Origin of the sequence: Mycobacterium shottsii (assembly GCF_010728525.1) — a bacterium.
Taxonomy (GTDB): domain Bacteria; phylum Actinomycetota; class Actinomycetes; order Mycobacteriales; family Mycobacteriaceae; genus Mycobacterium; species Mycobacterium marinum.
The window spans coordinates 288,356-346,026 of sequence record NZ_AP022572.1 but is presented as its reverse complement, the minus strand read 5'-3'; the positions used below and the strand labels follow the sequence as shown (position 1 = coordinate 346,026).

Annotated in this window: 49 protein-coding genes, 1 tRNA gene and 3 pseudogenes (2 of these 53 running past the window's edge); 34 read left to right on the top strand and 19 right to left on the bottom strand. The window is 66.8% G+C overall.

Annotation, left to right across the window (positions count from 1 at the left end; genetic code table 11):
* Positions 1-543 carry the 5' portion of a DUF429 domain-containing protein gene (locus G6N41_RS01630; RefSeq protein WP_198966394.1) on the bottom strand. 219 nt of this gene lie to the left of the window's left edge, so only the first 543 of its 762 coding nucleotides appear in the window; the start codon lies at positions 541-543; its stop codon lies beyond the left edge, outside the window.
* A 118-nt stretch (positions 544-661) separates the two neighbouring features.
* On the opposite strand from G6N41_RS01630, the gene purB reads away from it, so the two are divergent.
* From purB to pcrA, 7 genes are all read left to right on the top strand, one after another.
* Positions 662-2,089 carry an adenylosuccinate lyase gene (gene purB, locus G6N41_RS01625; protein ID WP_198966393.1) on the top strand — a complete coding sequence of 476 codons (1,428 nt, stop codon included), beginning with the start codon at positions 662-664 and terminating at the stop codon, positions 2,087-2,089.
* Positions 2,086-3,342: a cytochrome P450 gene (locus tag G6N41_RS01620; RefSeq protein ID WP_038580888.1), complete on the top strand. Its 1,257-nt coding sequence runs from the start codon at positions 2,086-2,088 to the stop codon at positions 3,340-3,342. The genes purB and G6N41_RS01620 overlap by 4 nt, the downstream gene beginning before the upstream one ends.
* A gap of 220 nt (positions 3,343-3,562) precedes the next feature.
* Positions 3,563-3,778 (top strand): hypothetical protein, encoded by a 216-nt coding sequence (locus G6N41_RS01615; protein ID WP_198968083.1) that lies wholly within the window; start codon positions 3,563-3,565, stop codon positions 3,776-3,778.
* A 72-nt stretch (positions 3,779-3,850) separates the two neighbouring features.
* Positions 3,851-4,270 (top strand): hypothetical protein, encoded by a 420-nt coding sequence (locus G6N41_RS01610; RefSeq protein ID WP_198913147.1) that lies wholly within the window; start codon positions 3,851-3,853, stop codon positions 4,268-4,270.
* 5 nt (positions 4,271-4,275) lie between these two features.
* Positions 4,276-4,824, top strand: a complete 549-nt coding sequence (locus G6N41_RS01605; protein WP_231608575.1) for a hypothetical protein — start codon at positions 4,276-4,278, stop codon at positions 4,822-4,824.
* 293 nt (positions 4,825-5,117) lie between these two features.
* Positions 5,118-7,094, top strand: coding sequence for a PPE family protein (locus tag G6N41_RS01600; RefSeq protein WP_198966392.1), 1,977 nt, complete (start codon positions 5,118-5,120; stop codon positions 7,092-7,094).
* Between the two features lie 80 nt (positions 7,095-7,174).
* Positions 7,175-9,484: a DNA helicase PcrA gene (gene pcrA, locus G6N41_RS01595; protein WP_198966391.1), complete on the top strand. Its 2,310-nt coding sequence runs from the start codon at positions 7,175-7,177 to the stop codon at positions 9,482-9,484.
* Positions 9,485-9,562: 78 nt separating this feature from the next.
* On the opposite strand, the gene G6N41_RS01590 is transcribed toward pcrA, so the two are convergent.
* Together G6N41_RS01590 and G6N41_RS01585 are read right to left on the bottom strand one after the other, a co-directional pair.
* Entirely contained in the window at positions 9,563-10,147 is a 585-nt protein-coding gene (locus G6N41_RS01590; protein ID WP_198966390.1) for a hypothetical protein, read from the bottom strand.
* A gap of 3 nt (positions 10,148-10,150) precedes the next feature.
* Entirely contained in the window at positions 10,151-11,218 is a 1,068-nt protein-coding gene (locus G6N41_RS01585) for a M23 family metallopeptidase (protein ID WP_198966389.1), read from the bottom strand.
* Positions 11,219-11,493: 275 nt separating this feature from the next.
* On the opposite strand from G6N41_RS01585, the gene sucC reads away from it, so the two are divergent.
* On the top strand, positions 11,494-12,657 hold the full coding sequence (gene sucC / locus G6N41_RS01580) for an ADP-forming succinate--CoA ligase subunit beta (protein ID WP_198966388.1): 1,164 nt from the start codon (positions 11,494-11,496) through the stop codon (positions 12,655-12,657).
* 14 nt (positions 12,658-12,671) lie between these two features.
* The gene (gene sucD, locus G6N41_RS01575) at positions 12,672-13,574 is read left to right on the top strand and encodes a succinate--CoA ligase subunit alpha (RefSeq protein ID WP_198966387.1); all 903 of its coding nucleotides are present in this window, start codon (positions 12,672-12,674) and stop codon (positions 13,572-13,574) included.
* 90 nt (positions 13,575-13,664) lie between these two features.
* Here the strand turns inward: sucD and G6N41_RS01570 are convergent, their stop codons facing one another.
* Entirely contained in the window at positions 13,665-14,939 is a 1,275-nt protein-coding gene (locus G6N41_RS01570; RefSeq protein ID WP_198966386.1) for a PE family protein, read from the bottom strand.
* 163 nt (positions 14,940-15,102) lie between these two features.
* Here G6N41_RS01570 and G6N41_RS01565 point away from each other — a divergent pair, with 163 nt between their 5' ends.
* The gene (locus G6N41_RS01565; RefSeq protein WP_198966385.1) at positions 15,103-16,623 is read left to right on the top strand and encodes an acetyl-CoA acetyltransferase; all 1,521 of its coding nucleotides are present in this window, start codon (positions 15,103-15,105) and stop codon (positions 16,621-16,623) included.
* Between the two features lie 7 nt (positions 16,624-16,630).
* On the opposite strand, the gene G6N41_RS01560 is transcribed toward G6N41_RS01565, so the two are convergent.
* Entirely contained in the window at positions 16,631-17,485 is an 855-nt protein-coding gene (locus G6N41_RS01560; RefSeq protein ID WP_198966384.1) for an LLM class F420-dependent oxidoreductase, read from the bottom strand.
* 220 nt (positions 17,486-17,705) lie between these two features.
* On the opposite strand from G6N41_RS01560, the gene G6N41_RS01555 reads away from it, so the two are divergent.
* The 6 genes from G6N41_RS01555 to G6N41_RS01530 all read left to right on the top strand — a co-directional run bounded on the left by G6N41_RS01555 (position 17,706) and on the right by G6N41_RS01530 (position 25,807).
* Positions 17,706-18,620: a DUF5336 domain-containing protein gene (locus G6N41_RS01555; RefSeq protein WP_198966383.1), complete on the top strand. Its 915-nt coding sequence runs from the start codon at positions 17,706-17,708 to the stop codon at positions 18,618-18,620.
* Between the two features lie 48 nt (positions 18,621-18,668).
* The gene (locus G6N41_RS01550) at positions 18,669-20,078 is read left to right on the top strand and encodes a cell division protein PerM (protein ID WP_198966382.1); all 1,410 of its coding nucleotides are present in this window, start codon (positions 18,669-18,671) and stop codon (positions 20,076-20,078) included.
* 52 nt (positions 20,079-20,130) lie between these two features.
* Entirely contained in the window at positions 20,131-20,778 is a 648-nt protein-coding gene (gene purN, locus G6N41_RS01545; protein WP_198966381.1) for a phosphoribosylglycinamide formyltransferase, read from the top strand.
* A complete protein-coding gene (gene purH / locus G6N41_RS01540) occupies positions 20,775-22,346 on the top strand; it encodes a bifunctional phosphoribosylaminoimidazolecarboxamide formyltransferase/IMP cyclohydrolase (protein ID WP_198966380.1) in 1,572 nt (523 codons plus the stop codon). The genes purN and purH overlap by 4 nt, the downstream gene beginning before the upstream one ends.
* Before the next feature lie 76 nt (positions 22,347-22,422).
* A complete protein-coding gene (locus tag G6N41_RS01535) occupies positions 22,423-23,817 on the top strand; it encodes a sigma 54-interacting transcriptional regulator (protein ID WP_198966379.1) in 1,395 nt (464 codons plus the stop codon).
* The gene (locus G6N41_RS01530; RefSeq protein WP_198966378.1) at positions 23,810-25,807 is read left to right on the top strand and encodes a vWA domain-containing protein; all 1,998 of its coding nucleotides are present in this window, start codon (positions 23,810-23,812) and stop codon (positions 25,805-25,807) included. Before G6N41_RS01535 ends, G6N41_RS01530 begins: the two co-directional genes overlap by 8 nt.
* A gap of 27 nt (positions 25,808-25,834) precedes the next feature.
* Here the strand turns inward: G6N41_RS01530 and G6N41_RS01525 are convergent, their stop codons facing one another.
* The 7 genes from G6N41_RS01525 to G6N41_RS01495 all read right to left on the bottom strand — a co-directional run bounded on the left by G6N41_RS01525 (position 25,835) and on the right by G6N41_RS01495 (position 35,343).
* Positions 25,835-26,437 (bottom strand): DUF1707 SHOCT-like domain-containing protein, encoded by a 603-nt coding sequence (locus tag G6N41_RS01525; RefSeq protein WP_036456071.1) that lies wholly within the window; start codon positions 26,435-26,437, stop codon positions 25,835-25,837.
* 462 nt (positions 26,438-26,899) lie between these two features.
* Positions 26,900-27,673: an enoyl-CoA hydratase family protein gene (locus G6N41_RS01520; RefSeq protein WP_198966377.1), complete on the bottom strand. Its 774-nt coding sequence runs from the start codon at positions 27,671-27,673 to the stop codon at positions 26,900-26,902.
* Positions 27,674-27,683: 10 nt separating this feature from the next.
* On the bottom strand, positions 27,684-28,850 hold the full coding sequence (locus G6N41_RS01515) for an acyl-CoA dehydrogenase family protein (protein WP_198966376.1): 1,167 nt from the start codon (positions 28,848-28,850) through the stop codon (positions 27,684-27,686).
* Positions 28,850-30,832 carry an acetyl/propionyl/methylcrotonyl-CoA carboxylase subunit alpha gene (locus G6N41_RS01510; RefSeq protein WP_198966375.1) on the bottom strand — a complete coding sequence of 661 codons (1,983 nt, stop codon included), beginning with the start codon at positions 30,830-30,832 and terminating at the stop codon, positions 28,850-28,852. The genes G6N41_RS01515 and G6N41_RS01510 overlap by 1 nt, the downstream gene beginning before the upstream one ends.
* Positions 30,833-30,837: 5 nt before the next feature.
* Entirely contained in the window at positions 30,838-32,433 is a 1,596-nt protein-coding gene (locus G6N41_RS01505; protein WP_198966374.1) for an acyl-CoA carboxylase subunit beta, read from the bottom strand.
* A 49-nt stretch (positions 32,434-32,482) separates the two neighbouring features.
* Entirely contained in the window at positions 32,483-33,631 is a 1,149-nt protein-coding gene (locus G6N41_RS01500) for an acyl-CoA dehydrogenase family protein (RefSeq protein WP_198966373.1), read from the bottom strand.
* Positions 33,628-35,343, bottom strand: a complete 1,716-nt coding sequence (locus G6N41_RS01495; protein ID WP_198966372.1) for an acyclic terpene utilization AtuA family protein — start codon at positions 35,341-35,343, stop codon at positions 33,628-33,630. The genes G6N41_RS01500 and G6N41_RS01495 overlap by 4 nt, the downstream gene beginning before the upstream one ends.
* A gap of 265 nt (positions 35,344-35,608) precedes the next feature.
* Here G6N41_RS01495 and rpmF point away from each other — a divergent pair, with 265 nt between their 5' ends.
* From rpmF to G6N41_RS01470, 5 genes are all read left to right on the top strand, one after another.
* Entirely contained in the window at positions 35,609-35,782 is a 174-nt protein-coding gene (rpmF, locus tag G6N41_RS01490) for a 50S ribosomal protein L32 (RefSeq protein ID WP_012396080.1), read from the top strand.
* 272 nt (positions 35,783-36,054) lie between these two features.
* Positions 36,055-36,747, top strand: a complete 693-nt coding sequence (locus tag G6N41_RS01485) for a response regulator transcription factor (RefSeq protein WP_198967679.1) — start codon at positions 36,055-36,057, stop codon at positions 36,745-36,747.
* Positions 36,747-38,282, top strand: a complete 1,536-nt coding sequence (locus tag G6N41_RS01480) for a HAMP domain-containing sensor histidine kinase (protein ID WP_198966371.1) — start codon at positions 36,747-36,749, stop codon at positions 38,280-38,282. The genes G6N41_RS01485 and G6N41_RS01480 overlap by 1 nt, the downstream gene beginning before the upstream one ends.
* A 99-nt stretch (positions 38,283-38,381) precedes the next feature.
* Positions 38,382-39,821 (top strand): S1C family serine protease, encoded by a 1,440-nt coding sequence (locus G6N41_RS01475; RefSeq protein ID WP_407663714.1) that lies wholly within the window; start codon positions 38,382-38,384, stop codon positions 39,819-39,821.
* A gap of 44 nt (positions 39,822-39,865) precedes the next feature.
* Positions 39,866-40,363, top strand: coding sequence for a MogA/MoaB family molybdenum cofactor biosynthesis protein (locus tag G6N41_RS01470; RefSeq protein WP_020729680.1), 498 nt, complete (start codon positions 39,866-39,868; stop codon positions 40,361-40,363).
* Positions 40,364-40,382: 19 nt separating this feature from the next.
* Here the strand turns inward: G6N41_RS01470 and mscL are convergent, their stop codons facing one another.
* The 4 genes from mscL to G6N41_RS01450 form a co-directional block, all read right to left on the bottom strand.
* Complete coding sequence (gene mscL / locus G6N41_RS01465) at positions 40,383-40,838, bottom strand: large-conductance mechanosensitive channel protein MscL (protein WP_198966369.1); 456 nt, start codon at positions 40,836-40,838, stop codon at positions 40,383-40,385.
* Positions 40,839-40,914: 76 nt separating this feature from the next.
* Positions 40,915-41,589 carry an SAF domain-containing protein gene (locus G6N41_RS01460; protein ID WP_198966368.1) on the bottom strand — a complete coding sequence of 225 codons (675 nt, stop codon included), beginning with the start codon at positions 41,587-41,589 and terminating at the stop codon, positions 40,915-40,917.
* 66 nt (positions 41,590-41,655) lie between these two features.
* The gene (locus tag G6N41_RS01455; protein WP_011742222.1) at positions 41,656-41,991 is read right to left on the bottom strand and encodes an FmdB family zinc ribbon protein; all 336 of its coding nucleotides are present in this window, start codon (positions 41,989-41,991) and stop codon (positions 41,656-41,658) included.
* 74 nt (positions 41,992-42,065) lie between these two features.
* On the bottom strand, positions 42,066-42,659 hold the full coding sequence (locus G6N41_RS01450) for a 5-formyltetrahydrofolate cyclo-ligase (protein ID WP_198966367.1): 594 nt from the start codon (positions 42,657-42,659) through the stop codon (positions 42,066-42,068).
* A 77-nt stretch (positions 42,660-42,736) separates the two neighbouring features.
* Between G6N41_RS01450 and G6N41_RS01445 the strand changes: the two genes are divergently transcribed.
* The 5 genes from G6N41_RS01445 to G6N41_RS01425 all read left to right on the top strand — a co-directional run bounded on the left by G6N41_RS01445 (position 42,737) and on the right by G6N41_RS01425 (position 47,187).
* Entirely contained in the window at positions 42,737-43,654 is a 918-nt protein-coding gene (locus G6N41_RS01445; RefSeq protein WP_198966366.1) for a UTP--glucose-1-phosphate uridylyltransferase, read from the top strand.
* 51 nt (positions 43,655-43,705) lie between these two features.
* Positions 43,706-44,995 carry a molybdotransferase-like divisome protein Glp gene (gene glp, locus G6N41_RS01440; protein WP_015357011.1) on the top strand — a complete coding sequence of 430 codons (1,290 nt, stop codon included), beginning with the start codon at positions 43,706-43,708 and terminating at the stop codon, positions 44,993-44,995.
* A 22-nt stretch (positions 44,996-45,017) separates the two neighbouring features.
* Positions 45,018-45,671 carry a GNAT family N-acetyltransferase gene (locus G6N41_RS01435; protein WP_198967678.1) on the top strand — a complete coding sequence of 218 codons (654 nt, stop codon included), beginning with the start codon at positions 45,018-45,020 and terminating at the stop codon, positions 45,669-45,671.
* Between the two features lie 206 nt (positions 45,672-45,877).
* On the top strand, positions 45,878-47,062 hold the full coding sequence (sepX, locus tag G6N41_RS01430; RefSeq protein WP_198966365.1) for a divisome protein SepX/GlpR: 1,185 nt from the start codon (positions 45,878-45,880) through the stop codon (positions 47,060-47,062).
* 52 nt (positions 47,063-47,114) lie between these two features.
* Positions 47,115-47,187: transfer RNA gene (locus G6N41_RS01425), tRNA-Ala, on the top strand.
* 109 nt (positions 47,188-47,296) lie between these two features.
* Here G6N41_RS01425 and G6N41_RS01420 read toward each other — a convergent pair.
* The gene (locus G6N41_RS01420; protein WP_198966364.1) at positions 47,297-48,079 is read right to left on the bottom strand and encodes an FkbM family methyltransferase; all 783 of its coding nucleotides are present in this window, start codon (positions 48,077-48,079) and stop codon (positions 47,297-47,299) included.
* Positions 48,080-48,414: 335 nt separating this feature from the next.
* On the opposite strand from G6N41_RS01420, the gene G6N41_RS01415 reads away from it, so the two are divergent.
* The 5 genes and pseudogenes from G6N41_RS01415 (at position 48,415) to G6N41_RS01400 (ending at position 53,244) form a co-directional block, all read left to right on the top strand.
* Positions 48,415-49,800, top strand: a complete 1,386-nt coding sequence (locus G6N41_RS01415) for a polysaccharide biosynthesis tyrosine autokinase (RefSeq protein WP_198966363.1) — start codon at positions 48,415-48,417, stop codon at positions 49,798-49,800.
* Positions 49,797-51,272 (top strand): annotated as a pseudogene (locus G6N41_RS01410) (O-antigen ligase family protein). Before G6N41_RS01415 ends, G6N41_RS01410 begins: the two are co-directional and overlap by 4 nt.
* Positions 51,269-51,886, top strand: a complete 618-nt coding sequence (locus G6N41_RS27715; protein WP_231608775.1) for a glycosyltransferase — start codon at positions 51,269-51,271, stop codon at positions 51,884-51,886. Before G6N41_RS01410 ends, G6N41_RS27715 begins: the two are co-directional and overlap by 4 nt.
* Positions 51,832-52,389 (top strand): glycosyltransferase family 4 protein, encoded by a 558-nt coding sequence (locus G6N41_RS27710; protein ID WP_231608774.1) that lies wholly within the window; start codon positions 51,832-51,834, stop codon positions 52,387-52,389. The genes G6N41_RS27715 and G6N41_RS27710 overlap by 55 nt, the downstream gene beginning before the upstream one ends.
* A 102-nt stretch (positions 52,390-52,491) precedes the next feature.
* The gene (locus G6N41_RS01400) at positions 52,492-53,244 is read left to right on the top strand and encodes a class I SAM-dependent methyltransferase (protein ID WP_198966362.1); all 753 of its coding nucleotides are present in this window, start codon (positions 52,492-52,494) and stop codon (positions 53,242-53,244) included.
* Here the strand turns inward: G6N41_RS01400 and G6N41_RS01395 are convergent.
* Positions 53,223-53,876, bottom strand: coding sequence for a carbon-nitrogen hydrolase family protein (locus tag G6N41_RS01395; RefSeq protein WP_259594337.1), 654 nt, complete (start codon positions 53,874-53,876; stop codon positions 53,223-53,225). The two genes, G6N41_RS01400 and G6N41_RS01395, sit on opposite strands and share 22 nt — an antisense overlap.
* On the opposite strand from G6N41_RS01395, the pseudogene G6N41_RS01390 reads away from it, so the two are divergent.
* Both G6N41_RS01390 and G6N41_RS01385 read left to right on the top strand, forming a co-directional pair.
* Positions 53,872-54,745, top strand: a pseudogene (locus tag G6N41_RS01390) (IS5 family transposase). The gene G6N41_RS01395 and the pseudogene G6N41_RS01390 overlap by 5 nt on opposite strands.
* Positions 54,746-54,759: 14 nt before the next feature.
* Positions 54,760-55,557 carry a class I SAM-dependent methyltransferase gene (locus tag G6N41_RS01385; protein ID WP_198966361.1) on the top strand — a complete coding sequence of 266 codons (798 nt, stop codon included), beginning with the start codon at positions 54,760-54,762 and terminating at the stop codon, positions 55,555-55,557.
* Here G6N41_RS01385 and G6N41_RS01380 read toward each other — a convergent pair.
* Positions 55,537-56,238 (bottom strand): FkbM family methyltransferase, encoded by a 702-nt coding sequence (locus G6N41_RS01380; RefSeq protein WP_231608772.1) that lies wholly within the window; start codon positions 56,236-56,238, stop codon positions 55,537-55,539. The genes G6N41_RS01385 and G6N41_RS01380 overlap by 21 nt on opposite strands.
* 695 nt (positions 56,239-56,933) lie before the next feature.
* On the opposite strand from G6N41_RS01380, the pseudogene G6N41_RS01375 reads away from it, so the two are divergent.
* Positions 56,934-57,671: pseudogene (locus G6N41_RS01375) on the top strand (hypothetical protein) (its annotated part continues 746 nt past the right edge of the window); the annotation flags it as partial.

Sequence of the window (57,671 nt, the reverse complement as noted above, 5' to 3'; positions counted from 1 at the left end):
CTGGTTCCCGGTCACCTGCAGCGGCACCGGCGCGGTGCGCAGCGCTTCGACCTCGTCCATCAGTCGCAGCAGCTCCGATCTGAGCCGATCGACGCTGCGGCCCGGTTTGGCCTTGTATTTCAAGGTGCGCGGCAGCCGAAACAGGGCCACCGTGGCCGCGTGTGGATAGACCTCGATGGCGCGCCGGGAAGCCGGGGAGAAGGGGTCGATGTCAAGGCCCAGGGAGTCGGCCAGGCGTGCGGCGCGCGGACGGTGGGCAAACTCGGGTTTTCCCGTGTTGGCTGGATGCGCGCCCGCCTCGAACTTGCGAAAGTCGTGGTTGAGCGCGGTCTCGGCCGGCCGCTGGCCGGTAGCGTTGGCCACCACCAGCGGCGCGTCGAAGGCGACCCGGCAAGCGCCCCGCAGATGGGGCTGTAGCGCCGCGAGCACGGCGGCGTCCTCGCGGACCGCGCCGGCGCAGACCAGGCGACCGTCCGAGTCGAGCACCGCGACGCCGGTCGGATTGCGACCGGCCCAGGCCAGATCCACACCGGCGAAGTACACCTGGCCAGGGTATGGCGGCCTCATCCGGGTGCCCCAACGTTGCCGACCGGTCGCCCACATCCGGGATCTGGACCTGCCCGGAAGGCTCGACCGTAAGCTGTGTCTTCGTGAGGACCAAGTGAGCGTTCCCAACGTCCTGGCCGCCCGCTACGCCAGCGCCGAGATGGTTGCGATCTGGTCGCCGCAGGCCAAGGTGGTGGCCGAGCGGCGGCTCTGGCTGGCGGTGCTGCGGGCGCAGCGGGAGTTAGGCGCAAAGGGCACCGCTGTTCCTGCCGACGCGATCGCCGACTACGAGCGGGTGATCGATGACGTGGACCTGGACTCGATCGCGTCCCGCGAGCGGGTGCTGCGCCACGACGTGAAGGCCCGCATCGAGGAATTCAACGCCCTCGCCGGCCACGAGCACGTGCACAAGGGGATGACCAGCCGGGACTTGACCGAGAACGTGGAGCAGCTGCAGATCCGGCAGTCGCTGGACCTGACCTTCGCTCACGGGGTGGCGGTGGCGGCACGGCTCGCCGAGCGGGCGGTGGCCTACCGCGATCTGGTGATGGCCGGGCGCAGCCACAACGTCGCAGCGCAGGCCACCACGCTGGGCAAGAGATTCGCCTCGGCGGCCCAAGAGACACTGATTGCCCTGGTCCGGTTGCGGGAGTTGATCGACCGCTACCCGCTGCGCGGGATCAAGGGCCCGATGGGCACCGCCCAGGACATGCTCGATCTGCTGGACGGCGACTCGGCCAAGTTGACCGACCTCGAACAGCGGGTGGCCGACTTCCTGGGTTTCTCGACGGTGTTGACCAGTGTGGGGCAGGTCTACCCGCGTTCGCTGGACCACGACGTGGTCTCCGCGCTGGTGCAGCTGGGCGCGGGCCCTTCCTCGTTGGCACACACCATCAGGCTGATGGCCGGCCACGAGCTGGTCACCGAAGGCTTCGCGCCGGGGCAGGTCGGTTCGTCGGCGATGCCGCACAAGATGAACACCCGCAGTTGCGAACGCGTCAATGGGCTTCAGGTGGTGCTGCGCGGATACGCTTCCATGGCCGCCGAGCTCACCGGTGCGCAGTGGAACGAGGGCGACGTGTTCTGCTCGGTGGTGCGTCGAGTCGTGTTGCCGGACAGCTTCTTTGCCATTGACGGTCAGACCGAGACATTCCTGACGGTGCTGGACGAGTTCGGAGCCTATCCGGCGGTGATCGCGCGTGAGCTGGATCGCTACTTGCCGTTCCTGGCCACCACCAAGGTGCTGATGGCGGCGGTGCGCGCCGGTATGGGGCGGGAGTCGGCCCATCACGTGATCCGTGAACACGCGGTGGCCACGGCCCTGGCCATGCGTGAACATGGGGCCGAACCCGACTTGCTGGATCGGTTGGCCGCCGATCCGCGGCTGCCGCTGGATCGCGCGGCACTGGACGCGGCGCTGGCCGACAAGGCGGCATTCACCGGTGCCGCGGCCGACCAGGTTGACCAGGTAGCCGCCCAAGTAGACGCTCTGGTGGGTCGCTACCCGGAGGCGGCCAAGTACGCTCCGGGGGCAATTCTGTGACATCCGGCGGCGTGCTCTCCAAGATCGACTTCACCGATCTGGACAACTTCGCCGCCGGTTTCCCGCACGAGCTGTTCGCGATCCATCGCCGCGAAGCCCCGGTGTACTGGCACGAGCCGACCGACAACACCCCCGACGGAGAAGGCTTCTGGTCGGTGGCCACGTACCCGGAAACTCTCGAGGTGCTTCGTGACCCGGTGACGTACTCCTCGGTCACCGGCGGGCAGCGCCCCTTTGGCGGCACCTTGTTGCAGGACCTGGCCATCGCGGGACAGGTGCTCAACATGATGGATGACCCGCGGCATGCGCAGATTCGGCGGCTGGTCAGCTCCGGGTTGACACCGCGGATGATTCGCCGGGTGGAGGACGACCTGCGTGCCCGGACCCGGCTGCTCCTGGACGCGGTGGTGCCGGGTGAACCTTTCGACTTCCTGGTGGACGTGGCCGCGGAACTGCCGATGCAGATGATCTGCATCCTGCTGGGAGTGCCTGAATCCGAACGTCATTGGCTATTCGAGGCCATTGAGCCCCAGTTCGATTTCGGTGGTTCGCGCAAGGCGGCGGTTTCGCAGCTGTCGGTCGCGCAGACGGCCGAGGAGGCCGCGTCGCGGATGTACTCCTACGGCCAGGAGCTGATCGCATCCAAGCGTGCCGCGCCCACCGACGACATGCTGTCCGTGGTGGCCAACGCAATGGTGGACGGGGGAGATGAGCCGGCCCTGTCCGATCTCGAGCTGTACCTGTTCTTCAGCCTGCTGTTCAGCGCTGGGGCGGAGACGACACGCAACGCGGTGGCGGGTGGGCTGCTGGCGCTGGCCGAGCATCCAGAACAACTGCGCGCGCTGCGTGGCGATCTCGACTTGTTACCGACGGCGGTCGAGGAGATGGTGCGCTGGACGTCGCCGTCTCCGTCCAAACGGCGTACCGCCACCCGTGACGTCACCTTGGCCGGGTGCTCGATCGAGGCCGGGCAGAAGGTGCAGATCTGGGAAGGCTCCGCCAACCGCGATGCCCGGATATTCGACCACGCCGACGAGTTCGACATCACGCGAAAGCCGAACCCGCACTTGGGATTCGGACAAGGCGTTCACTATTGTCTGGGGGCCAATCTGGCCCGGCTGGAGCTGCGCGTGTTGTTCGAGGAGCTGCTCGGCCGGTTTGGTGCCGTGCTGGTTGGCCAGCCGGTCGAATGGACCCGCAGTAACCGGCACACCGGGATCCGACACCTGGTCGTAGAACTGTTTGGTGGTTAGCGCTATCGGGTAGCCGGCCCGGCTGACGCCATGGGTCGCGCTCGTCCCGGAGCTACCTGGGCGGCCATCGATGTGTGGTGGTGCATTTTAGCGCGATGGCCTACCCATCCGCTATAGTGCGGCAAGCATCACGAAAATGCCCGTGAAGCGCCCTCGGTGGATCACGTAAAAATGCCCGCGAAACGGTCGATCCTTGGCAGGCATGGGAAGTGGGCTGTCGATGTCGTCTCGGGCCGAGATCACCGCGAAGTTCGACAGGGCGTATGTGGGGGCGCCGAAGGCGGGCAAGGGGCAGATTCTGGATCAGGTGGTGGCGGTCACCGGCTGGTCGCGTGACAACGCCCGGCGGCGGTTGAGGGCGGCGGCCGCGCCGCCGGGAGCGGGTCGGCAGGTCGCCAAACGGACTCGCCGGCAACGCAATCCGAAGTACTCCTAGGATGCGCTCAAGGTGTTGCAGAAGGTGTGGGCGGCCTCAGGCGGGCAGTGCGGCCGGTATCTGGCCGCTTCCATGGCACTTCAGTTGGATGCTCTAGAACGCCACGGCGAACTGGTGGACGGCCGTGACCGTTACGGCCCGGCGGTGCGTGCCGAGCTGTTGGCGATGAGCAGCGCCACGATCGACCGCTACCTGCGCGGCGCCAAGGCCCGCGACCAGATCTCGGGTGTGTCGACGACGAAACCCTCCCCGCTGCTGCGGTCCTCGATCACCATCTGCAAAGCAGGCGATGAGGCCGAAGAATCTCCGGGGTTCTTCGAAGGCGACACCGTGGCGCACTGCGGCCCGACACTGAAAGGTGAGTTCGCCCGCACGGTCAACCTCACCGACATGCACATCGGCTGGGTGTTCACCCGCACGGTGCGCAACAACGCCCACCCCCACATCCTGGGCGCCCTCAAAACCGGAATTACTAAAATCCCTATAAGGTAACGGGTTTGGACTTCGACAACGGCACCGAATTCCTCAATAAGGCGGTCATCAAGTGGGCCGCGGACATGGAGATCTTCTTCACCCGCTCACGACCCTACAAGAAGAACGACCAGGCCACCATCGAGTCCAAAAACAACCACCTCGTGCGTCGCTACGGGTTCTACTACCGCTACGACACCGACGAAGAACGCGCCGTGCTCAACCGGCTGTGGCACCTGGTCAACGACCGGCTCAACTACCTGACCCCCACCATCAAACCCATCAGCTACGGCTGCAGCCGCGACGGTCACCGCCGCCGGCTCTACGACAAGCCCCAGACCCCCCTGGACCGGCTGCTGGCCGCCGGAGTCCTCTCAGCGGCCCAACAAACAGAGCTGCTCACCTACCGCAACAGCCTCAACCCCGCCGCGATCGCCCACCAGATCGCCGACCTGCAAGCCGCCCTGCTCAGACTCGCCAAAGACAAGACCGAACAGCTCTACCCCGCCGCCATACCCGCCGCTCTACCCGCCCTCAAAGCCGGCATCCGCATCAAAAGCAAGACCACCACCTGACCCCGATTTCGCGGGCATTCCTTACCTGATGCATGAACCAGGTTTCGCAGGCATCTTGACTTGATGCATCACGGGGATGGGATGTGAGCCCGGGGCGGTGGCCGAATCGCACGCGGTTTGCGGCGATCGCGCTTGCTGGGAACTGCCTGTGAATCATGGCCCGGTCGCTGGAAAGCGCACGGATCCCGGATCCAGGAGCTTGGATATTCGCAGGCTCCGAATTCGGTGCGGCCGGGAGTCGGCGGCTCAGCTTCGAAGCCTGGCTAAGACCGCTATTGGGAAGGGCTGCGGCAATGAACTTTTCGATTTTTCCTCCCGAGATCAACTCCCTGCGAATGTTTACCGGCGCCGGTTCTGCCCCGATGCTTCAGGCCGCGGCGGCGTGGGAAGGCCTGGCCGGCGAGCTGGGGTCGGCGGCGGACTCGTTCGCATCGGTGACCTCCGGGCTGGTTGGGCAGGCGTGGCAGGGCCCGGCATCGGCGGCAATGGCGGCTGCGGTCGCGCCCTACACGAGTTGGCTGAGTGCGGCGGCGGCGCAGGCGGTCGGTGCGGCCGGTGCGGCCAAGATGGTGGCGAGCGCGTTCGAGGCGGCGCGGGCGGCGACGGTGGTGCCGGCCGCGGTGGCGGCCAATCGAAATGCGTTGGTGCAGATGGTGATGTCGAACATCTTCGGTCAAAACGCGCCGGCCATTGCGGCCGCCGAAGCCGCCTATGAGGAAATGTGGGCGCAGGACGTCGCGGCCATGTTCGGCTACCACTCGGGGGCGTCGGCGGTGGCGGCGGCGCTGTCACCGTGGGAACAGCTGCTGCAGAATGTCCCTGCCCTGAGCCCGCTGGCGGCAATCGGCAACCTCGGCGCCGGGAATCTCGGATTCGGCAACACCGGAATCGCGAACCTGGGCAACGGGAACACGGGCAACCTCAACTTCGGCGGCGGCAACATCGGAAACTTCAACTTCGGCAGCGGAAACCGGGGCGGCAACGTCAACTTCGGCAACGGCAATAACGGCTTTTTCAATCTGGGCGGCGGGAACATCGGGTCGAACAAATTCGGCAGCGGTAACCGCGGAAACGGAAATATCGGCTTCGGGAACTACCAAAGTACCGGCGGCGCAAATATCGGCGGCGGGAACAGTGGCAGTGGCAACAAGGGATTCGGTAACACCGGAAACTACAACATCGGTAGCGGAAATTTCGGGAGCTTCAACTTTGGTGACGGGAACCGCGGCAGCAACAACTTGGGTTTCGGCAACACCAATAGCGGCAACGTGGGTTTCGGCAACCTGGGCGCCAACAACGTGGGCTTCGGAAACCTTGGCAGTGGCAACGTGGGCTTCGGAAACACCGGCAACAACAACTTTGGGATCGGCCTGAGCGGCAACGATCAGGTTGGCATCAACTTCAACGGACTCAATGGCGGAAGCGGAAACATTGGCTTGTTGAACTCGGGCAACAACAACGTCGGCTTCTTCAACTCCGGTGACGGAAACTGGGGCATAGGGAACTCGGGTGACACCAACACCGGCATTGGCAACTCCGGCAGTTTCAACACCGGGTTCGTCAACGCCGCCTCGCTCAACACCGGCATGGCGAACTCGGCCAACACCTGCTTGGGCGTCGGCAACTCCGGCGCCGGCGACGTCGGCTTCATGAACGCCGGTCACGACAATGTCGGGCTCGGCAACGCCGGCAGCTTCAACATGGGCTTCGGCAACGCGGGATCCGGAAACGTCGGCTATGAGAACGCCGGCGGTGCCAACGTGGGCTTCGGCAACTCGGGTTCGGACAACACCGGGTTCCTCAACTCGGGCAGCACGAACACCGGCGCCGGCAATTCCGGTGAGGTCAATACCGGCTTCGGTATCGCAACCGACAGTGGTGCGACCAACTCCGGCTTCGGGAATACCGGCAGCGGAAACTCGGGGTTCAACAACGACGGCAACGACAACTCGGGCTTCCAGAACACCGGCACGTCGAGCGAGGGTTTCGGAAATGTGGGCAATAACCAAACGGGTTTCCAGAACACCGGCGGCACCAATACCGGCTTCTTCAACACGGGCACCAATGATGTGGGAGTCGGGAATTCGGCCAACCTCAACATCGGATTCTGGAATAGCACCGGGGCCGGAAACGTGGGCGTCATGAACACCGGCACGGACAACTCCGGTTTCATCCAGACCGGAACCGCCAACTCGGGCTTCGCCAACTCGGGCACCAGCAGCTCCGGCGGCCTCAACAAGGGCGACCAGCAATCGGGCTTCGGGAACTGACCCCGAATCCAGACGCTCGCCCGGGCGTTGGACCCCGTCGGCGCCAAGTCGTCGGCGGGCGGCGGTAAGTTTGGGCGGACATGACTGTTCAAGCGACCGATGCCGACCAACTGCTGGAAGGTCTCAACCCACAACAGCGCCAGGCCGTGGTGCACGAAGGCTCGCCGCTGCTGATTGTGGCGGGCGCGGGCTCGGGCAAGACGGCGGTGCTGACCAGGCGGATCGCCTACCTGATCGCGGCCCGCGGTGTTGGGGTCGGTCAGATCCTGGCCATCACCTTCACCAACAAGGCCGCCGCCGAGATGCGGGAACGGGTGGTGAGCCTGGTCGGCGGCCGGGCCAAGTACATGTGGGTGTCCACCTTCCACTCGACCTGCGTGCGCATCCTGCGCAGCCAGGCGGCGCTGATCAAGGGCCTCAACTCGAACTTCTCGATCTATGACGCAGACGATTCACGGCGGCTGCTGCAGATGATCGGGCGCGATATGGGCTTGGACATCAAGCGATACTCGCCGCGCCTGCTGGCCAATGCCATCTCCAATCTGAAAAACGAATTGATCGACCCGGATCGGGCGGTGTCGGATCTGTCGGAGGATTCCGATGACTTGGCGCGCACCGTCGCATCGGTCTACGCGGAATATCAGCGCCGCCTGCGGGCCGCCAATGCGCTGGACTTTGACGATCTCATCGGCGAGACGGTGGGCATTCTGCAAGCTTTTCCCGAGATCGCCGGGCACTATCGGCGCCGGTTTCGGCACGTTCTGGTCGACGAATACCAAGACACCAACCACGCGCAATACGTCCTGGTGCGGGAACTGGTTGGTCGCGGCAGCGACGACGAGCCCGGGGACGTGCCCCCGGCGCAGTTGTGCGTAGTCGGCGACGCCGATCAGTCGATCTATGCGTTTCGCGGCGCCACCATTCGCAACATCGAAGACTTCGAACGCGACTATCCCGTTGCCACGACGATTCTGCTGGAACAGAATTACCGCTCGACACAGAACATCCTGTCGGCGGCCAACTCGGTGATCTCGCGCAACTCCGGACGTCGCGAGAAGCGGCTGTGGACCGATGCTGGCGCGGGGGAGTTGATCGTCGGCTACGTCGCCGACAACGAACACGACGAGGCGAGGTTCGTCGCCGAAGAGATCGACGCACTGGCCGAGCGGGACGAGATCACCTACAACGACGTCGCGGTCTTCTATCGCACCAACAATTCGTCGCGGTCGCTGGAAGAGGTGTTCATCCGCGCCGGCATTCCCTACAAGGTCGTGGGCGGCGTGCGCTTCTACGAGCGCAAGGAGATTCGCGACATCATCGCCTACCTGCGGGTGCTGGACAACCCCGGCGATGCGGTCAGCATGCGGCGCATCCTCAACACGCCGCGCCGCGGCATCGGCGATCGTGCCGAGGCCTGTGTGGCGGTGTACGCGGAGAACACCGGCGCCGCCTTCTCCGACGCTCTGGTGGCCGCCGCCGAGGGCAAGGTGCCGATGCTCAATAGCCGTGCGGAGAAGGCGATCGCGGGCTTTGTTGAGTTGCTCGACGAGTTGCGAGGACGCCTCGACTCATCCGAGGGGGATCTCGGTGAGTTGGTGGAGGCGGTGCTGGAACGCACCGGATACCGCCGCGAACTGGAGTCCTCCACCGACCCGCAGGAGCTGGCCCGGCTGGACAACCTCAACGAACTCGTCAGCGTTGCCCACGAATTCAGCACCGACCTGGCAAATGCCGCCGAACCCGAACCGGATGCCGAGGATGTGCCGGACACCGGCATGCTGGCGGCCTTTCTGGAACGGGTGTCGCTGGTCGCCGACACCGACGGTATTCCCGAGCATGGCGCGGGCGTGGTCACCCTGATGACCCTGCACACCGCCAAAGGTCTGGAGTTCCCGGTGGTGTTCGTGACCGGGTGGGAGGACGGGATGTTCCCGCACATGCGGGCACTGGATGATCCGACCGAACTCTCCGAAGAACGGCGACTGGCCTACGTCGGCATCACCCGGGCCCGGCAACGGCTCTACCTGAGTAGGGCCATCGTCCGGTCTTCGTGGGGGCAGCCGATGCTCAACCCCGAATCCCGGTTCCTGCGGGAGATACCTCAGGAACTCCTCAACTGGCGCCGCCTTGCGCCCAAGCCGTCGTTCAGCGCGCCCGTGAGTGGCGCCGGCCGGTTTGGCACTGCGCGGTCGGCACCCGTCCGCACGAGCACGAGCAAGCGGCCGCTGTTGGTGCTGCAGCCCGGCGATCGCGTCACACACGACAAGTACGGTCTGGGCCGCGTCGAGGAAGTATCCGGTGTTGGCGAATCAGCGATGTCGCTGATCGACTTCGGTAGTTCGGGACGGGTGAAGCTGATGCATAACCACGCCCCGGTCGCCAAGCTCTAGCGGCTACTCGCCGAACCTGAACGCGTTGCGAAAAAGTTGCGAAATCGTCTCAGTGAGAACACATTCGGCCGGAGCCGGCTAGTCGAAAAGCCAGCGCCTGGTCTGGGGATGCAGCGCCAGCACCGCGCTGGCGATCGGCAATACCGGAAAGGCGTGCACGATCCAAGCGACGCGAGCGCCGGCGATGAACACGCCACCGTATGTCAATACCGCAACCACGGCGCCCACCAGGATCAGGTAGCGCCCGAACGGGCGGCGTAGCAACAGCATGATCACCCCGGCGGTGGTGGAGCTCGCGAAGACCAGCGCCAGAAATCCCACCGCGATGCAGAACAGGCGGTCGCTGCGCCACCAGCCGGTGATCAGGTCGGTGGCAACCACCGAGGTGGCCCATCCGTTGACGATGCTGACGGCCGCGGTTGCGACCGCCGTCCGCGAACTTGGCTCGACGGGCGGCCCGTCGGGCAACGGCGGTAGCCGGTCTGCCCGCGCAGTCTCGTCAAGGGAGGGTGGGCGGTGCGAAATCTTGGCGGTCGCGGAGCCCGTCATCACCGGTTGTGGTCCCGTCGGCGCGCGCCGAATGATGCGGGTCCGTGGCTCGTCGGCGGACGGGGACGGATCGGGTGTGGTCTCGCTCGCAGCGGGGTCGCCCGGTGCGGTCAACGGTCAGCCGGCGTAGTTGCCGACGTTCAGGCCGCGCTTGGCGAGCCAGGGCACCGGGTCTATCCGCTCAGTGCCGCCCTGGAGAACTTCGAAGTGCAGATGCGGGCCCGTGGAGAAGCCCCGGTTGCCCATCGTCGCGATCTGATCGCCGGCCATCACCCGCTGTCCAACATTGACCAGCGTGGTGTTGACGTGCCCGTAGAGCGTCACGGTGCCGTCGGCGTGGCGGATTTTCACCCACATGCCGTAGCCGGCGGTGGGGCCCGCGTCGACCACCAGGCCGTCCGATACCGCGTAGATCGGGGTTCCGATGGAGTTGGCGAGGTCGATCCCGGCGTGCAGTACGCCCCAGCGGTAGCCGAAGTTGGAGGTGAAAATGCCTTTGGTGGGCATGACGTAAAGAGGCTGTTGCAGTCGAGCCTCGCGTTGGGCGCGTTCCTGGGCAAAGGCCACACCGCGAGCGAACTCGGCCTTGTGCGCCTCGACATTGGTCGCCGGTTGTGCTGCGATGACCTGAACCCCGCGGGCCTCGTTGCTGTTCGAGCCTCCGATAAGGGCCGATGCGTTCGCGGTCAGCACGGTGTCCATGCTGGTGACGTCGGATTGGTGGGTCACGGTATGCGCTGCGGCGGCGGCTGCACCGGCGGCCATGGACCCAATCAGGATTCGACCCTTTGCCGCGCTGGTGGACTGCTTGCGGTGCTGGCCACCACGGCGGGGTGCCGGGGCGACGTTCGTGGCCGGGGGGACAGCAGCGCTTGGCTCGGGGAGAGCCTCGCTGGTCGCGCTGACCAGTACCGGGCTGGGGGTTGCCAACCACGCCGGAATCAGATTGTCGATCTCATCGAGATCGTCAAGCTCGGGCGCTTGAAGGAGCTGTCGACCGGTGTCAAACTCGAGATCACCAAAGTCCAAGTCGTCGAGCTCGGCGAGCTCTAGCTCGTCGAGCTCGTCGAAACCATCCAGTGGGATGATCTCGGTGACTTCGTTGCGATGGTGCTGGAGCCAACGATCGCGGGCTGTGCGAGGGTTGCCAACGACGGCAGTGCGGGCGTATCTGTGCTGGGACAATGCTGAAATGTCCTCGTTTTGTGACCATAACGTTATCTGGACCCTGAGACGGTATCCGCTCTCGGGGGTAGCTGGCAACCTCAGTTTGGGAATCTGCCTCAAAATGTGAGTCAGATCACGTTTAGATCCGCGGATTTACGGTGATCTGCGCCACACCGGTGGATGCGATCGCCGGGCTCATTTGGCGCCTAGATACAGTTTGCAACCGTGCGAGTTGCCGAATCTTGGTATCGCCTCCCTATTGGTCTAGCAAGTCGAGCGAAGACAGTGAGCCCATGGATCTATTCGAGTATCAAGCGAAGGACCTGTTCGCCAAGCACAATGTACCTACTACGCCGGGGCGGGTGACTGACACCGCCGAGGGCGCGCGGGCTATTGCCACCGAAATCGGTCATCCGGTAATGGTCAAAGCGCAGGTCAAGATCGGCGGTCGCGGCAAAGCCGGTGGCGTCAAGTACGCTGCCACGCCCGACGACGCCTACGAACACGCCAACAACATCCTCGGCTTGGACATCAAGGGCCACGTGGTCAAGAAGTTGCTGGTCGCTGAGGCTAGCGACATCGCCGAGGAGTACTACATCTCGTTCTTGCTCGATCGTGCCAACCGCACCTACCTGGCGATGTGCTCGGTAGAGGGCGGCATGGAGATCGAGGAGGTGGCCGCCACCAAGCCCGATCGGTTGGCCAAGGTCCCGGTGGATGCGGCCAAGGGCGTTGACCTGGCATTCGCCCGCTCCATCGCCGAACAGGGCCACCTGCCGGCCGAGGTGCTCGACGCTGCCGCGGTAACCATCTCCAAGCTGTGGGACCTGTTCGTCGGCGAGGATGCCACCCTGGTTGAGGTCAACCCGCTGGTGCGTACCCCCGACGACCAGATTTTGGCGTTGGACGGCAAGGTCACCCTGGATGCCAACGCCGACTTCCGGCACCCCGATCACGTCGAGTTCGAAGACCGTGCGGCCACCGATCCGCTGGAACTCAAGGCCAAGGAACACGACCTCAACTACGTCAAGCTCGACGGCCAGGTCGGCATCATCGGTAACGGTGCTGGCCTGGTGATGTCGACCCTGGACGTGGTTGCCTACGCCGGTGAGAAGCACGGTGGGGTAAAGCCCGCCAACTTCCTCGACATCGGTGGCGGCGCCTCGGCCGAGGTGATGGCCGCCGGCCTGGATGTCGTGCTGGGTGATTCACAGGTCAAGAGCGTGTTCGTGAACGTGTTCGGCGGCATCACCTCATGCGATGCGGTGGCCACCGGGATCGTCAAGGCTCTGGAAATCCTCGGTGCCGAGGCGAACAAGCCGCTGGTGGTCCGGCTCGACGGCAACAACGTGGAGGAGGGCCGTAGCATCCTGACCGACGCCAACCACCCGCTGGTGACGCTGGTGCCGACGATGGACGAGGCTGCCGACAAGGCCGCTGAGCTGGCCAGCGCCTGAAAGGACTTTGAACAATGTCGATCTTCTTGAACAAGGACAACAAGGTCATCGTCCAGGGCATCACCGGCAGCGAGGCGACCGTCCACACTGCGCGCATGCTCAAGGCCGGCACCCAAATCGTCGGCGGGGTGAACGCGCGCAAGGCGGGCACCACCGTGACGCACGAGGACAAGGGTGGCCGGGTAATCAAGCTGCCGGTATTCGGCGGTGTCGCCGAGGCGATGGAAAAGACCGGCGCCGACGTCTCGATCATCTTCGTGCCGCCGAAGTTCGCCAAGGACGCGATCATCGAGGCCATTGACGCCGAGATTCCGCTGCTGGTGGTCATCACCGAGGGGATCCCGGTGCAAGACACCGCCTATGCCTGGGCCTACAACCTGGGCAAGGGCGGCAAGACCCGCATCATCGGGCCCAACTGCCCGGGCATCATCACCCCGGGGCAGGCGCTGGTTGGCATCACCCCGGCCAACATCAGCGGCGCCGGCCCGGTCGGGCTGGTCTCCAAGTCCGGCACGCTGACCTACCAGATGATGTTCGAGCTGCGCGATTTCGGTTTCACCACCTCGATCGGTATCGGTGGCGACCCAGTGATCGGTACCACCCACATCGATGCCATCGAGGCGTTCGAGAAGGATCCCGACACCAAGCTGATCGTGATGATCGGCGAGATCGGTGGGGACGCCGAGGAGCGAGCGGCCGACTTCATCAAGGCCAACGTGTCCAAGCCGGTTGTCGGTTACGTGGCGGGATTCACCGCGCCGGAGGGCAAGACCATGGGGCACGCGGGTGCCATCGTGTCCGGCTCCTCGGGCACCGCGGCGGCCAAGAAAGAAGCCCTGGAGGCCGCCGGGGTACAGGTCGGCAAGACCCCGTCGGAGACCGCGGTGCTGGCCCGGGAGATCCTGAAGGGTCTCTAGACGCCGAGCAGACGCAAAATGGCACGCTTCCGCCTGGAAGCGTGCCATTTTGCGTCTGCTCGGGCACTTGTCGCGCCCCGTGCTCGGTGGCTACGGCAGGCCGGGGTTGCCTGGTACGCCAATCAGCTGACCGCCGTCGCCGCCCTGGCCGCCGGTGCCGGTGGTCGCCGTCCCCACCCCGCCGTTGCCGCCGTTCCCGCCGAAACCGATGAGCAACGCGGCACGCCCGCCGTTGCCGCCGGTGCCGCCGGGATCAGTGCCGCCGTTGGGTCCTCCCGAGCCGCCGGCACCGCCGTCGCCGATCAACAAGCCCGCGTCACCGCCGGCCCCGCCGGCACCGCCGCCGTCTCCACCGGCGCCGTACCCGCCGATGCCGCCGTCCCCACCGGAGCCGGACAGTGTGCCGCCGGCCCCGCCGGCCCCGCCAGCCCCTCCGGTGGGGCCGAATCCGCCGGCGCCGCCGGTACCGCCATTGCCGTTGAAGAAACCGCCGTGGCCACCGATCCCGCCGGTGCCACCGGTGGTGGTGGTGGCCCCGGTCCCGTTACCGCCGCCACCGCCGCCTCCGCCGGAGCCGAGCAGGATCCCGCCTGCTCCGCCGGCGCCACCCGCGCCGCCCGCGCCGGCGGCCGGAGTCGTGCCGCCATGGCCGCCGGCGCCGCCGGTACCGATCAATCCACCCGCGCCGCCGGCGCCGCCGGCCCCGCCGTCGCCGGAGATCAGCGTCGCTCCGCCGTCGCCGCCGAGGCCGGACCCCCCGCTGCCGCCGGCTCCGCCGTTGCCGAACAGCAACCCGCCGGCCCCGCCGTTGCCACCAGTGGCCTGGCTGCTGCTGGGCTTGGCGGGTCCGCCGGCTCCGCCGTTGCCAAACAACCCCGCCGCGCCGCCGTTGCCGCCGGCGGGATGTGCGGCGGTGCCCCCGCCGCCGGCGCCGCCATTTCCGATCAGCAGCCCGCCCGCTTGGCCGTCTGACCCGGGTGCCCCGTTAGCCCCGTTGCCGATCAGCGGGCGTCCCAGCAGGGCGTTGGTGGGGGCATTGATCACATCGAGAAGCTGCTGCTCCAGGGTTTGCAGAGGCGACGCGGCGGCGGCTTCGGCGGTCGCATACCGTCCGGCGCTTGCGGTCATGAGCTGCACGAACTGGGCATGAAAAGTCGCCGCCTGAGCGCTCAGGGCCTGATAGGTCTGGGCGTGTGCCCCGAACAGTGCCGTGATGGCGGCCGACACCTCATCGGCGCCGGCGGCCAACACACCCGTCGTCGGGGCAAGGGCGGCCGCGTTGGCCTGACTGACTGCCGTGCCGATGCTCGCCAGATCCGAAGCTGCCGCGTTGACAAACTCGGGCGCTGTGGTGAGAAAAGACATCTGCGACCTCCACGGCGCAGGGAATGACAGATACATTCCGGACTGCTAATCGCACGCGCCCACCGGCGGTGTTATCCCAGTTCCGGGCGATATTTCGGGTGTGAATGTGCCCCCGCGACGCCCCGGCGCGGACGTGTAATTCGGCGAGGTAGATAGTGATGCTATGGATCTTGATCCGGGTACGCCGGTCATTGTCGGTGTCGGACAGGCCCTCGAACGCATCGATGACCCCGACTACCGGGGGATGTCGGCCGTTGAGCTGGCCGCCGCCGCTGCCCAGGCCGCTCTCGAAGACTGTGCCGCCGACGTGGCCGCGGCCATCGACACCGTCGCGGGCGTCCGACAGTTCGAGATCTCCGGGCCCGTCCCCAAGGCTCCGTTAGGCCGGTCCAACAACTATCCGCGCTCGGTGGCCCAGCGGATCGGGGCGGATCCGGCCCGCGCGATCCTCGAGATCGTCGGGGGCCAGGGGCCCCAGCACCTGATCACCGAGCTGGCCGGCGCGATCGCGGCAGGCCGCTCCGAAGTCACCATGGTGTTCGGCTCTGATGCGACGTCGACCAGTCGCCACTTCGCTGGGCGTGCCGACAAACCGGACTTCACCGAGATCGTCGACGGGGAGTTGCAGGACCGCGGCCCTGGCATCGACGGCCTGATCACGCGCTACACGATCATTCACGGCCTGGTGGATGCGCCCACCCAATACGGCTTGCTGGAGAATGCCCGCCGGGCCGCAACGGGTCTCGGCCCGGCCGACTACCTGCGGCGGATGGGCGACCTGTTCGCGCCGTTCACCAAGATCGCGGCCGGCAATCCTTTTGCCGCGGCGCCAATCGAGCGCACCGTCGAGGAGCTGATCACGGTCACCGACCGCAATCGGATGATCGCCGAGCCCTACCCCCGGCTGCTGTTCGCGCGCGATCAGGTGAACCAGGGCGCGGCCGCGCTGGTGATGTCGGTTGCGGCCGCACGCCGGCTCGGGGTTCCCGAGGAAAAGTGGGTCTACCTTCGCGGGCATGCCGACCTGCAAGAGCAGGCCCTGCTGCAGCGCCCCGATCTTGGGCACGCCCCGTCAGCCGTGCTGGCGGCGCGCGAGGCGCTCCGGGTGGCCGGTGTCGGTGTCGACGACATCGCCACCTTCTACCTGTACAGCTGCTTTCCGGTGCCGGTGTTCAACATCTGCGACGGTCTGGGGATTGCGACCGATGACCCGCGCGGTCTGACGCTCACCGGTGGGCTGCCGTTCTTCGGCGGGGCGGGAAATAACTACTCGATGCATGCGGTGGCCGAGACCGTAGCCCGGATGCGTAGCGAGCCGGGACGGTTCGGGCTCGTCGGCGCCAACGGCGGGATCATGAGCAAGTACTCGGTCGGGGTCTATTCCACCGCCCCGGCGCAATGGCAGCCGGACCGCAGCGCCGAGCTGCAAACACAAATCGACAGCGGGGCCAGCCAACCGGTTACCGAGCAGGCCGACGGCCCCGCCACGATCGAGACGTACACGGTCCGCCATGACGGTGGGCGTCTCACCGGGATCGTCATCGGCCGGCTGGCCGCCGACGGCCGCCGCTTCCTGGCGAGCACCGAAGACGACGAGCTGATCGGGTTGCTGACCGACGGCGACCCGCTGGGGCAAGCGATCCGGGTGCGCTCGTTCGACTACGGCAACCGCTGCGTTCTCTAGCTCGCGCCTAGACCATGGCGGCCAGCTTGCCGGCCAGCCGCTCTACGTACGCGGCGATCTCATCCTCGGGGCGATCCGGTAGTCCGAACAGCACCTCGGTGACCCCAAGCTCGGCCCAGCGGGCCAGCTTCTCGGGGACCGGCTTGAAGTCCAGCGCCACGATCTGTGGGGCCCCGTCGCGGCCGGCGGCCGCCCAGGTGTCCTGCAACAACTTGACCGGCGCGTCGATGTCGAAGTCACGCGGTGTGGTGATCCAGCCATCGGCGCTACGCGCTATCCATTTGAAGTTCTTCTCGGTGCCAGCGGCGCCCACGAGCACCGGAATGTGGGACTGCACCGGCTTGGGCCAGGCCCAGCTGGGGCCGAACTTGACGAACTCGCCGTCGTAGGCGGCTTCCTCCTGCGTCCACAGCGCCCGCATCGCCTCGAGGTATTCACGCAACATCGTGCGGCGCCGTCCGGGTGGAACGCCATGGTCGGCGAGTTCGTCGGTGTTCCAACCGAACCCCACGCCGGGGCTGACCCGTCCGCCGGACAGGTGATCCAGCGTGGCAATGCTCTTGGCCAGGGTGATCGGGTCATGCTCGACGGGCAGTGCCACCGCAGTCGACAGCCGTACCCGCGAGGTCACCGCCGACGCCGCGCCCAAACTCACCCAGGGGTCCAGCGTGCGCATATAACGATCGTCGGGAAGCGAGGAATCGCCCGTCGTTGGATGAGCGGCTTCTCGCTTGATTGGGATATGGGTGTGCTCAGGCACATAGAAATAGAAGGTGTGAAAGCCGTGGTCGTCAGCGAGTCTCGCCGCCGCCGCCGGAGCGATGCCGCGGTCGCTGTTGAAAAGCACAAGCCCATAGTCCATAACAGAATTAGAACGTGTTCTACCTCGGCCGGGCAAGCGCCCCCGCGCCGATCGGCTCGGCGGGATCGACGGAGGTGATGGCGCTGGTCGAGCGGGGGCAGGTCGCCGCGGCGCGAGCACCGGAACGTGCGCTAGCGTGGTTGTTCGAATCGCGTCGCAGGGACCAAGCGTCGCAATGCAGCAGCGGCGCCGCGACGGCGCGCAAGTAACAGGAGGAGCCATGACCTACACGCCGGGTAGCCCCGGATATCCGCCCGCGCAATCGGGCGGCTCCTACGGAGGCGCCACACCGTCTTTCGCTCAAGCCGACGACGCGGCGAGCAAGCTCCCGATGTACCTGAACGTTGCGGTGGCGGTGCTCGGTTTTCTCGCGTATCTCGCCAGCTTCGGGCCGATGTTCACGATCAGCTCTGAACTCGGCGGCGGCAGCAGCGAAGCTTCCGGCGACACCGTGCTGGCCGTCGGGATGGCGTTGCTGGCCGGGCTGCTTTCCGGAGTGAGCCTGCTCCCCAAGGTCAAGAGCTACGGGGCCGTCGTCGCGGTCGTCTCGATACTGGGCGTATTCCTGATGATTTCGTCGACCTTCAACAAGCCGAGCGCCTTTTCGACCGGTTGGGCACTGTGGATTGTCCTGGTGTGCATTGTGTTTCAGGCTGTCGCCGCAGTCGGCGCGCTGTTGCTGGAGACCGGCGTGGTGTCGGCGCCGGCGCCGAGGCCGAAATTCGATCCCTATGGCCAGTACGGCCAGTACGGCCAGTACGGGCAGTACGGCGGCCAGCCGGGCGGGTACTACGGTCAACCGGGTGCACAGCAGTCCGCGCCCAATCCGCAGCAGTCGCCGCAGCAGCCGTCCGGGTACGGGTCGCAGTACGGCGGCTTTACCTCCAGCCAGGGTTCCAACCCGTCCAGCGGTGGATTCAGCGCCCCGCAAGCACAGTCGGCCCCCCAGCCGATGCACCAGACCCCGTCCACTCCGCCCACTGGATTCCCCAGCTTCAGCCCGCCGCCGTCCGTTAGTGCCGGGACGGGATCCCAGGGTGGTTCGGCTCCGGTCAACTACTCCAATCCCGGCGGTGGGCAGCAGAACTACGGCCAGGGCCAGCAATCTTCGTCACCCGGGTCGGCGCCGGTCTAACCGGGCGCTCTCGCGCCTAGTAGGACACGTGCGCGGAGAGTGACACGGGTGGAGGACAGTCGAGCAGCGGGTGCTCGCCAGGCGCGCGACCTGGTCAAGGTCGCGTTCGCCCCGGCTGTGGTGGCGCTGGTCATCATCGCGGCGGTCACGCTGATTCAGCTGGTGATCGCAAACAGCGACATGACGGGCGCGCTGGGTGCGATCGCCAGCATGTGGCTGGGTGTGCACCAGGTGCCGATCTCGATCGGTGGCCGTGAACTGGGCGTAATGCCCCTGCTCCCGGCCCTGTTGATGGTGTGGGGCACGGCCCGCACGACGGCGCTGGCGACCTCGCCGTACTCGTCGTGGCTGGTTGTTCGGTGGGTTATCGCATCGGCGTTGGGCGGGCCGCTGCTGATCGCGGCGATCTGCCTGGCGGTGATCCACGATGCGTCGTCGGTCATCACCGAGTTGCAGACGCCCAGTGCATTGCGTGCGTTTGTCAGCGTGCTGGCGGTTCATGCCATCGGTGCGGGCCTGGGGGTCTGGTCGCGGGTGGGCAGACGGGCTCTGGCGGTTTCACCGCTGCCGAACTGGCTGGGCGACTCGCTGCGGGCCGCCGCCGCCGGGGTGCTGGCACTGCTCGGGCTCTCCGGCCTGGTGACCGCGGGGTCGCTGGTCGTGCACTGGGCGACGATGCAGGAGCTGTACGGCATCACCGATTCGGCGTTCGGCCAGTTCAGCCTCACCGTGCTGTCGGTGCTCTATGTGCCCAACGTCGTCGTTGGCGCCGCGGCGATCGCTGTCGGGGCCAGTGCGCACATCGGCTTCGCGACGTTCAGTGCGTTCACGGTCTTTGGCGGCGACATCCCCGCTGTGCCGATCCTGGCCGCGGCTCCCACCCCGCCGCTGGGGCCGGTGTGGGTAGCCCTGCTGATCATCGGGGCGTCCTCCGGAGTGGCGGTCGGGCAACAGTGCGCGCGTCGTCCGCTGCCGCCCCTGCCTGCCATGGGCAAACTGTTGGCCGCGGCCCTGGTGGGGGCATTGGCGATGGCGCTGCTCGGTTACGGGGGGAGCGGGAAGCTAGGCAACTTCGGCGCCGTTGGCGTCGACGAGGGAGCACTGCTGGTCGGCGTGTTCTTCTGGTTCGCCTTGGTCGGGGGCGCCACGCTGGTGATGGCGGGTGGAATCAGACGGCGTCCCAGGCGGCCCAAACCGCGGCCGGCCCCACCCGTTGAAGCAGACGTCGACGAGCCCATTCGTGAGCCCGTTGATGAGCCCTTTGTCCCACTTTTCGATCAGGACGCCCCGCTGGGTGATATGACTTCGCGCGAACCCGTTGCGCCCGGTGGCGATGACGCCGACGTCCCCCCTGCCGCACCCGACGAGGCCGATTGGTCAGATGGGCCAGACCGGCCAGATGGGCCAGACCGGCAGGACGGGCCTGACACCAGCCATCCGCCCGAACATTTGACCTGACCGCGGATGCCCGCCCGCCGCTGCGGCCGGGTAGCCCGACTAGGCTCGCCGTGTGCAGGAACCGGTCCGGATACCCCCGAGTGCACCGGCGCGGCTTGTGGTGCTCGCGTCGGGCGCGGGGTCATTGCTGAACTCATTGCTGGACGCCGCCGTGGCCGACTACCCGGCGCGAATCGTCGCCGTTGGGGTCGATCGGGATTGCCGGGCCACTGAGATCGCCGCGCAGGCGTCGGTGCCCGCCTTCACCGTCCGCGTCTCCGATCACCCCAGCCGCGATGCTTGGGACGCCGCCATCACCGCCGCCACCGCCGCCCACTCGCCTGACCTGGTGGTATCCGCCGGATTCATGAGAATTCTTGGGCCGCAATTCCTTTCGAAATTCCACCAACGGATCCTCAACACCCATCCGGCACTCCTGCCGGCGTTTCCCGGTGCTCATGGGGTAGCCGATGCGCTGGCCTACGGCGTGAAGGTCACCGGTTGTACGGTGCACCTGGTGGACGCCGGGATGGACACGGGACCGATACTGGCGCAGCAAGCCATTGCGGTGCTCGACGGCGACGACGAAGCGACCTTGCACGAACGGATCAAGGTAGTGGAGCGCAAGCTTCTGGTGGACGTGGTGGCCGGGATTGCCACCGGCGGCGTGACGGTGATCGGACGAAAAGCGATGATTGGACGAAAGGCGACCATAGGATGAGCACCGACCACATAAGAAGGCCGATCCGCCGCGCGTTGATCAGTGTGTATGACAAGACCGGGCTGGTTGACCTGGCGCAGGGGCTGACCGCGGCAGGTGTCGAGATCGTCTCGACCGGATCAACCGCGAAGACCATTGCCAGCAAAGGGATTCCGGTGACCCGGGTGGAAGAGCTGACGGGATTCCCCGAGGTACTCGACGGGCGGGTCAAGACGCTGCATCCGCGCGTGCATGCCGGCCTGCTGGCCGATCTGCGAAACCCCGAGCACGAGGCGGCGCTGGCCGAGCTCGGAGTCGAGGCATTCGAGCTGGTCGTGGTCAACCTGTACCCGTTCAGCCAGACCGTGGAATCCGGTGCCAGCGTCGACGACTGCGTCGAACAGATCGACATCGGCGGCCCCTCCATGGTGCGGGCGGCGGCCAAGAACCATCCCAGTGTGGCCGTGGTCACCGACCCGCAGGGATACGACGGCGTGCTGGCCGCGGTGCGTAGCGGCGGATTCACCTTCGCCGAACGCAAGAAGCTGGCCTCGCTGGCCTTTCAGCACACCGCCGAATACGACATCGCAGTCGCGAGCTGGATGCAGTCCACGGTGGCGCCCGAGCAGCCCGAAACCGACTTTCCGCGCTGGTTCGGCAGAAATTGGCGGCGTCAGGCGATGCTGCGCTACGGCGAGAACCCGCATCAGCAGGCCGCGCTCTACGCCGACCCCGGCGCTTGGCCGGGATTGGCTCAGGCCGAGCAGCTGCACGGAAAAGAGATGTCCTACAACAACTTCACCGATGCCGACGCGGCCTGGCGGGCCGCCTTTGACCACGAGCAGAAATGCGTGGCAATCATCAAGCACGCCAACCCGTGCGGCATTGCCATCTCGGAGGTTTCGGTCGCCGACGCGCATCGTAAGGCCCACGCCTGCGACCCACTCAGTGCCTACGGCGGCGTGATTGCCTGCAACACCGAGGTCAGCCCAGAGATGGCGGAGTACGTCAGCACCATCTTCACCGAGGTGATCGTGGCACCGGCCTACGCTCTCGCCGCCCTTGATCAGTTGACGAAGAAGAAGAACATCCGGGTGTTGGTGGCATCCGAGCCCCAAGACGGCGGCGCCGAGCTGCGTCCGATCAGCGGGGGACTGCTGATGCAGCAGCGTGACCAGCTCGATGCCGCCGGCGACAACCCGGCCAACTGGACCCTGGCCACCGGCTCGCCCGCCGATCCGGCGACGCTGACCGACCTGGTCTTCGCCTGGCGCAGCTGTCGTGCGGTCAAGTCCAACGCGATCGTCATCGTGGCCGACGGCGCCACCATCGGCGTCGGGATGGGCCAAGTCAACCGCGTCGATGCCGCACGGTTGGCGGTGGAGCGCGGCGGCGAACGCGTCAACGGCGCCGTCGCTGCCTCCGATGCGTTCTTCCCGTTCCCCGACGGCCTCGAGACGTTGACGGCCGCCGGGGTCAAGGCGATCGTGCACCCGGGAGGGTCGGTGCGCGACGAGGAAGTCACCGCGGCGGCCGCCAAGGCGGGCATCACCTTGTACCTCACCGGTTCGCGCCACTTCGCGCATTAGGGTGCCGGTGTGGGCGCATTTATGCCTGGCTAGGCCCCGTTCCCAGGCGCCTGTCCCTGACTCGTCGTAGCGTGGAGTGGTGACTTCACCGAGCAATCTGCCTCGCACCGTCGGCGAGCTGCGTGCCTCCGGTCATCGCGAGCGGGGGGTTAAGCAGGAAATCCGGGAGAATCTGTTGACCGCGCTGGCAGATGGGCCGGATAACGCGGCCGTCTGGCCGGGCATCCTGGGCTTCGACGACACCGTGATTCCCCAGCTCGAGCGGGCCCTGATCGCGGGCCACGACTTTGTGCTGCTGGGCGAGCGCGGCCAAGGCAAGACCCGGCTGCTGCGCGCGCTGACCGGATTGCTCGACGAGTTGACACCGGTGATCGCCGGTGCCGAACTTCCCGAGCATCCTTACCGGCCGATCACGCCGGAGTCGATCCGCCGGGCCGCGCAGCTGAAAGACGATCTGCCGGTGGCATGGAAGCATCGCAGCGAGCGTTACACCGAAAAACTGGCCACCCCCGACACCAGTGTTGCCGACCTGGTCGGTGACATCGACCCGATCAAGGTGGCCGAGGGCCGCAGTCTCGGAGACCCCGAAACCATCGCCTACGGGCTGATTCCGCGCGCACACCGCGGAATCGTGGCCGTTAACGAGCTGCCCGACCTGGCCGAGCGGATCCAAGTGTCCATGCTCAATGTGATGGAGGAGCGCGACATCCAGGTCCGCGGCTACACCCTGCGCCTGCCGCTGGACGTGTTGGTGGTCGCCAGTGCCAACCCCGAGGACTACACCAACCGGGGGCGCATCATCACCCCGCTCAAAGACAGGTTCGGCGCCGAGATCCGCACTCACTACCCGCTGGAGCTGGAGGCGGAGATGGGTGTCATCGCGCAGGAGGCGCATCTGAGCGCTCAGGTGCCCGATTATCTGTTGCAGGTGATCGCGCGGTTCGCCCGCTACCTGCGCGAGTCCAGTTCGGTCGATCAGCGCTCCGGGGTGTCGGCGCGCTTCGCCATCGCGGCGGCGGAGACCGTGGCGGCCGCCGCCCGCCACCGAGGGGCGGTGCTGGGCGAGACCGACCCGGTGGCCCGGGTGGTCGATCTGGGCACCGTGATCGACGTGCTGCGCGGCAAGCTCGAGTTTGAGTCCGGTGAGGAGGGGCGCGAGCAGGCGGTGCTCGAACACCTATTGCGCCGGGCCACCGCGGATACCGCGTCCCGGGCGCTGGGTGGCATTGACGTCGGCACGCTGGTGTCAGCCGTCGAGGGAGGTTCGGCGGTGACGACCGGTGAGCGGGTATCGGCCAAGGATGTGCTGGTGGCCGTTCCAGGACTGCCGGTGGTGGAGACCATCGCGCGCAAACTCAACGCCGAATCCGAAGGGGAGCGCGCCGCAGCCCTGGAGCTGGCCCTGGAGGCGCTGTACCTGGCCAAGCGAGTCGACAAAGTGTCCGGGGAGGGCCAAACCGTTTATGGCTGACCGGGCGAAGGGGCACTCGACGCGGTACTCGGCGTACACCGGCGGACCTGATCCGCTGGCGCCGCCGGTAGACCTGCGCGAGGCGCTGGAGCAGATCGGTCAGGACGTCATGGCGGGCACCTCACCGCGCCGGGCGCTGTTCGAGCTGCTGCGGCGCGGCACCAAGTCCATGCCCGGTGCCGACAGGTTGGCGTCCGAGGCGAACCGCCGCCGCCGCGAGCTACTGCGCCGCAACAACTTGGACGGCACCCTGCAGGAGATCAAGAAGCTGCTGGACGAGGCGGTGCTGGCCGAGCGCAAAGAATTGGCCCGGGCGCTAGACGATGACGCTCGATTCTCCGAATTGCAGTTGGAGGCATTGCCGCCGTCGCCGGCCAAAGCCGTACAGGAACTCTCCGAGTACGACTGGCGCAGCGGCGAGGCCCGCGAAAAGTACGACCAGATCAAGGATCTGCTGGGCCGCGAGCTACTCGACCAACGCTTCGCCGGCATGAAGCAGGCGTTGGAAGGCGCCACCGACGAGGATCGCCAGCGCGTGAACGAGATGCTCGACGACCTCAACAACCTGCTGGACAAGCACGCCAGGGGACAGGACACCCAGCAAGACTTCCAAGACTTCATGGACAAGCACGGCGAGTTCTTCCCGGAGAACCCGAGCAATGTCGAGGAGCTACTGGACTCGCTGGCCAAGCGGGCCGCCGCCGCGCAGCGGTTCCGCAACAGCCTGTCCCAGGAGCAGCGTGATGAGCTGGATGCGTTGGCGCAGCAGGCTTTCGGATCGCCTTCGCTGATGCAGGCACTCAACCGCCTCGACGCCCATCTGCAGGAGGCGCGTCCGGGCGAGGACTGGACCGGCCAGCAGCAGTTCTCCGGCGACAACCCGTTCGGCATGGGTGAAGGCACCAAGGCGCTGGCCGACATCGCCGAACTCGAGCAGCTGGCCGAACAGCTCTCGCAGGCTTATCCGGGCGCCACCATGGATGACGTCGACCTCGACGCGCTGGCCCGTCAACTCGGCGACCAGGCCGCCATCGATGCCCGCACGCTCGCCGAACTGGAACGGGCCTTGGTGAATCAGGGTTTCTTCGACCGGGGATCCGACGGCCAATGGCGGCTGTCACCCAAGGCGATGCGCAGGCTGGGTGAGACCGCATTGCGCGATGTGGTGCAACAACTTTCCGGACGCCGCGGTGAGCGGGATCACCGGCGTGCGGGGGCGGCCGGTGAGCTGACCGGCGCGACCCGGCCCTGGCAGTTCGGTGACACCGAACCGTGGCACATCTCGCGCACGCTGACCAACGCGGTGCTGCGCCAGGCCGGTACGGCGCCTCCTGGCGGCGGCGCCGGCCCGATCCGGATCACCGTCGATGACGTCGAAGTCTCCGAGACTGAGACCCGAACTCAGGCCGCGGTTGCGCTCCTGGTGGACACCTCGTTTTCGATGGTGATGGAGAATCGGTGGCTGCCGATGAAGCGCACGGCGCTGGCGCTCAACCACCTCGTGTGCACGCGGTTCCGTTCGGATGCCCTGCAGATCATCGCGTTCGGTCGCTACGCGCGGACCGTGACGGCCGCGGAGCTGACCGGTTTGGAGGGCGTCTACGAGCAGGGCACCAACCTGCACCACGCGCTGGCGCTGGCCGGGCGACATCTCAGACGCCACCCGAACGCGCAGCCGGTCGTCTTGGTGGTGACCGATGGTGAACCCACCGCCCATCTCGAGGACTTTTCCGGCGAGGGGGCGGGTTCTGCGGTGTTCTTCGACTACCCGCCGCATCCGCGCACCATTGCCCACACCGTGCGCGGGTTCGATGACATGGCGCGGCTGGGCGCCCAAATCACCATCTTCCGATTGGGCAGTGACCGGGGCCTGGCCCGGTTCATTGATCAAGTCGCGCGTCGGGTCGAGGGACGTGTCGTCGAACCCGATCTCGACGGACTCGGTGCGGCCGTGGTGGGCGACTACCTGAGGTCTCGGCGCAGGCGCTAGGGCCGTGCGTTTGACCGACTGATGGGTCTAATTGCGCGCCTTGCGTGGTTTGCGTTTGATGCCTACCCCGCCCCAGAACGAGAAGCCCTGAATCTTGACGTTGGGGGCCCCGCGACTGCCCTCGCCCGCGACTTCCCGGTCAAAGTTGCCCATGATTCCGCGGCCGTCGATCTCGACGTTGATCTCGGGCGGCAACAGGATGGTCTGCACGCCCATGATCGAGTAGGCGTGAATTTCGACTTCGGTTGAGGTGAAGTCGGCGTAGCGCAGATCCAATACTCCGCTGCCCCACAGGGTCAAGGTGGTCAGCTTCTTGGGCACGTTCCACCGGCCGCGACGCTCGAACCCGCTCAGCAAGGCCAGCAGCAGAGTCGAAGGTGCCGGGTTGCAGTTGCCGCCGCGGCGCGGACTTACCGCGGCGCCGGGCAGATCGGCGCTCAGCTGGTCCAGCTCCTGATACGTGGTTGCGGCGTAGGCTCTGGTCAATCGGTCTTCATACTCGTTGAGCTGCAGTCGTCCCTGCTCGGCTGCGTATGCCAGCAGCTGTGCGATCTGGATCCGATCGGTATCCGCAGCGAGCGACGAATCGTCGCGCGTGTCCTGTGCGTCACGTCGGGCTGGATTGCTCATCACCCACGAGCCTACGACTTCGCGATTTTGCTGCAAGAGGTGTTGGCTAAACTGCAACGTTCGCGCGGCCGGTGGGCTCTGGTGACCCGGTGCGAAGTGCGCGTTTCTACGGATCCTGAGATCCGGCGACCCGGCCGCGCGGGGATGGTGATTTGTGATGGCAACGGCGGGGCACGCCGGCTACCCCAGTGTGCCGGATGCGCCGAAGAGTAGGCCGCCGTTGCCCGGGGTACCACCGGTTCCGGCGGATGCGCCGGTGCCGCCGGCTCCACCGTTGCCGCCGCTGCCGCTAAAGCTGGTTCGAGCTCAACGCGGGCCAGCTCGAGTCGGTCGCGGTGGGTTCCGGCTATCGAGATTCGAGCGGGCATGCATGGAGTTTGGTCAATGTATGTTAGTTCGCTGTGCGTCACCAGCCCCGGGCCCGGGGCGGCAGCCTGTCCGGCGGCTTCGGCTGCCGGAGGTTCAGTCGGAGGCCCAGCTGGGTTGGCGTTTCTGCAAGAACGCGAGCATGCCTTCGCGGGCTTCCTCCGAGACGAACAGCCGCGCCGATTCCTCGGTGAGGCGTTCCGCATCACGGTCGAAACCGGCCAGTACGGCCGCGGTGGTCAGTGCCTTCGACGCCTCAAGGCCCTGCGGCGAACCGCGCCCGACATCGGCGATCAGCGCGGCCACCGCGGCCTCCATGTCGTCGGCGGCGATGGTGACCAAACCCATCTCCGCCGCCTCGTCGGCGCCGAACTTCGCTCCGGTCAGGTAGTAGCGGGCGGCCGCCCGCGCCGACAGCTTCGGCAGCAATGTCAGCGAGATGATTGCCGGGGCGACCCCGATCCGGGCTTCGGTCAGCGCAAAGGTGCACGCCGGGCCGGCGACTACGATGTCGCAGGCACCGACCAGGCCGAAGCCTCCGGCGCGCACGTGCCCGTTGATGGCGCCGATCACCGGTCGTGGCGACTCCACAATGGCGCGCAGCACCGTGGTCATTTCCCGGGCCCGCGCGACAGCCAGGTCATAGGGGTCGCCGGAGCCGGCCTCGCTCAAGTCCGCGCCAGCGCAGAAGGTGCCGCCGGTGTGCCCGAGCACGACGACCCGCACGCCCGGATCGGCCGCGGCATCCCGCAGCCCCTCATGCAGCTGGGTGACCAGGGTGGTGGACAGGGCGTTGCGGTTGTGCGGGGAGTTCAGCGTCAGACGGACAACCACGCCGTCACGCGCGTACTCGACGAGACGATCAGCCATCGGTGGGGCCTCAGTAGCTTCGGGGCAGGCCCAGCGACGTCTGCGCGACGAAGTTGAGCACCATTTCGCGGCTGATCGGGGCAATCCGGGCCAAGCGCGACGAGGTCAGCATGGCCGCGACGCCGTACTCCTGGGTCAGCCCGTTGCCGCCCATCGACTGCACGGCCTGATCGACCGAGCGGGCCGACGCCTCCGCCGCCGCGTACTTGGCCATGTTGGCGGCCTCGGCCGCTCCGCCGTCATCGCCGTGGTCATACAGCGTCGCGGCCTTTTGCATCATCAGCTTGGCGAGCTCGACTTCGATGTGGCATTGCGCCAAGGGATGCGCTAACCCCTGGTGGGCGCCGATCGGGGTGGACCACACCTGGCGCGTCTTGACGTAGTCGACGGCCCGGTTCAGTGCAAACCGTCCCATGCCGACCGCGCTGGCCGCACCCATGATGCGCTCGGGATTCAGCCCGGCGAAAAGCTGGGCGATGGCCGCGTCCTGGGCTCCGACCAGCGCGTCGGCGGGCAGCCGCACATCATCGAGGAAAACCTGGAACTGCCGTTCGGGGCTGACCAGTTCCATGTCGATCGCCGTGTAGGTGAAGCCGGGGGTGTCGGTGGGGACCACGAACAGCGCCGGACGCAGCTTCCCGGTCTTGGCTTCCTCGGTGCGTCCCACCACCAGCACCGCCTGGGCTTGGTCAATACCGGAGATGTAGACCTTCTGCCCCTTGATGATCCAGTCGCTGCCGTCACGGCGGGCGGTCGTGGTGATCTTGTGCGAGTTGGATCCGGCGTCGGGCTCGGTGATGGCGAAGGCCATCGTCAGGGTCCCGTCCGCGATGCCGGGAAGCCAGCGCTGCTTCTGCTCGTCGGTGCCGAACTTGCTGATGATGGTGCCGTTGATGGCCGGCGAGACCACCATCAGCAACAGGGCGGAGCCGGCCGCGGCCATTTCCTCCATCACCATCGACAGCTCGTACATGCCGGCGCCGCCGCCGCCGTACTCCTCGGGCAGGTTCACCTCGATGAAGCCGAGTTTGCCGGCCTCCGACCACAGCTCGGTGGTGTGCTCGTGAGCACGCGCCTTCTTCAGGTAGTACTCGTGGCCGTAGTTGGACGCCCATTCCGATACCGCCTTGCGTAGCGCCCGGCGGTCCTCATTCTCGATGAAGCTGGTGTCGGTCATCACGAATCTCCTTCTGCTTCAGGCGCTTCCACTCTGGCTAGGACGGCGCCGACGTCGACTTGTTGGCCGGTTTGGACGTTGAGCTGGGTAAGTACGCCATCGGTCGGGGCGCTGATGGTGTGCTCCATCTTCATCGCTTCCAACCAGATCAGTGGCTGATCGGCGGTGACGGTATCGCCAACATCGGCGCCCAACCGGATGACGTTGCCCGGCATGGGTGCCACCAGCGATCCTTGTTCGACGGCCGAACCCGGCTCCGGGAAGCGGGGCAGCGCAACCAGGTGCACCGGGCCGCTGGGGGAATCGACGAAGACGTCCTGGCCGTAGCTCGCGACCGTGAGGCGTCGGGCCACCCCGTTTTCGCCGGCCAGCACCACCTCGTTGGGTGTCGCCGATACCAGCCGCACCGAGTCGTCACCGGCAATCTGGAGTCCCGTTCTGGTGAATCGGTATTCGATGCGGTACTCGACGTCACCGCCGTCGCGGTAGGTCTTGACCTGATAGCCCGACGCCACGTTGCGCCAGCCGCTGGGAATGGATCCGAACACCGTCGCGGTTGCCCGGTTGTGGGCGGCGTCGGCGAGGGCCGCGGCGGTCGCCGACAAGCGGATGTTGTCCGCGTCGGCCAGCGGCGCGGCCAGTTCGGCCAACCCGTGGGTGTCGAAGAACGCTGTGTCGGTAGCGCCGTCGAGAAACGCCGGATGCCGCAGCACGTTCACCAACAGCTCACGGTTGGTGCGCAGCCCATGCAGGTGGGCGCGGACCAGCGCATCGGCGAGTACCAGTGCGGACTGCCGGCGCGTGGGGGCGTAGGAGATGACCTTGGCCAGCATGGGGTCGTAATGGATGGACACCACCGAGCCGTCGACAATCCCGGAATCCAGCCGAATTCCGGTGCGCTGTCCCAGCGTGGCGAATTCGGCTCGGACCGACGGCACCTCGATGGTGTGCATCGCGCCCGCCTGCGGCTGCCAGCCCTGCGCGGGATCCTCGGCGTAGAGGCGGGCCTCGATGGAATGACCATGGGCGGGCGGAGGTTCCGCCTTGAGACGGCCACCGTCGGCCACCGCGAGCTGCAGTTCAACCAGATCCAGGCCGGTGGTCTCCTCGGTGACCGGATGCTCGACCTGCAGTCGGGTGTTCATCTCCAGGAAGTAGAACTCGCCCGCATCGTCGGCGAGGAACTCCACGGTGCCGGCCCCGGTGTAGCCGATGGCTTCCGCGGCCAGCCGGGCCGCGTCGAACAGCTTGGCCCGCATCCCCGGGATGCGCTGCACCAAGGGGGAGGGTGCCTCTTCGATGATCTTCTGGTGGCGACGCTGAATGGAGCATTCGCGTTCCCCGACGGCCCACACGGTGCCGTGGGTGTCGGCCATCACCTGAACCTCGATGTGGTGCCCGGTGGGTAGGTAACGCTCGCAGAACACGGTCGGGTCACCGAATGCGGACTGCGCCTCGCGGCGGGCTGCCTCGACTTCGGCGGGCAGGGCCGACAATTCGCGGACCACACGCATGCCGCGACCACCGCCGCCGGCTGAAGCCTTGACGAGCACCGGCAGCTGTGCCGCGGTGACGGTCTCGGGGTCGAGTTCGTCGAGCACCGGCACACCGGCGGCGGCCATCAGCTTCTTGGACTCGATCTTGGAGCCCATCGCGCGCACCGCGTCCACCGGCGGTCCGATCCAGGTCAGGCCCGCCGTGGTGACGGCGGCGGCGAACTCGGAATTCTCCGAAAGGAATCCGTAGCCGGGGTGGATCGCGTCGGCGCCCGCCGCACGGGCGGCGGCGATGATGGCCTCGGCGTTGAGATAGTCGTTGGTCTGCGCCAGCCGCACCCGGGCGTCGGACTCGGCGACATGCGGCGCGGCCGCATCCGGGTCGGTATAGACGGCGACGGTGCCCAGGCCGAGCCGGCGGCAGGTGGCGAACACCCGCCGAGCGATCTCGCCGCGGTTGGCAACTAGCACTCGAGTGATAGACATCGGCATCACATCCGGAAGACGCCGAAGTTCGACGTCCCCTTGATCGGGCCATTGGCAATGGCGGACAAACAAATTCCCAGTACGGTGCGGGTGTCGCGCGGGTCGATCACCCCATCGTCATAAAGCATTCCGGACAGCACCAGCGGCAGCGACTCCGCTTCGATCTGGCCCTCGACGGCCGCGCGCATCGTGGCGTCGGCGGCCTCGTCGACCTGCTGGCCGCGAGCCTCCGCGGCCGCTCGCGCCACGATCGACAGCACGCCCGAGAGCTGCGCACCGCCCATGACCGCGGATTTGGCACTGGGCCAGGCGAACAGGAAGCGCGGGTCATAGGCGCGCCCACACATGCCGTAGTGACCGGCACCGTAGGAGGCGCCGAGTAGCAGGGAGATGTGCGGGACCTTCGAGTTGGACACGGCGTTGATCATCATCGAGCCGTGCTTGATCATGCCGCCTTCTTCGTAGTCCTTGCCCACCATGTAGCCGGTGGTGTTGTGCAAGAACAGCAGTGGCGTGTCGGCGCGGTTGGCCAGCTGAATGAACTGGGTGGCCTTCTGTGACTCCTCGCTGAACAGCACGCCGCGGGCGTTGGCCAGGATGCCCACCGGGTAGCCGTGCAGCCGGGCCCAGCCGGTGACCAGCGACGACCCGTACAGCGGCTTGAATTCGTCGAATTCGGAGCCGTCGACGATGCGGGCGATCACTTCACGGGGATCGAAGGGGACGCGCAGATCCGAGGGCACGATGCCGATCAGCTCCTCGGCATCGAAGAGCGGCTCGGTCACCGGCGCGGGGGCTGGGCCCTGTTTGACCCAGTTCAGCCGAGCCACGATGCGGCGCCCAATGCGGATCGCGTCGAGCTCGTCGACGGCAAAGTAATCGGCCAAACCAGATATGCGGGCGTGCATTTCGGCGCCACCGAGCGACTCATCGTCGGATTCCTCGCCGGTGGCCATCTTCACCAGCGGGGGACCGGCCAAGAACACCTTGGACCGCTCCTTGATCATCACCACGTGATCGGACATCCCGGGCACGTAGGCGCCACCAGCCGTCGAGTTTCCGAATACCAGTGCAATCGTGGGAATCCCGGCCGCGGAGAGCCGGGTCAGATCGCGGAACATTCGCCCGCCGGGGATGAAGATCTCCTTCTGGGTGGGTAGGTCCGCCCCGCCGGATTCCACCAGCGAGACGACGGGAAGCCGGTTCTCGAAGGCGATCTGGTTGGCCCGCAGGATCTTCTTCAACGTCCACGGATTGCTGGTGCCGCCTTTGACCGTCGGGTCGTTGGCGACGATCATGCACTCGACCCCCGCCACCACCCCGATGCCGGTAACGGTGCTGGCGCCGACCTTGAACGCGCTGCCCCAGGCGGCCAGGGGGCTGAGCTCCAGAAAAGGGGAATCCGGGTCGACGAGCAACTCGATGCGTTCCCGGGGAGTCAGCTTGCCGCGGGCATGGTGGCGGTCAACGTACTTGGGCCCGCCGCCCGCCAGCGCGTTGGCGAGTTCGGCGTCGATCTCATCGAGCTTCGTGGTTGCGGCCGAAGCCGCCTCGCTGAAGGCGGCCCCGTTCGGGTCGAGTGTGGAGCGCAATACGGTCACGCGCACCGCCTGCGGTGGCGGGCGAACCGGTGGCGAACTGGTGTTGCAATCATGATTGATACCCCAGGAGTTTGGCGGCCAGTGCGGTCAGGATTTCGGTGGTGCCGCCGCCAATGCCCAGGATTCGCATGTCCCGGTATTGGCGTTCGATTTCGGATTCGACCATGTAGCCCATGCCGCCGAACAGCTGAACGGCTTGATTGGCTACCCATTCGCCGGCCTCGACGGCGGTGTTCTTGGCGAAGCAGACCTGCGCGATCAGGTCGTGCTCGCCGGCGAGTTGGCGCTCCACCACGCTGCGCGAGTAGACCCGGGCAACGTCGATGCGGCGGGCCATCTCGGCCAGCGTGTTCTGCACCGATTGGCGCGCGATCAGTGGGCGGCCGAATGTTTCCCGGTCGCGGCACCATTGCACGGTGATGTCCAGGCATCGCTGCGCGCTCGAATACGCCTGTGCGGCAAGCGCGATGCGCTCGGAGACGAACGCCTGTGCGATCTGGGCGAAGCCGCTGTTCTCGGCGCCGACGAGGTTGGCCGCGGGAACCCGCGCATCGGTGTAGGACAGCTCGGCGGTGTCCGAGGAGCGCCAGCCCATCTTGTCCAGCTTGCGGCTGACAACGAATCCCGGGGTGCCCTTTTCCACGACCAACAGCGAAACCCCGCCGGCTCCGGGGCCTCCGGTGCGGACCGCGGTGACCACGAAGTCGGCGCGTACTCCGGAGGTGATGTAGGTCTTGGCGCCGTTGACGATGAAGTGGTCACCGTCGCGCACCGCGCTGGTCCGCAGATGCCCCACATCCGAGCCGCCGCCGGGTTCGGTGATGGCCAGCGCGCCGATTTTGTCCCCGGCCAGCGTGGGCCGAACGAACTCCTCGATCAGCCGCTCATCGCCCGAGGCAATCATGTGCGGCACCGCGATACCGCAGGTGAACAGCGATGCGAAAACCCCACCCGGGGCACCCGATTGGTGCATCTGTTCGCAGATGATCACCGAGTCGGCGCCGTCGCCGCCGCCCCCGCCGGCGGATTCGGGCAGTCCTGCGCCCAACAGGCCGGCCGCCCCGGCGCGGCGATGCAGGTAACGGGGCAACTCGCCGGTGCGTTCCGATTCGTCGATGTGCGGTAGCACTTCCCGCTCGGCGAATGAGCGCACCGTCTTGCGCAACTCTTCGCGCTCGGGTGTGTTCCAGATGCTCATAGGAGGCTCTCCGGGATATCGAGGTGGCGGCTGCGCAGCCATTCGCCCAGCCCTTTGGCTTGCGGGTCGAATCGCGCCTGATAGGCCACGCCCTGACCGAGAATCCCCTCGATGACGAAGTTCAGCGCCCGCAGGTTGGGCAACGCGTAGCGGGTGACTTGCAGATCGGCCGCCTCGGGCAGCAGTTCCTTGAGCAGCTCCACGGTCAGCGTGTTGGCCAGCCAGCGCCACTGCTCGTCGGTGCGCACCCATAGTCCGACGTTGGCCGACCCGCCCTTGTCTCCGCTGCGGGCGCCGGCAATCAGGCCCAGCGGTACCCGTCGGGTCGGGCCGGTGGGCAGCGGATCGGGCAAGGCCGGGGGATCGACCGATTCCAGTTCCAGGGTCTCGGTGGCGCAGGGGATATCGGTGCGCGTGCCGTCGGCGTGCACGGCGATGTGTGGCACCAGCTTGGCGTCCACGTAGCCGGGCACGAACACCCCATATACCTGGCCGTCGCCCGGGGGCGCGGTCGAGGTGAATCCGGGATAGCTGGCCAACGCCAATTCCACCGCGGCCGAGGAGAATTTGCGGCCCACATTGGCGGGGTCGGGGTCACGGACCACGCAGTGCAGCAGGGCGCTGGCGGCTTCCTCGGTGTCGGCGTCGACGTGGTCGGTGCGGGCCAGGGTCCATTCCAGTTCGGCGGGTTTGACGGTCAGGGTGGCCTCGAGCTGGCGTTGCACGAGCTCGGCCTTGGTCTCGATGTTCAGACCCGTCAAGACGAACGTCATGGCGTTGCGGAACCCGCCGATGCTGTTCAGCGACACCTTCAGGGTGGGTGGGGGGGGGGCTTCGCCGATCACGCCGCTGATGCGCACCCGATCCGGGCCATCGCTGGACAGTTGGATGGTGTCCATCCGGGCCGTCACGTCCGGATTGGCGTAGCGGGCGCCGGATATCTCGTAGAGCAGTTGTGCGGTGACGGTGTCGGGGCTGACCAGCCCACCGGTGCCGGGGTGTTTGGTGATCACCGAGGTGCCGTCGGCGCTGACCTCGGCCAGCGGGAAGCCGGCGTAGGTCAGATCGGGGACCTCGGTGAAGAAGGCGTAGTTGCCGCCGGTGGCCTGGACCCCGCATTCGATGACATGGCCGGCCACCACGGCGCCGGCCAGCTGGTTGTAGTCGGTGCGGCCCCAGCCGAAGTGCGCCGCCGCGGATCCGACGATCACCGAGGCGTCGGTGACCCGGCCGGTGACCACGACGTCGGCCCCGCTGTTGAGGCAATCGACGATGCCCCACGCGCCCAGGTAGGCGTTGGCTGTCAGCGGTGTGCCCAGGCCGAGTTCGGCCGCGCGGGGCGCCAGATCGTCGCCTTCCACGTGGGCGATGCGGGCGCCGATGCCCAAGCGCTCGGTTAGGGCCCTGATCGCATCGGCCAGCTCGGCGGGATTGAGGCCGCCGGCGTTGGCGACGATGCGCACTCCGCGCTCGTGGGCCAGTCCCAGGCAGTCTTCGAGCTGGGCCAGGAAGGTCTTGGCGTAGCCGCGCTCGGGGTTTTTCATCCGGTCGCGGCCCAGGATCAGCATGGTCAGTTCGGCCAGGTAGTCGCCGGTGAGGTAGTCCACCTCACCGCCGGTGAGCATTTCGCGCATCGCCGAGAGACGGTCCCCGTAGAAGCCGGAACAGTTCGCGATGCGTACGGCGCCGGACGCATCAGAACGAGACGCCATCCGCGTCCTCCTTCATCGGGGTTACCGGTGGGCAGGGTTTGCCGGTGGGTGAACCAACCAACCGGTAGGTCAGCATAGCGGGACTCCTGCCACGGTGTGATACCCGCCTCACTCGGTACGCGAACACGGCGGATCCGGCGGTGCCCGGTTTTGGCAACCAGCAGGTCACCGACTATCGTTGACGTCATTCGTCGCCGCTGTGCCGATTGGCCATGCCGTGCGACATGTTGAACCCGAAACCCCGACCGAGGAGTTAGGTCCGACCATGGCCACACCAAAGCGCAGGATGTCGCGCGCGAATACTCGAAGCCGGCGCTCGCAGTGGAAGGCCACCAAGGCCGAACTCGTCGGCGTCACCGTTGCCGGTCAGAAGCACAAGGTGCCTCGCCGGCTGCTCAAGGCGGCCCGGCTCGGTCTCATCGATCTCGACCGTCGATAGCCCGATTGCCCTGGGCCATCGCGCCTGGGTGTCCCTGTCCTCTTAGCGGCGACTGCCGTCGCTGCTGAGAGGGCGCAACCCGGCCCCTTCCCAGTGGGGCCAATGTGGCGGTTGTGATACGGCGCGGCATGACGGCCGTGCGGTGCATCGATGCCGGTTGCCCGGCGGCGCCGGCAAACCGTTGGTTATTGGTCCCGATCAAATTGTGACGCTGTCGTCATTTCGGCGCGCCTCTCAGGCCGCTCTCAGGCGTTAGGACGAAACTAATGTCCGTGCGGATACTTGTCGTCGACGACGATCGTGCGGTGCGCGAGTCGCTGCGCAGGTCGCTTTGCTTCAATGGCTACACGGTTGAGCTGGCACACGATGGTGTGGAAGCTCTCGAGATGATTGCCAGTGATCGGCCTGACGCGTTGGTGCTGGACGTCATGATGCCGCGACTGGATGGCTTGGAGGTATGCCGTCAACTTCGCAGCACCGGTGATGATCTGCCCATTCTCGTGCTGACCGCCCGGGATTCCGTCTCCGAACGGGTCGCGGGGCTCGATGCCGGCGCGGATGACTACCTGCCGAAGCCGTTCGCGCTGGAAGAGCTGTTGGCGCGGATGCGCGCGTTGCTGCGCCGCACCAAGCCCGAAGACGACGAAGCCGCCGATTCGGTAGCCATGACGTTCTCCGACCTGAGCCTGGATCCGGTGACCCGGGAGGTGACCCGCGGGGCGCGGCGCATCAGCCTCACCCGAACCGAGTTCGCCCTGCTGGAGATGCTGATCGCCAACCCGCGACGGGTGCTGACCCGCAGCCGCATCCTCGAAGAGGTGTGGGGCTTCGACTTTCCCACGTCCGGCAACGCGCTCGAGGTCTACGTGGGCTACCTGCGGCGTAAAACCGAGGCCGAGGGCGAGCCGCGGCTGATCCACACCGTGCGCGGGGTGGGTTACGTGCTACGCGAAACGCCACCCTGATGGTGGGATTCCGTCGCGGACCGCGCGCACCGCTGCGTGCCACCAGCTCGCTGTCGCTGCGCTGGCGGGTGATGCTGCTGGCGATGTCCATGGTGGCGATGGTCGTGGTGCTGATGTCCTTTGCCGTCTATGCGGTGATCTCGGCCGCCCTTTACAGCGACATCGACAACCAGCTGCAGAGCCGGGCGCAGTTGTTGATCGCCAGCGGCTCGCTGGCCGCCGATCCGGGCAAAGCCATCGAGGGCACCGCCTACTCGGATGTGAACGCGATGCTGGTGAACCCGGGCCGGTCGATCTACACGGCCAACCAGCCGGGGCAGACCCTGCCGGTCGGGGCGCCAGAGAAAGCGGTGATCCACGGGGATCTGTTCTTGTCCCGGCGCACCGTGTCCGATCAGCGCGTGCTTGCGATCCATCTGCCCAACGGCAGCTCGCTGCTGATCTCCAAGAGTTTGAAACCGACCGAAGCGGTCATGACAAAGCTGCGCGCCGTGCTGCTGATCGTTGGTGGCGTTGGCGTCGCGGTCGCCGCCGTGGCCGGTGGAATGGTGACCAGGGCCGGGTTGCGCCCGGTGGGCCGGCTCACCGAGGCGGCCGAGCGGGTCGCCCGCACCGACGACCTGCGGCCCATCCCGGTTTTCGGCAGCGACGAGTTGGCCAGGCTTACCGAGGCATTCAACTTGATGCTGCGAGCGCTGGCCGAGTCCCGGGAACGGCAGGCGCGGCTGGTCTCCGACGCCGGCCACGAGTTGCGTACCCCGCTGACTTCGCTGCGCACCAATGTCGAGCTGCTGATGGCGTCGATGGAGCCCGGCGCGCCACGCCTGCCGGAGCAGGAGATGGTTGGCTTGCGCGAGGATGTGGTCGCCCAGATCGAGGAATTGTCCACGCTGGTGGGCGACCTGGTCGACCTGACCCGTGGCGATGCCGGTGTCGTGGTGCACGAACCCGTCGACATGGCCGAGGTGGTCGACCGCAGCCTGGAGCGAGTCCGGCGCCGCCGCAACGACATCCACTTCGACGTCGATGTCGTCGGTTGGCAGGTCTACGGCGATGCGGCCGGGTTGTCGCGGGCGGCACTGAATTTGATGGATAACGCCGCCAAATGGAGTCCGCCGGGCGGCCGGTTGGGCATCCGGCTGCGCCAGCTTGATCCATCGCACGCGGAGCTGGTGGTGTCCGACAACGGGCCGGGCATTTCCCCGCAAGAGCGTCGTCTGGTCTTCGAGAGGTTCTACCGGTCCACTTCGGCGCGGGCGATGCCGGGCTCGGGCCTGGGACTGGCCATCGTCAAGCAGGTGGTGCTCAATCACGGGGGATCGCTGCGCATCGAAGACACCGTTCCGGGCGGTCAGCCGCCCGGAACAGCAATCTGCATGCTGTTGCCTGGGCGCCCGATGCCGGATTCGGCCTACTCGGCGGCCCCCGATGACAAAAAGACCGAGCCCGTAGACACCCGCGGCGCCAATGGCGCGAACTCTCGGGGTTCGGCGAACGTTATCTCAGTGGATTCTCAGTCCGCGCGCGCAAGGTAGTTGTGCAGTTACTGTTGACCATCAAGCCCATGCAAGCAGCGCATGGCTGGAAAATCGAGGGCCAAACAAGCCCGAGCAGAGGAAGAGCGACTTAGCGACATGACGAATCACCCGAGGTATTCGCCACCGCCGCAGCAGCCGGGATATCGTACCGCGCCTAACCAGCCAGTGCCGCCCGCTTATGCCCAGGGGCCGCAGCAAAATTACAACCCGCAGTTCGACTGGCGCTATCACCAGTCCCGCCCGCAGCCGCGCCCGCCCTACGAGGGTGTGAGCGGTACCGGGCCGGGCCTACTGCCGCCCGCCACCGGTCCGGGACCGATCCCGCCCGACACCGGGCCGGGCCCCATCCCTGGCGGCACGCGCCCGGGGCCGATTCCCGGCATGCTGCCACCGATGGCGCCCCCTCCCAACGTAATTCGCGAACGTCGGCCCCGGGCCGGAATGTTGGTCATGGGTGCGGTCGTGATCGCGGTGGTGTCCGCCGGTATCGGCGGTGCGGCCGCATCGATCATCGAACTCAACCGCTCGCCGGCAACGAGCAGCGGTCGTGAAATGGTCGCCAGCGGGGCTCCGAGTGTCCCCGCAGCAAACATGCCGCCGGGTTCGGTGGAGCAGGTGGCCGCCAAAGTGCTGCCCAGCGTCGTGATGCTGGAAACCGACGTGGGCCGCCAGTCCGAAGAGGGTTCGGGCATCATCTTGTCGGCCGACGGATTGGTCATGACCAACAACCACGTGGTGGCCGCCGCCGCCAAGCCGCCCGCCGGTGCGCCGGAGCCCAAGACCACGGTCACGCTCTATGACGGGCGTACCGCGTCGTTCACCGTGGTCGGGGCCGACCCCACCAGCGATATCGCCGTTGTCCGGGTGTCCGGGGTCAGTGGACTGACCCCGATTGCGCTGGGATCGTCGGCGGACCTGCGGGTCGGCCAGCCGGTGCTGGCGATCGGATCCCCGCTGGGCCTGGCCGGCACCGTGACCACGGGAATCGTCAGCGCCCTCAACCGTCCGGTGTCCACCACCGGCGAGGCGGGTAACCAGAACACCGTGCTGGATGCCATCCAGACCGACGCTGCGATCAACCCGGGTAACTCCGGTGGCGCGCTGGTCAACATGAACGCTCAACTGGTGGGCATCAACTCGGCCATCGCCACGCTGGGCGCGGACTCCGGCGATGCCCAAAGTGGTTCCATCGGCCTGGGCTTCGCGATTCCGGTCGACCAGGCCAAGCGCATCGCCGACGAGTTGATCAGCACCGGCAAGGCATCACACGCCTCGCTGGGCGTGCAGGTGACCACCGACAAGGGGGTCCCCGGCGCCAAGGTTGTCGAGGTGGTGCAGGGCGGTGCGGCCGCTACCGCCGGGTTGCCCAAGGGCGTTGTCGTCACCAAGGTCGATGATCGGGCGATCACCAGCGCCGACGCGCTGGTCGCCGCGGTGCGGTCCAAGGCGCCGGGTGACAAGGTGTCGCTGACCTTCCAGGATCCCGACGGCGGTACTCGTACCGTGCAAGTCACCCTCGGCAAGGCGGAACAGTGAACGCCGATGCACAGCTGTCCGACCTCGGATATAGCGTTGCACCCATGGAACAGGGTGCGGAGTTAGTAGTCGGCCGGGCACTTGTCGTCGTCGTGGACGACCGCACCGCGCACGGCGATGAGGATCACAGCGGGCCGCTGGTCACCGAGCTGCTCACCGAGGCCGGTTTCGTCGTCGACGGGGTGGTTGCGGTTGAGGCCGACGAGGTCGACATCCGAAACGCGTTGAACACCGCGGTGATTGGTGGGGTGGACCTGGTGGTATCGGTGGGCGGCACCGGTGTGACGCCGCGTGACGTCACCCCGGAGGCCACCCGCGAGATTTTGGACCGCGAAATTCTGGGCATCGCCGAGGCCATCCGGGCCTCGGGATTGTCCGCCGGAATCACCGACGCCGGGCTCTCACGTGGCTTGGCCGGGGTATCCGGGAGCACGTTGGTGGTCAACCTGGCCGGGTCCCGCTATGCCGTGCGGGACGGGATGGCGACGCTGAATCCGTTGGCCGCCCACATCATCGGCCAACTGTCGAGTCTAGAGATCTAGGCCCGGGCCCGGTGACGGGTCAGGTGTCCGCGCGGGGTCCGTAGTTCGGCGGGGGCGTCCCGGCTGTCCCCGGGGCCTCGTGCCGGCCGGACGAGTTGGAGTTCGTCTGCGCGAGCAAGTCGCGGATTTCGGCGAGCAGGACGATTTGGGCGTCGTCGGCCTGCTCGACCTCACCCTTTTTGCGCAACGTGTTGTAGGGCACCACCACCAGGAAATAGACCACCCCGGCGACCAGGATGAAGTTGATGGTGGCCGAGAGTAATACGTTCAAGTCGATGCTCTGGCCGCGGCCGATGCCGATCTTCAAGATGCCCAGATCGGACTGCTCGTTGACGCCCACCCGGTTGATCAGCGGCGTGATGATGCTGTCGGTGAACCTGGTGACCAGCGCCGTGAATGCCGTACCGATGACCACGGCGACGGCCAGGTCGACGATATTGCCCCGCGAGAGAAACTCCTTGAACCCTTTGAGCATTGGGATGTCCCTTCAGGAATGGACCGAGACTGGACCGCGTTTGCTGTCGATCACCTGTGCAACGGCGGCGAGCTGCTCAGTGCAGGGTCAGGGTGAGAGTCTGCCCAAGCGCAGAGCCCGCCACCATGTTCGCCAGGCGAGCCGGCAGCGCAACCAACACTACGCGGTCAGCGTGCGTTTGTAGCTCCTGCTTGGCCGACACCAGCACGACGACGGCGTCGGTGGCCACGACCTTCGCGGCCGGTGGGGAGGGCTGATTGGCCGCCGGCGCGTCGGCGGGCGGCGCGGCCAGGACGTCCACGACGTCGCCGACCCGGATCAGATCGATCAGCGCACTGTCGGCCAGATGCAGTGGCACGACCCGGGCGCCGGGGCCGGCGGTGGACTCGGCCAGCCGGCTGCCCAGGATTCGGACGTCGGTGAGCACCTCGCCGCGCCGGGTGGGGCTGGCCAGTGTCGCCCCGACCAATGCGCCCACATCGGTTTGGGATCCGTCGGGAAGGGTTGCGGCCGAACGCGTTTCCAGGCGGACGTCCGCGATGGTTAACGGTGTGCCCGGCGACAGGTCACGCGCGGCAACCACCACCTCGCAGAGGTTGGTGTCGGGGCTGGGCCACAGGGCGGCGACGGCGGCCAGCACGACCAGAACGCCCGCGACAACGCGGCGGGTCAGGACGGTCCGGGTCCACTCGGGACGCACCGACACCGCTATGCGGCTGAGCAGGGTTGGGTTCAGCGAGGGATCCGCCACGGTGCAAACGGTAGGCGGGTGGCGGGGCGGCGGGTGCCGGTCAGACGGCTCCCTGTGGATAACCCGCTAGCTGGATGTGCTGGCTGCGGCCGGGGTGGCGCTGCTTGTCGACTTCTCCTTGGAGCTCGACGACGTGCTCGACGTCTTGGCATCGCTCGACCCGGAGCTGCTGGAAGATTCGCTCGACGACGACCCGCCGCTGGAGCTCTTCGATTTCTTCGTCGCTTCGCGGCTATCGGTGCGGTAGAAACCGCTGCCCTTGAACACGACGCCAACTGCGTGGAACAGCTTGCGCAGCCGACCGGAGCATTCCTCGCACGTGGTGAGCGAGTCGTCGGTGAACGACTGCACAACGTCGAAGCGGTTGCTGCACTCAGTGCACTCGTAGCTGTAGGTCGGCACAGAAACCTCCGGATTTGGTCAGTCTGGGTTAGCACTCTACCGTTTCAAGTGCTAGAACCGCCACGTGAGCTCGATCATTCCCGGTGTGGAAAGGAAATGACCCCGCGCTGGGGGGTAATCGCGTGCGTCATCCGCACGTCGTGCGGCTCGGAGGGCAACCGGTCGACCACCTCCTCGTCGCGCACGATCGCCAGCAGGCGGGCTTGCGGGTTGCGGTTGGTCAGGGACCGGTCGTAAAAGCCCAGCCCCTTGCCGAGCCGGACACCCTCGAGGTCGACGGCCAGGGCGGGCAGCAGCACCAGGCTGGCCTGGCCCACGGCTGACTCCGGCAGCCAGGGCGCCGGCGGTTCCAGCAGTCCCCAGTGGCCGCGCACCAGCTCACCGGGCCGATACTCGCCCCACATCAGCGGCAGTGGGCCGTCGCCGTCGGTGGTGCGGGCGACCGGCAGCAGCACCCGCGCCCCATGCTGCAACAACACGTCGAGCATGGTGATCGACCCCGGCTCGGTGCCGACCGGAACGTATCCGCAGACGGTGGCGCCACCGTCGATGACCTGCGCCAAGTGTGCGTCGAGGAGCAGGGCTTCGGCGGCGTGAACGTCGCCGGGGACCAGGCGCCGGGCCTGCCGGAGCCGCGCCCGCATCGCCGCCTTGTTCACCGACGTCATGGCCTCAACGATGACAGGTCACGATTTCTACCGGCCGGACCGACTCGGCGATTCCTGGCGAGGTTATCGTTTGAACGATGTCACAAGAAGTTGCGATCCCCTTTACGGCGATCGTTCCCGCTGCCGGCCTGGGCACGCGGTTCCTACCTGCGACCAAGACGGTGCCCAAGGAGCTGCTGCCGGTCGTCGACACGCCCGGTATCGAGCTGGTGGCCGCCGAGGCGGCCGCCGCCGGTGCCGAGCGGCTGGTGATCGTCACTTCGGAGGGCAAAGACGGGGTTGTCGCGCACTTTGTCGAGGACTTGGTGCTCGAGGGCACCTTGGAGGCCCGCGGCAAGACGGCCATGCTGGCCAAGGTTCGCCGGGCCCCGGCGCTGATCAAGGTCGAGTCCGTGGTGCAGGCCGAGCCGCTCGGACTGGGGCATGCCATCAGCTGTGTCGAGCCGACGCTGTCCGATGATGAGGACGCCGTATCGGTGCTCTTGCCCGACGACCTGGTGCTGCCGACCGGCGTGCTGGAGACGATGTCGAAGGTGCGGGCCCGGCTGGGCGGCACGGTGTTGTGTGCCATCGAGGTATCCCCCGACGAGATCAGCGCCTACGGCGTGTTCGATGTCGAGCCGGTGCCGGGCGGGGAATGGGCGGCAAATCCCGATGTTCTCAAGGTCAAGGGGATGGTCGAAAAGCCCAAGACCCAAGACGCGCCGTCGATGTTCGCGGCCGCGGGACGCTACGTGCTCGACCGCGCCATCTTCGATGCGCTGCGCCGGATCGAGCGCGGCGTCGGGGGTGAAGTTCAGCTCACCGATGCGATCGCGCTGCTGATCGCCGAGGGGCATCCGGTCCATGTCGTGGTGCACCGCGGATCCCGACACGACTTGGGAAATCCCGGCGGCTACCTCAAGGCTGCGGTTGACTTTGCATTGGATCGTGACGACTACGGCCCGGATTTGCGGCGATGGTTGGTGGCGCGATTGGGCCTGACCGAGCAGTAGCCGAGCGGGTTGGGCCCAGCTCGCCCACTTGGCTCGACGGAAAGGCGCGCTGTGCGTTCTGTAGAGGAGCAGCAGGCCCGAATATCGGCCGCCGCGGTGGCCCCGAGGCCGATCCGTGTTGCCATCGCCGAGGCGCAGGGCCTGATGTGCGCCGAAGAAGTGGTCACCGAACGTCCCCTTCCGGGTTTTGATCAGGCCGCCATCGACGGGTATGCGGTGCGCAGCGTCGACGTGGTGGGGGTCGGGCAAGACCTCGCCTCCGGCGCCGCCGAGTTCTTTGTCGACGACGGCAGCGCTACCAGCCGTGATGCGGTCACGCTGCCGGTGATGGGCACCATCGAAGCCGGTGCTCGCACACCCACCAGGTTGCAGCCCAAGCAGGCGGTTCGGGTGCAGACCGGGGCCCCGTTACCGACACTGGCCGACGCGGTCCTGCCACTGCGGTGGACCGATGGCGGAATGAATCGGGTTCGGGTGCTGCGCGGGGCGCCGTCGGGCGCCTACGTGCGCCATGCCGGTGACGATGTGCAGCCCGGTGACGTCGCGGTGCGCTCCGGCACCATCATCGGGGCCGCCCAGGTCGGGCTATTGGCCGCGGTGGGGCGCGAACGGGTGCTGGTGCACCCGCGGCCGCGGCTGTCGGTCATGGCGGTGGGCGGGGAGCTGGTGGACATCTCCCGCACGCCGGGCAATGGGCAGGTATACGACGTCAACTCCTACGCGCTGGCGGCCGCCGGCCGGGACGCCGGCGCCGAGGTGAACCGGGTCGGCATCGTCAGCAACGACCCCAAGCAACTCGGCGAGATCGTCGAGGGCCAGATCAACCGGGCTGAGGTCGTGGTGATCGCCGGCGGAGTGGGCGGCGCGGCCGCCGAGGCGGTTCGCTCGGTGCTTTCCGAGCTCGGCGATATGGAAGTGGTGCGCATCGCGATGCATCCGGGATCCGTTCAGGGGTTCGGCCAACTCGGCCGCGATCGGGTCCCGACGTTTCTGCTGCCCGCCAACCCGGTCAGCGCCTTGGTGGTGTTCGAGGTGATGGTTCGTCCGCTCATCCGGCTCTCCCTGGGCAAACGCCAACCGATGCGCAGGATCGTGCAGGCCCGCACGCTGTCGCCGATCACCTCGGTGGCCGGCCGCAAGGGCTACCTGCGCGGCCAGCTCATGCGGGATCAGGAGAGCGGCGAATACCTGGTACAGGCGCTGGGCGGGGCTCCGGGGGCATCCTCGCACTTGCTGGCCACGCTGGCCGAGGCAAACTGTCTGGTTGTGGTACCCACCGGAGCCGAACAGATCCGTACCGGCGAGATCGTTGACGTCGCCTTCCTGGCGCAGCACGGGTAGAGCGACCCACGGCAAGATCTTCGTGAACCTCATGCGCGCTGGGCAGCGCCATCCCGGTTGGCCGATGGATGTCGGTCCGCTGCGGGTTCGTGCCGGCGTGATCCGGCTGCGCCCGGTTCGAATGCGCGACGGCGCGCAGTGGAGCCGGACCCGGCTGGCCGACCGCGCTCACCTGGAACCGTGGGAGCCCAGCGCGGAGGGCGACTGGACCATCCGGCATTCGGTCGCGGCCTGGCCGGCGGTGTGCTCGGGGCTGCGCTCGGAGGCGCGCAAGGGCGGGATGCTGCCGTATGTGATCGAGCTGGACGGCAGGTTCTGTGGCCAGCTGACCGTCGGCAACGTGGTGCACGGGGCGCTGCGTTCGGCCTGGATCGGCTATTGGGTCGCCAGCTCGCAGATCGGTGGGGGAATAGCCACCGGTGCGGTGGCGCTGGGGCTGGACCACTGCTTCGGGCCGGTGGGGCTGCACCGGGTGGAAGCCACGGTGCGCCCGGAGAACGCGGCCAGCCGAGCGGTGCTGGCGAAGGTCGGGTTCCGCGAGGAGGGGCTGTTGCGCCGCTACCTCGAGGTGGACCGGGCATGGCGCGATCACCTGCTGGTTGGCCTCACCGTCGAAGAGGTCGAAGGGTCGGTGGTCTCGACGCTGGTTCGCGCGGGGCAAGCCAGCCGGCTCTGAGTGCCGGCGGCAAACCGGCCGGTGCGAATGGCGAAATCCCGCTGGCGGGAGCCCTAGGGAAAATTGGGGCTATCGCGACACGTGTGGCGTGTGGTGCTTGTGGGAGGCAAATTACAGGTGTGTAATTGCCCTTGGGCGCTTTTGACCCGGCCGCGTTGGCCACTGATGTGCCTCGCGGGGATCGGAACCGAAGAGAGCAGGTCACTATGCCAAGCATCCCGCAGTCGTTGTTGTGGATATCGCTGGTGGTGCTGTGGCTGTTTGTGCTGGTACCCATGCTGATCAGCAAACGCGAAGCGGTCCGTCGCACCAGCGACGTCGCCTTGGCTACCAGGGTGCTTAACGGGGGCGCGAGCTCGCGGCTGGTCAAGCGCGGCGGTCCGGCCGCCGGTCATCGCAGCGACCCTGACTGGAAACACCAGCGAGACTGGGACCACGACGCCCACGCCGATGACGACGACGAGGACGAGGACGACGCCGAGCCTGAAACCGACCAAATCCCGGAGTTGGCGCACGGCGATGACGAGGTAGCCCAGGACACGGGCAGCCAGGGTGCGGTCATCATGAAGGTGGCGGCCACCCGCGACGCCGCGGTCGACGAGCCCGACTACCTCGATGTCGATGTCGTCGAGGAAGACTCGGGTGTGCTCTGCCTGGGCCCCGGCGCTCGATCGGTGCAGGAGCAGCCGACGGCGCGGGCGGCCGGCACGGCGGTGACCGAGGCCGAACTCGACGGCGAAGAAGAGCCCGTTGACGAGCCGCAGCTAGCTGATGAGCCGGAATTGGCCGACGACTCCGAACTTGACACCGCGGAGCTCTTCGTGGCGCGCGCGGCCAACCACGAGCACGCCGAAGATGACTACGAATACCTGGACGACACTTCCGGTTTGGCGGCGCAAGCCGACGACGAAGAGGGCTACGAGCCGACGCCGAGGTACACCTCCGGTGCCTCGCGGCGGCGCCGATACGACACCAAGACCGCCGCAGCGGTCAGCGCTCGCAAGTACGCCTTCCGTAAACGCATGCTGGTGGCGATGGCAGTGGTGCTGGTCGGCTCGGCCATTGCCGCCTTCGAAGTGACGGCTGCCGCGTGGTGGCTCTGCTCGGCAGCCACCGTGGTGACGATGCTCTACCTGGCGTATTTGCGCCGCCAGACCCGCATTGAGGCCAAGGTGCGCCGGCGCCGGATGCAACGACAGGCCCGGGCGCGGCTCGGGGTGGAAAACACCCACGACCGCGACTACGACGTGGTGCCGTCACGGCTGCGACGTCCCGGCGCGGTGGTGCTCGAGATCGACGACGAGGACCCGATCTTCGAGCATCTGGACTACGCCGGCCCGGTGCGCGGCTACGGCTGGCCGCGGGACTTGCCGCGCGCCGTCGGCCAGTAGGGGCAGGCGGTTCGGCCGTTGCGGCCGCGGCTGGTAGCCTGCATAGCGTTCAGGGGCTATGGCGCAGTTGGTAGCGCGACTCGTTCGCATCGAGTAGGTCGGGAGTTCGATTCTCCCTAGCTCCACAGATTCGCAGACTCGGTTCACAAGTGAGCGCCGAGTCGCGTGGCGGATGTCCCGGCCGTTGGCCGGGGTTTTTCCGTTCGGCCGGCGGTTACCGGGTGACGGCCCGGTCTAGGGGACGAAGACGAAATTGTTGACGTAGACGCCCCGGGGCGCCCAGCCATCCCGCGGGCCGCCGATGCTCGCCGGGTTCTGATGCCGGGCGACGTCGAACTCGGCGATCGGGCGCCGCTCGTCGCCGAGTTCGAAGAAGCCCCGGTACCCGAGTCCGCCCAACAGGGTGGTGATCTCGGCCACGGCGTTGGGGCGATGGCGTTCCTCGGCTTCCACCAGAATCGTCGGCCGGTTGCGCATGAGAGTGTCGGTGGCGCCCCGCAACACCGCCAGTTCGTGGCCTTCCACGTCGACCTTGATCAGGCCGACGTCGCTCAACCGCAGATCGTCGAGGCGCTTGACCGCTACGTCGATGCTTCGGATGCGGCCAGCCACATCGCCCAGGGCATTGTCGGTGTCTATCGTGCTGCGGCCCGGTTCGGACTCCAGGACGCGCATGGACAGGCAACCGGGCTTGTCGGATAGCGCCACCGCTTCCACCCGCACCGCGGCGCCGACCGCGTCGAACATCGAGGCCAGCTCGCGCGCCTGGGCGGGCCGGGGCTCGAACGCGACGACCGAGCGTGACGAGGCCAGCATCGCGATGGCGAACTCGCCGACGTCGGCCCCGATGTCCACCGAGATGCGATCCGGATCGCACAGCGACGCGGCCAGCCGGACATCGGCGCGGGATTCCCCGAGGCGTTGCAGCACCCGGTACTTGCGTTGCCAGAAAAGACCCGGCGCGACGGTTCGGGCCACCGGAGCGAGCCACCGTTTGGTCCGGGCCGCGGCCGTCATCGGCGGCAGTCTTCCCTCGCGATCGTGAGCCTGGCGTCGCATCGGCATCTCCTACGGCCAAGCCATTGCCGGGCGGGAACGCGTCTGCGCCGCGGCTTGTCGGTGACACGCTACGCGAACCGGCGTGGTCAGCGCTGCGCGCTTGGCGGCCACCGCGCGGTGTCGGGGCTGGTCGAGGCTGGTCCGGATGTCGGTGCCGGGTCCGGGGGCAAGGACCGCCGTATCTCCTGCGCGACGGCGAGAATGCTGCATAATTCCAGAGGAATTCCCAGTGCGGGTGCCCAGGGAACGCGATCGGCCCTCTTTGTGTGGCGCCGGCTCAGAGGGGGTAATGGATGGATTTCCGCACCTTTGTTCAGACCCTCGCCAAGCGCTGGAAACTTGTGGTCGGCGCGCTGCTCGCGTGTCTGGCCGGCGCGACAGCCGTCACCGCATTCCAGACCAAGGTCTATCAATCCTCGGCCACCATCTTCATCTCGGTATCCGGGCAGACCGACGTCAACGACGTGTACTGGGGCGGGCAGGCCGCACAAGACCTGTTGTCGTCATATGCCGAGATCGCCGGGGGCCGTGAGGTGGCGCAACGCGCCATCAGTCAGCTGCAGCTGCCGATTAGCCCCGAAGCTCTGGTGCAGCAGACCCAGGTGAAATACACGCCGAAATCAATGCTGTTCACCATCGCGGTTTCCGACACCGATCCAAAGCGCGCCGCGTTGCTCGCCGGGGGCATGGCCGATTCGTTCGCCACGCTGGTCGGTACGCTCGGTTCGGGCCCGCGCGCACTCGGCGCCGAACCGCAGCAGCAGGCGCCGCCCACCGCGCCGATGGCCAGGGTGACGGTGGTCAAGCGGGCCGAGGTGCCCGTTTGTCCCAGCCGGCCGCTGCCCAAGCGCAACTTGGTGATGGGGCTTGCGGCCGGGGTGCTGCTCGGCATCGCGGTGGCGCTGGCCCGTGAGGCCAGTGATCGCACCGTGCATAGCCGCCGGCAGCTCGACCAGCTTTCGGGTCTGCCGACGTTGGCCGAGCTTCCCGGCCGGCGCGGCGGCGTGCCGCAGTTCGGTACCGACGCCGCCATCGACGATGCGGTGCGCGGGCTGCGTACCCGCCTGCTGCGGGCGATGGGGCCGCAGGCCCGCCGCCTGGTGGCGGCGGCGCCGTTCGCCGGCGAGGGAACCACGACCACCGCGCTGAATCTCTCACTGTCCTTGGCCGAACTCGGTGAAGACGTACTTTTGGTCGAGGGCGACACCCGTCGGCCCGTGATTGCCGGCTTGCTGAAGGTTGAATCGAGAGAAGGGTTGGCCAACGCGTTGGCCAACCCCGAGATCGCGCTGGAAGTCGTCAAGCCCACCCGGATCTCGAAGCTGTTCATTCTGGCGTCGCGAAGTGTCCGCCGCGAGACCGCGTCGGCCAACGCCTACCTGCCGGAAGTGATCGACAGCGTGCTGATGGATCTTTCGGCACGTTTTTCCCGCCTGGTGATCGACGGCCCGCCGGTGCTGGCCACCGCCGATACCGGTTTGCTGGCCGGGGCCGTTCAAGCCACGGTGCTGGTGGTGCGCGCGGGACGCACCACCGTCGATGAAGTTGACGACGCGCTGTCGGCGCTGCGCGCGGCCGGGGCGAACGTCGTCGGCACCGTATTGACCGACGCCCGAATTTCGCGCCACACCAGCGCCGCGGCCCGGATCTACCGCGGAAAGATAAGCGGGCTGTCGTGATCCTCTACCTGCCGCGTCGCTATCGCTTGGCGATGGGTGCGGCACTGCTCGCGGTGTTCTTGTTCGGATGTTTCGTTTTCGGCGTGCTGTCGGTGCGTCACACTGGCCAAGGCGTGATGTTGATCGCCGGGATGTTCAGCCTGGTCGTGTATTGGGCGAAACCCGAAGCGATGGTAGGGATCGCGCTGTTCTTGGCATTCGCGGCGCTGCCGGCAAGCCTGCACGTGGGCAAGGTCGTCGGCCCGGGCGTGATCTACGCGTATCAGGTGGCGTTGGTGCTGGCGATCTGCTACCTGATTCCACTGGTGCGACCGCGGGTCTCCGATTTCGTGCTGCCCGGCATCTTCGCGGTGGCGGTGCTGCTGTATGCGGTGGTCGGACTGGTGCTTGGACATCCCGACTGGGTGGTGATGCGGTCAGCGCAAAACCTGTTGGAGATGGCCGGCGGGTTCGTCTTGGCGCTGTTGGTCGTGTACGGCAATTACCTGCGGACGGCGATCGTCACGATGGTCGTGACGCTGTGGTTCTCGGCGGGCATGGCCATTGTCGGCTCGGTGCATGCGATCCGGCTGGCTGGCCGGGCGGAAAGCCTTGCCGAGACAACGGGAGCCGACCAGGCCCTGCGCATCATCTTGTCCGCACAAACACCGGCCACCGCCGTGCTGAGCGCATTGGTCGCCGCGGTGATCGTCGGCCGGGTCAAGCCGGCCTTCTTTGTCGCGCTGGGCCTGCCCGCGTTGATCATCGTGTTACTGGCCTTCGCCCGCCACGTGCTGATCTCGCTGGCGGTGGCCGCCGTCATCGCGTTGCTGGCCACCTTCAGCTGGGCGGCGCTGCGCCGCACCGCCACGCTTTTCCTGGTCGGCACCGCGGTTGTCGCGTTTTCGGTGCCGACCTCATTGTTTCTGCTGCAGCAGTCCAGGGCCGGGGCGTGGCTCGCCGATTAGTTCACCGCATTCAACCAGCGTGTGCTGCATGGCCTTTCTGGCGGCGCGCTCGCGGTCGACGAATCGACGCAAGATCGGCTGCGTGAAATCGACAGCCTCGACCGCGCGATCGCGGAAGCCCCGGTGTTCGGCCACGGCCTGGGCTACGCCTATCAGCAACCGTACGGAGATGACCCCGACGACTTCACGATGAAGGTCTACCCGACCTTCTCCCACAACTTCTATCTCTGGTGGCTGGCCAAGGCCGGGGCAGTGGGCATGGCGTTGTTTGCGATTTTCGCCCTGCCCCCGCTGTTCGGTGCGCTGCGCCGCGGGTCGGACCGCGCCAAGATCGGTGCGGCCACCAGCATCGCCATGCTGGCCATCTCCGCCATCTGGCCGTTGCCGGAGATGCCGGTGGACGCCCTGGGATTGGGCCTGGTCTTGGGATTGACGATGGGATTTGCCACGCAGCGACGCGCCGGCGCCGATGCCCAGGCCGCGGATACCGAGGCGGCGCCGGCGCCGGCTCGCGCGCCCGAGTGAACTCGGTCGGGGTGCCGACGTCGCAGGACCGGCTGCGCGTGCTGGTGGTCGGCCCGGCCCCGGCCGCGGCGACTAGCCGGGGCGGCATGGCCACGGTGATCGCGCTGATGGCGGCCCATCCTGACCCGCGCATCCACATCACGGCGGTGCCCACGTTCATCGACGGCCCGCTATGGCCGCGGCTGATGCTCGGTGTCCGCGGAATGCTGCGCGCCACCTGGCTGGTGCTGCGCAAGCGCACCGATGTCCTGCATGTTCATCTGGCCCACGGCGGCAGCGTGATTCGCAAAGCCCTGCCGCTGTTAGCGGCGCGACTGACCGGTACACCGGCGATTGTGCATGCCCACAGCTACGACTTCGGCGGCTGGTTCGATCAGCTCGCGCCGCCCGCTCGGGCGGCGGTGCGCCGGATGCTGGCCGCCGATCACTGGGTGGTGCTGGGGGAGAGTCATGTCCAGGAGTACGCCAGCCGGCCGCGGTTGCCCACCAACCGGATCAGCCTGCTACCCAACGCGGTTCGAATTCCGAACACCCCGGTGAATCAGCTGGGGTCCAGCGGGTGCATGCGGTGGCCCTGGGGCGGCTGGGCGTGCGCAAGGGCAGCTATGACCTGATCGACGCGGTAGCGGCACTCGATGAGACGGTGCGCAACCGGCTGCTGGCCACGCTCGCCGGGGACGGCGACGTCGACCAGGTGCGTGCGGCGGTCGCCGAGGCCGGTCTGGGCGCGACGATCGACGTGGTGGGCTGGCTCGATCCGATGGCGCGCGACGAGTTGCTGTGCCGTGCAAACATTTTCGTGTGGCCCAGCCGCAACGAGGGCCTGCCCATGGCGTTGCTCGAGGCGATGGCGAACGGGCTGGCCCCGGTGACGACAACGGCGGGCAGCATCGGCGAAGTGGTCACCGATGGCGTCAACGGCCTGCTCGTTGGGCCCGCCCACGCCGATCAGCTCGCGCACGCGCTCGGCGCCCTGGTGACCGATGAGAACCTGCGCGCCCGCCTGGGCGGGGTCGCCCGAGAGCGGGCCGGTGAGTTCGGGCTCGACCGCTGGTATCAGCAGCTGACGCGGTTGTGGGCCAGCCTGGCTGGCGATCCGCACCCGTCCCGGCGATGACGATGTCAACCAACCATCCCCGACGGTGTTCTCATAAGGTACGACGATGACGACAGGCACGGTGGCCGGCGGCGGTGCCATGCCGACACACGGATGGGTCGGGTGGCGTTGACCGAGAGCGAAGAGTACGCCCGGCAGTACTTCGATGAGCAGGCGGAGTCCAACAAAGAGTATTGGCGTCGGTTCGGCGTTGTCCCCGACTGGGCGGGCAAGCGGGTCCTCGACGTCGGCTGCGGCCATGGCGTGTTGTCGATCGACATCGCCCAGGCCGGCGCCAGCGTGCTCGGCGTGGATCTGGATGAAGGGCGCGTCGCGTTCGCCAATCGCAACCTGGCGCAGCGATTTCCCGAGCTGGCCGATCGGGTGAAGTTTCGGGCGGTCGATGTGCGGTCGCTTCCGGTGGACGAACCGTTCGACGTGATCGTTTCCAAGGACACCTTCGAGCATGTTGCCGACGTGGCGTCGTTGCTTCGGGCCCTCGGCGAACGGTTGACCCGGCCCGGCGGGCGCATCTACGCGGGATTCAGCCCGCTGTATTACAGCCCCTTCGGCGACCATGGGCGCACCGGCTTGAAGGTGCCCTGGGCGCACGCGATCCTGCCGAAACGGCTGGTGTTTGCGGCCGCAGCACGCAAATACGGCCATCCGGTGGGCTCGCTGTTGGACATCGGCCTCAACGGCAACACCCCCGATCAGTTCCGGGCGGCGTTCGACAACAGCGGACTGCGACAACTCGACATCGGCTACAACCGGGGCGCCAAGCGGTTGTTGCCCGCATTGGAGAGGGCGCGCCGGCACTGGCGGCGCTTCGACAGGTTCACCACCGTCAGCATCTATGCCGTCTTCGGGGTGTGATCGTCGCGGGCCCGACCCGGCGGGGTCCGGCCGATCGTGGCGTGCGCGATCTGGTCCGGTCCGGCGCCGGCCTCGGCTACCAGCATCGACGTCGCCGACCAGATAGCCGAGTGGCCCGCTGTGTGTAGGTAGCCACCTCCGGTGGGCCCGGCGAAGCTTGCCATGGCAACCGGCGCGTCGCACGTCGCGGCAATGGTGCGAGCACGGTGCCGTTGCTCGCCGAGTTCCCAGTCATGATGAACGACACCGCAGGCATACAGGTCCACGCCGAGCCGCGCGGTGCCCCGCACGTGCTCGGGCACACCGGTGTCACGACATATCCCCAACCCGATGCGCCACCCGTCAAGGTCGATCGTTCGGGGGCCGGGACCTGGCCGGAACCGCGCCTTTTCGGCGGCGCCCAGGTGCGTCTTGCGGTAGACGACCTCAGCGCCCGAGGAGTCGACCAGCACCATCGCGATGTAGCGCCGCCCGCGGTCTTCGACTGGTGCACCGACCAAGACACTGCAACCCGTTGCCGCACATGCCAATACCAACCAATCAACGACTGGGCCGGCAACATCGACCGGTGCCACCTCTAGGGCGTGTCTGCTTAATGTGAATGGTGTTTTGGCTGATGCTGTTTGGGTGATGCGGACGCATGCGATTTCTGATGATTTGTGGTCGCTGATCGTGGCGGTGTTGCCTGCGGGGCGGCGGCGTGGCCGGCCGTGGAACGATCATCGACGTACTCTGGAGGGCATTATCTGGCGTTACCGTACGTGATCTCCGTGGTGTGACCTGCCCGAGCACTTCGGTCCCTGGCAATCGGTGGCCGAGAGGCATCTACGCTGGTCGGTCGATGGCATCTACGCGCGGATCTTCGCGGCGATCGCCTCTGACCTCGACGCCGAGGACGCCGACCTGGGCGCACTGTTGTCGGTCGATTCGACCAGTGTGCGCGCCCACCGACACGCAGCCGGAGCGCGCTCCGGGCGCCGCACAGGGGGATCTGTCGAATTACAAGAAATATCTCGATGAGCCCGATGACCACGCCATTGGGCGTTCCCGCGGCGGGCTGACTACCAAGATCCACGCCTTGACCGACCAGCTGTGCAGTCCGGTCACCCTGGCACTGTCGGCCGGTCAAGCCGGTGATAATCCGATGCTTTGGCCATTGCTGGCCGCCCGGTGCAGCAACTCATACGCCCCGTTTCGCCTGCTGGCGGACAAGGCGTACTCCTATGACTCGACGCGGGCACAGCTGCGCCGGCTCAAGATCGCCCATACCATCCCCGAGCGCAGCGACCAGATCACCCGCCGCAAAGCCAAAGGCCGCAACGGAGGACGGCCTCCGGGGTTCTCAGGCCGAATCTACAAGCACCGCAACACCGTCGAGCGAAGCTTCAACCGGCTTAAACACTGGCGCGCGGTCGCCACCTGCTACGACAAATACGCCCTGACCTACCTCGGCGGTGCCACCCTGGCCGCCATCATCACCTACCACCGCGTCCGCAATTAGCAGACAGGACCTAGATGAGCAGTCGAACGGACTTGAAGACCGTCGACAGCTGGAGCGACGAAGTGGCGCTGTGTTCCTCGGTCATCAAAAGTCTCGGCGGTCCGCTGGAGATACTCGAAGCCGGATGTGGGCTCGAATGGCCAATCAATCTGGATGGCATCGATTATCGGTTGACCGGTATCGACCTCAATGCTGATGCGCTGCAAAGGCGTGTTGAGAAGGTCGGAGACCTCGACGAGGCGATCCTGGGTGATTTGACCGTCAAGGGAACGATCCCGCCCGGGCGCTACGACGTCATCTACAGCTCGTTCGTGCTCGAGCACATCCACGACGCCGAGGCCGCGCTCGCGTTGATGCTCGACGGGCTCAAACCTGGCGGGCTGCTGCTGCTGCGTATCCCGGACCGCGACGCGGTCTACGGCTGGACCACGCGGCACACACCGTTTTCGGCTCATCTGGCCTACTACCGCTACTTCGTGGGTTACCCCGACGCCGGGAAGCCCGGCCATCCGCCGTTTCGCACCTACCATGCGCCGGTCATCTCCCGGCACGGCATACGGGCGTTCTGCGACAACAACGAGTGCACGATTGTCGGAGAGCGCGGGCACACCTATTACGTCCGGGGCAAAGGCTTACGGGTCCGGATCGTTCGGGCATACGCAAAAGCGCTGTGGGCCTTGTCCTTTGGTGTTCTGGCCTGGCGGCACAATAACCTCACCTACGTGATCCGCAAGGCGGAGCCGGTCAAGTCCGCCAACGCCGTGCACCGCGCCGCCGGGTTCGGCCAGAGTTCAACGACCCCGACCTGGTGAACGGGTCCACTTCGCGGCGCTCGCCCGCAGTCGATGCTTTAGCCGGCTAGCGCCGTTTTGCGCGCGCCAGAGCGCTGATTTGTGGTGAACCGCGCGCCGGTAAATATCCAGGTAGCGTTGCGCGCTTGCGGGGCCCACCGCGCCCCTGGCCTGCAGCAGCTGCACGCACCGGAAGGCCAGGTCGAACGAGCCATAGCAATGATGCGAAATCATTGCCAGGTGCTTGAGCTGTTCGGCGGTCATTGCGTCGGGGTCAAAGAAGTCCCGGACGTAGACGATGTCGGTTTCCAGGATCTGGTTCAGTGGGCGGCTTGGACTCCCACCGACGACAAAGTCGCCGATCACCCATCTCTTCACAGCGTTGGGGATGCAGTGCGGGACAAACCCCTGACTGCGTAGTTCCAGGTCGACATCCCCGAAGCGCGGCTGATCCCGATACAAGGTGATGAATGAGACCTCGGTCTGAACTGCCACCACTTCGGCCAGTTTTTCCCGGCCGTTCTGAAAAACAGCCAGTTCGCCGCCTTGGATATCGATTTTCAAGAGATCAAGATGTTCGATTTCACCGATGTCGTCGAGGCGATGAGTCTGGATCGGGAGGCGCTCGATCACCTTGCCGAACGGATCGAAGAGCGTGAACAACCCCTGCGTTGTCGGGTCGGGTTCGAGCAGGCTGGTCATTTCCCCCCGGTGGCGGGCAGACCTGCAAAGTCTGTGGCGTGCCGTCGCCGAGGGCGTAGGGCAGGTAGGACTCGTTGGGGCCGCGCGTGCGCTGCAACTCGAGCAACGCTTCGGGCCCCGGTTCGAAGCCGGTGAGGTGACACAGGCCCGCGTTGAGCATGGCCGTGTACGGCCAGTCGCCGCAGCTTCGGCTGGCCCCAACATCAACGATGTGGGTGAGCCGCGACGGGGACAGGATGTCTCGCAACCCGCCGGTCAATCGAGCACCGCCGAATGTCTGTATGTTTGCTGCGCCCCCGTGAATTGGGGCTTGTCGCGACGGTATTGGCAGCGACGGCGGTGGCCGCGCGGCGTTGGCCGTTGATCGCTGCGCTTGGCCACGCCGTCACCTTAACCATCTGCGGTGGCGCCAACCAAACAGCGGCGCGGCTTGTTGGTTGGCTCAGGCGGGTCAACGACACCGCGTAAGTGCCTCGCCGGCTGCGTGACCAGGTCGAACGTTACCCACAGGTTCGGCGCCGATCTGTAGTAGTGTGCACCTGTGAGGGGTGCTCTATTACCATTTCGGCCTGCTGTGCGACGTCTATTTTCCTTGAGGCAGAACATCTTTCGTGTCTGCGGAAGTTGATCAGGCCGGATTTCCTGGAACGTATTGAGGCATATTGATGTACCGCAATTCTGTGCGCATAGCTCGCATGGCTCTGGCGCTGGCCAGCGTGGTCGGATTCCTGGCCTTGAGCGCGCCGGCGTCCTGGGGTGCGCCCGAGGAGACCGATACCACGCTCGTGGACGCGCCGACCATGACGTTGAGCAGTCTCGGATACAACTCCGTCTTGTCGTTCTATGGTCTGCAGGGCACCCAGCAGCTGACCATTCCCGCCCCGCACGGGCTCAAACCGACCGCGTTGAACGCGACCGCCGTACTGCCGGTCAATCTGCGCTCCGGCTTGATCACGGTCACCCAAAACGACCGCGAAATCGCGAGGGTGAACCTGCCCGCGGCGGACCAATCACCCATTGTCATTCCGCTGGCCGACGCAACGGTGGTCGATGACGCGGTGACCGTGATCTTGCGGGCCTACCTGGTGCCATTGGAGGACTTGTGCGTCTACCCGTGGAGCCCGTTTAGCCTGGTCAACGGCTCGGTCAGCTTCGTCGGCGTGGAGCGGCCGCCCGTCACGGTGGCCCATTTCCTGCCGCCGGTGCTGCGGCGGCTGGGCATCTTCGTGCCGCCATCGCCGTCGGTGGCCGAGTCCGACGCGGTGGTCCAGTTGGCCGCCGCCGCGGCGGCCAACTACGGCAAACAAGCCCCGGAAATCGCGGTGGTCCGGTTGCCCAAGGGGAGCTCGCCCCGCCGGCGCCGCCGCGACCGCTGGAACGCCAAGTCGTCATCAAAGAGGGTCAGGACGAGGGGCTTTCCCTTCGGGGGGCCA

Coding starts and splice junctions, on each gene's coding strand:
- G6N41_RS01615 (WP_198968083.1), top strand. CDS start 3,563: ATGTCGTCTCGGGCCGAGATCACCGCGAAGTTCGACAGGGCGTATGTG.
- G6N41_RS01610 (WP_198913147.1), top strand. CDS start 3,851: ATGGCACTTCAGTTGGATGCTCTAGAACGCCACGGCGAACTGGTGGAC.
- G6N41_RS01600 (WP_198966392.1), top strand. CDS start 5,118: ATGAACTTTTCGATTTTTCCTCCCGAGATCAACTCCCTGCGAATGTTT.
- pcrA (WP_198966391.1), top strand. CDS start 7,175: ATGACTGTTCAAGCGACCGATGCCGACCAACTGCTGGAAGGTCTCAAC.
- sucC (WP_198966388.1), top strand. CDS start 11,494: ATGGATCTATTCGAGTATCAAGCGAAGGACCTGTTCGCCAAGCACAAT.
- sucD (WP_198966387.1), top strand. CDS start 12,672: ATGTCGATCTTCTTGAACAAGGACAACAAGGTCATCGTCCAGGGCATC.
- G6N41_RS01570 (WP_198966386.1), bottom strand. CDS start 14,939: ATGTCTTTTCTCACCACAGCGCCCGAGTTTGTCAACGCGGCAGCTTCG.
- G6N41_RS01565 (WP_198966385.1), top strand. CDS start 15,103: ATGGATCTTGATCCGGGTACGCCGGTCATTGTCGGTGTCGGACAGGCC.
- G6N41_RS01560 (WP_198966384.1), bottom strand. CDS start 17,485: ATGGACTATGGGCTTGTGCTTTTCAACAGCGACCGCGGCATCGCTCCG.
- G6N41_RS01555 (WP_198966383.1), top strand. CDS start 17,706: ATGACCTACACGCCGGGTAGCCCCGGATATCCGCCCGCGCAATCGGGC.
- purH (WP_198966380.1), top strand. CDS start 20,775: ATGAGCACCGACCACATAAGAAGGCCGATCCGCCGCGCGTTGATCAGT.
- G6N41_RS01530 (WP_198966378.1), top strand. CDS start 23,810: ATGGCTGACCGGGCGAAGGGGCACTCGACGCGGTACTCGGCGTACACC.
- G6N41_RS01525 (WP_036456071.1), bottom strand. CDS start 26,437: ATGAGCAATCCAGCCCGACGTGACGCACAGGACACGCGCGACGATTCG.
- G6N41_RS01520 (WP_198966377.1), bottom strand. CDS start 27,673: ATGGCTGATCGTCTCGTCGAGTACGCGCGTGACGGCGTGGTTGTCCGT.
- G6N41_RS01515 (WP_198966376.1), bottom strand. CDS start 28,850: ATGACCGACACCAGCTTCATCGAGAATGAGGACCGCCGGGCGCTACGC.
- G6N41_RS01510 (WP_198966375.1), bottom strand. CDS start 30,832: ATGTCTATCACTCGAGTGCTAGTTGCCAACCGCGGCGAGATCGCTCGG.
- G6N41_RS01500 (WP_198966373.1), bottom strand. CDS start 33,631: ATGAGCATCTGGAACACACCCGAGCGCGAAGAGTTGCGCAAGACGGTG.
- G6N41_RS01495 (WP_198966372.1), bottom strand. CDS start 35,343: ATGGCGTCTCGTTCTGATGCGTCCGGCGCCGTACGCATCGCGAACTGT.
- rpmF (WP_012396080.1), top strand. CDS start 35,609: ATGGCCACACCAAAGCGCAGGATGTCGCGCGCGAATACTCGAAGCCGG.
- G6N41_RS01480 (WP_198966371.1), top strand. CDS start 36,747: ATGGTGGGATTCCGTCGCGGACCGCGCGCACCGCTGCGTGCCACCAGC.
- G6N41_RS01475 (WP_407663714.1), top strand. CDS start 38,382: ATGACGAATCACCCGAGGTATTCGCCACCGCCGCAGCAGCCGGGATAT.
- G6N41_RS01470 (WP_020729680.1), top strand. CDS start 39,866: ATGGAACAGGGTGCGGAGTTAGTAGTCGGCCGGGCACTTGTCGTCGTC.
- mscL (WP_198966369.1), bottom strand. CDS start 40,838: ATGCTCAAAGGGTTCAAGGAGTTTCTCTCGCGGGGCAATATCGTCGAC.
- G6N41_RS01450 (WP_198966367.1), bottom strand. CDS start 42,659: ATGACGTCGGTGAACAAGGCGGCGATGCGGGCGCGGCTCCGGCAGGCC.
- G6N41_RS01445 (WP_198966366.1), top strand. CDS start 42,737: ATGTCACAAGAAGTTGCGATCCCCTTTACGGCGATCGTTCCCGCTGCC.
- sepX (WP_198966365.1), top strand. CDS start 45,878: ATGCCAAGCATCCCGCAGTCGTTGTTGTGGATATCGCTGGTGGTGCTG.
- G6N41_RS01420 (WP_198966364.1), bottom strand. CDS start 48,079: ATGACGGCCGCGGCCCGGACCAAACGGTGGCTCGCTCCGGTGGCCCGA.
- G6N41_RS01415 (WP_198966363.1), top strand. CDS start 48,415: ATGGATTTCCGCACCTTTGTTCAGACCCTCGCCAAGCGCTGGAAACTT.
- G6N41_RS01385 (WP_198966361.1), top strand. CDS start 54,760: ATGAGCAGTCGAACGGACTTGAAGACCGTCGACAGCTGGAGCGACGAA.
- G6N41_RS01380 (WP_231608772.1), bottom strand. CDS start 56,238: ATGACCAGCCTGCTCGAACCCGACCCGACAACGCAGGGGTTGTTCACG.